Below are 55,318 nucleotides of genomic sequence, written 5' to 3'. Positions count from 1 at the left end.
GTGTACCGGCCGGGCGCGGATGGAGCGGGCGCCGGGGTGGGAGTGCCGGCGATCGTGACCGGCGCGTTCTCCCCGCCGCGCGCATCGGTGCAGCGGCGTCGCAGGCCGCACGAGGAGCACGCGAGTGGCTGTCGCGCAGGGCTATTCAGCTCCGCAGCGTTACGGTGCGGGGTGTCGACGGGATCGGCCTGTGGCTCGGCACTCCGGTGACAGCGGCGGCGGGAGGCGGCGCCGGCGGATGGGTACCGGATCGGGCGCGGGTGTCCGTTACGGCGCTGGAACTTTCACCATTCCAGCGGCCGGATGGGGGGCGAGAGGTTTCGCGCACCCAACCGGCGAGCAACCGACGAAGGACGGCGACGCCGGGCACGGGCTCTGGCTCTGGCTCTGACTCTGACTCTCGCACTGGCACCGGCACCGGCACCGGCACCGGCACCGGCACGAACGGTAATCACCGATCGACGCCGAAGCACTCGCACCGTCCTGCAGATTCAACTGGCACGCAGGGCAATTCGTCGGCGGCCGACTCCGATGCCACCGTACGGACATGCTTCGCACCACCCTCGCTCGGCGAACCAACTCCCACGACGCTGCCTCCCAGTGCGTCCGAGCGGGCGCGGCACGCACTCGGCGCGACGATTCGGCGGCTCGTCACCATCGGCACGCCTCGGACCGGGACACTGGTGGCTGCGGCGGCGGGGATTTCCGCCTCGCTGGCGCCGGGGCTACTTCCGCGCACCTCGATCGCGCAGGCGTTGCTCACCGCGCTGCTGGTGCTCATCGCGCTGGGTGTCGCGGGACTAGGCCGGAAGGTCTTGGGGCACTGGACGTTCGATATGCAGGTGCGGACGAGGCGGTTCCGGAGTGCGATCCTGATCGCATCGTGCGCCGTGGCCGGTGCCGCGCTGATGCATGCCTGGTACTGGCAGAACCGGCTTCGGGCGGCCATGGATTTTCCGCCGGTCGGTGTGCGGCACTGGCTGCATTGGGCGATCGGCGTCGTCGCGGTGGTCGTTCCGATCGTGCTCGTCGGGCGTGGATTGCGCTGGGCGGCACGGTATGTGGGACGACTGCGGGCGACGGCACTGGTCACCGCCACCGTCCTGGCCTGCCAGTTCGCCCTGCTTCCGGCAGCCGTGAATTGGCAGCGGTCGGCATTCGCCTCGGCCGACGCCGCCATGGATCCCAGCGTCGTGCGGCCGGTCTCCTACACCCGCTCGGGCAGCCCGGATTCGGAAGTGAGCTGGGCCTCGCTCGGAGCGGAGGGGCGCAAATTCGTCGCCGAACGCGGCCGGTCGGTGCGCGTCTACATCGGTCTGGACTCGGCGCCCGATCTCGATTCCCGTGTCGCGCTGGCGATTCGTGAGATCGAGCGATCCGGCGGATTCGACCGCGCTCACCTCGTGATGATGGTGCCGACCGGATCGGGCTGGCTCGACGCCAACGCCGCCCGCGGCCTGGACGAACGGTTCGACGGCGATGCCACGCTCGTCGGCATGCAGTATTCGCAGGCTCCCAGCTGGGCGACCTTCCTGTTCGCCCGGGCCGACGCCGAACGCTCGGCACGGACGCTGTTCACCGGCATCGAACGACGCCTGGCCGGCCTGGCCCATCCGCCGAAGCTCTACGTCTACGGCCAGAGCCTGGGCGCGACCGCGGGCAGCGCGATCTTCGCCGACGACCGGGACGAAAGCGCGCGGGTCTGCGCCGCGCTGTGGGCGGGCCCACCGGCATCGGCCGTGCACCGCGGCGGGGCCACTGTCCTCGCCAACTCCTCCGATCCCGTGGTGCAGTGGTCGCCCCGATTGCTCTGGCGCGCACCCGATCTCACCGGAACCCGCCACGACGCACCCCATCCGATGTGGCTGCCGGGACTGAGCTGGGTGCAGACCACCGCGGATCTGCTCTCCGCCCTCGCCCCGGGACCCGGCCACGGCCACCGCTACGGATCCGACCAGGGCACCGCCCTCGGGAGCTGCTGACGTCGAGTGCGGCAGCCGCGGCGGCCGCGCCGCCGGCTCCCACCCAGCCGACCACCGTACCCGCCCGGCCCCGGCCGTGTGCTATACCGGTTCTCGCAGGTCAGAACTGTAAATCGGCGGAAGGACGGCATGGACAAGCCCACGAATCTGGTGGAATTCGAGACCATGCTGCTCGGCCGCTACACCATTCACCCGCGCTATCGCCGCGACGGCACCCGCCTCGATCGCAGCGCCTACCTGCTGCTCAGCCGGCTCGCCATCGAGGGCCCGATGTCGATCGGCCAGCTCAGCGAGGCGTTCGGTCTCGACGCCTCCACCCTCAACCGGCAGACCGCGGCGCTGTTGCGCGCCGGACACGTCGAGCGCATCCCCGATCCCGAGGGCGGAATGGCCCGCAAATTCCGCATCACACCGGCGGGCGAGGAGAACCTCGACGCCGAACGCAACGCCAATATCGAAGGTCTGGGCCGCGTGCTCGAGGGCTGGTCTCCCGACGACGTCGCGCGCTTCGCCGACTATCTGCAGCGCTTCAACACCGATATCGAGCGGCTCGACGGCCGCCCGTGGCCGCGGCCGTAATCGGCGTATCGATGATCCGATCCGCGCCTGCGTCCGGCCCGCGCGGCGGCGTCGCCAGATAGGTACGCCGCCACGCATCCGGGCCCGGAACGAGCTCGCCGATCGCGTGCGCTCAGGCGATCGGGCCGCGCGCGGCCTCGTAGGCGGCGCCCACGCGGTAGAGCCGGTCGTCGGCCAGCGCCGGCGCCATGATCTGCAGGCCCACCGGCAGGCCGTCGTCGGCGGACAGCCCCGACGGCACCGACATCGCGCAGTGCCCGGCCAGGTTGGTCGGGAGGGTGCACAGGTCCGACAGGTACATCGCCAGCGGATCGTTCACCTTCTCCCCCAGCTTCCACGGCGTGAACGGGCTGGTCGGCGAGACCAGTACATCGACGGTCTCGTAGGCCTTGTCGAAGTCCTGCGCGATCAGGGTGCGCACCTTCAGTGCCTGACCGTAGTAGGCGTCGTAGTATCCGGCCGAGAGCGCGTAGGTGCCGATCATGATGCGGCGCTTGACTTCCGGGCCGAACCCCGCCTCACGGGTGAGCGACATGACCTGCTCCGCGGAGTGGGTGCCGTCGTCGCCGACGCGCAGGCCGTACCGCATGGCATCGAAGCGAGCCAGGTTGGACGAGACCTCACTCGGCAGGATCAGGTAGTAGGACGCCAGCGCGTATTCGAAGTGCGGGCACGACACCTCGACCACCTCGGCGCCCAGATCCTTCAGTTGCGCCACCGCGGCGTCGAAGGAGGCGAGCACACCCGGCTGATAGCTGTCGGAATGCAACTCCTTCACCACGCCGACCTTCACGCCGGTCAGATCGCCGCGCGCACCCGCGCGAGCGGCCTCCACGAGCGCCGGCACCGGCACATCGCGCGAGGTCGAATCCTTCGGGTCGTAACCGGCGATCACCTCGTGCAGCAAGGCGGTATCGAGCACGGTGCGACCACACGGGCCGCCCTGGTCCAGCGACGACGCGCAAGCGACCAGGCCGTAGCGGGACACGGTGCCGTAGGTCGGCTTGGTACCGACGGTCGCGGTGACCGCGGCGGGCTGACGGATGGAACCACCGGTATCGGTGCCGATCGCCAGCGGCGCCTGATAGGAGGCCAGGGCCGCCGCCGAACCGCCGCCGGACCCGCCGGGGATGCGGCTGGTGTCCCACGGGTTGCGGGTCGGGCCGTACGCCGAGTTCTCGGTGGACGAACCCATCGCGAACTCGTCCATGTTCGTCTTGCCCAGGATCGGGATGCCTGCGGCGCGCAGTTTGGCCGTCACGGTCGCGTCGTAGGGCGACACCCAGCCCTCGAGAATCTTCGACGCGCAGGTGGTCGGCATATCCGTAGTGGTGAAAACGTCCTTGAGCGCCAACGGAACTCCCGCCAGCGGCGAGGCCACGGTGCCCGCGGCGATCGCGGCGTCGACCTCGGCGGCGGTCACCAGCGCCTGCTCGCCGGCGACGTGTAGGAAGGCGTTGAGCTCACCGTCGACCTCGGCGATGCGCTGCAGATGCGCCTCGGTGACCTGCACCGAGGACACCTCGCGGCCGTGGATCTTCTCCGCCAGCTCGGCCGCGGACAGTTTCGTCAGATCGCCGCTCATTACTCGCCTTCTCCCAGGATCTGCGGAACCATGAACCGCTGCTCGTCGACCGCGGGCGCGCCGGACAGGGCCTCGTCCGGGCTGAGCCCGGGAACGACCACATCCGGGCGGGTGACGTTGGCGGTCGGGTTCGGCGACGCGGTGGCCGGTACGTCGGCGGCGACCTCGGTGATGACCTGCACGTGACTCAGGATCGAATCCAGCTGACCGGCATACAGATCGAGCTCTTCGTCGGTGAGGGCGAGCCGGGACAACCGGGCGAGGTGTGCGACCTCGTCGCGGGAGATGGCGGACACCGCGAATCCCCTTTCGGCAGGTTGGTGCGTGTCGATGGCGCAGGGTGCTGCGCATGGGACAGCCTAATGGGGTCGAGGCCCGGAGGCGGCAGCGGATGCGTAACCACGCAGGGCCTCCCCATTAGGCTCGGACAACACAGCCTAATGGGTGCGTGTTGTAGCCATCCGGTCACGGTCGGGCTGCGCCGTTCGTTCCGGTGCTCGCCGGAAACAAGGTTGACATCACAACGTCATCGGAACGGCACTGGCACGGCACCCGGGGTTCGGCCGACAATGAATGTGGCGTACCTCACTGCCACGGCGTCGAATCGTTTGCTGGAAGCAGTGGGTGTAAGTATTGCGAGACTCGGGTATACGTCCGAAAGTCTCGGTCGCACAGGAAAGGAAGGCAAGCACGTGTCATATCTGCTTCGCGTGCAGCTTCCGGATCGCCCAGGAAGTCTCGGTTCACTCGCAGTAGCGCTGGGCTCCGTCGGCGCCGACATCCTCTCGCTGGATGTCGTCGAACGCGGCGCAGGATATGCGATCGACGATCTGGTGGTGGAAGTTCCGTCGGGTGCACTACCCGACACGTTGATCACCGCGGCCGAATCGCTCGCCGATGTGCGGGTCGATTCGCTGCGTCCCTATTCCGGCATTCTCGACACCCATCGCGAACTGGAGCTGATCGACCAGGTCGCCACCGCGCGCGACGACCGGCTGCAGGTGCTGGTCGACGGCGTCCCGCGCGTCCTGCAGGTCGGATGGAGCACCGTGATGGATCCGGGGCCGCACGGTGGCGGCCGGCGTCTGGTCGGCAGTGCCAGCGCACCCGAGACGCAGGCCGGCAGTGTGCCGTGGATGCCGCTCGAGAAGCCGACGGCCCTCGATCCCGAGGCCGACTGGGTCCCGCAGATCTGGCGGGACATGGACACCAAACTGGCGGCCGCCCCGCTCGGCAACACCGGCAAGGCGCTGCTGCTGGGCCGCCCCGGCGGGCCGGATTTCCGTCCGTCCGAGATCGCGCGGCTGGGCTATCTGGCGGGCATCATCGCCACCGTGCTGAGCTGAACCGCTTGCGGCGCAGCACATTTCGGCGACGAGCAGCGGTGGGCACCTGCGCGGTACCCGCCCCTGCCCGCCTCGCGCCGGATGCGCCTAAGCGCCTCGCGTGAGCTCCAGCCGCATCACGGTGAGCGGCAGCCCGGCGTCGGTGTGCCAATCCCGTTCCGGCACATGGACGAATCCCAGCCGCTCGTAGATGCGGCGTGCGTCGGCCATCCCGGGCATCGTGGTCAGCACCACGGCGGCGAAACTCTCCGCCCGGGCCGTCTCGACGACGGTCCGGACCAAAGCGGTGCCGACACCGGCGCCACGGGCACGCTTGGCGACCGCGAGCATGCGGAACTCCAGTTCGCCCGACCCCGCGATATCGGCGTACGGGGTGCCGGGCCGCGCGATGGTCAGCGAACCGAGCAGGTCTCCGTCGCGCTCCGCGACGAGGACCTCGGCTTCGCGCGCTCTGGTCTCGGTATCGGAAAGTTCTGCCACATAGGGACTTTCGGAATGCACATGCCCCTCGCCGACGTAGGTGTCGACCGTGAGCAGTGCGATCGCCGCGAAATCGTCCGGGCCGGCGGGACGAATCCGCACCCCCGTATCCAGCTGATCCATCCTCAGTCCGATTCGTCCTCGGTATCCGACTCCGGCCGCACCGCATCGGGCCCCTCCGCCAGCAGCGTGCGGAACCCGTCCTCGTCTAGAATGGGCACACCGAGTTCCTCGGCCTTGGCCGCCTTGGACCCGGGGGAATCACCGATCACCACGAAGGCCGTCTTCTTCGACACGGATCCGGCCGCCTTGCCGCCGCGCACCAGGATCGCTTCCTTGGCCTCGTCGCGGGAAAATCCCTGCAGGGAGCCGGTGACCACGATCGACAGCCCTTCCAGGTTGCGTTCGATGGATTCGTCGCGCTCGTCCTCCATCCGCACCCCGGCCGCACGCCACTTGCCGACGATGGTGCGGTGCCAGTCGACGGTGAACCATTCCTTCACCGCGGCCGCGATGGTCGGGCCGACGCCGTCGACGGCCGCCAGCGCCTCGGCCGACGCCTCCTCGATCGCCGCCATACTTCCCAGTTCGGCGGCCAGGGCGCGCGCCGCGGTCGGCCCGACGTGGCGGATGGACAGTGCCACCAGCACCCGCCACAGCGGACGGTCCTTCGCGCTGTCGAGATTCTGCAGCAGGCGTTTGCCGTTGGCCGAGAGGGTGCCGCTCTTGTTGACGAAAAGCGTTGTGCCGAGCAGTTTCTCCTCGGTGAGGTCGAACAGATCGCCCTCGTCCGCGATCGCGCCCGACTTCAGCAGGTCGATCGCGGCCTCGTAGCCCAGCGCCTCGATGTCGAACGCGCCGCGCCCGGCCATGTGGAAGACCCGCTCCCGCAGCTGCGCGGGGCAGTGCCGCTGGTTCGGGCAGCGGATATCGGCATCGCCCTCCTTCTCGGGAGCGAGCTCGGTGCCGCATTCCGGGCAGTGGGTGGGCATGACGAAGCGCCGTTCGCTGCCGTCACGCACGTCGACCACCGGGCCGAGGACTTCGGGAATGACATCGCCGGCCTTGCGGATGGTGACGGTATCGCCGATCAGCACGCCCTTGCGCTCGACCTCCGAGGCGTTGTGCAGCGTGGCCATCGCGACCGTGGAGCCGGCGACGGTGACCGGTTCCATCACCGCGAACGGCGTCACCCGGCCGGTGCGGCCGACGTTGACCTGGATGTCGAGCAGGCGGGTCGTGGCCTCCTCCGGCGGGTACTTGTAGGCGATGGCCCAGCGTGGGGCGCGCGAGGTGCTGCCGAGGCGGCGTTGCAGGGTGAACTCGTCGACCTTGATCACCTGGCCGTCGATTTCGTGCTCGATGTCGTGGCGGTGCTCACCCCAGTACCGAATACGTTCGACCACCGCGTCGGCGCCCTGCACGCGCACGGTGTGCGCCGAGACGGGCAGGCCCCAGGCCGCCAGCGCCTGATAGGCCTCGAACTGCGAGGACGGGCTGAATCCGACCATCCGGCCGAAGCCGTGGCAGATCATGCGCAGCCGGCGCCGGGAGGTGACCGCCGGATCCTTCTGCCGCAGCGATCCGGCGGCGGTATTGCGCGGATTCGCATAGGGCGGTTTGCCCTCGGCGACGATCGCGGCGTTCAGATTCTCGAAGTCCTCGAGCCGGAAATACACCTCACCGCGCACCTCGAGCAGCTCCGGAATCGGGAATTCGCTTGTGGGCGTGAGCTGTTCGGGGATGTCCTCGATCGTGCGCGCGTTGAGGGTGACATCCTCGCCGGTGCGGCCGTCGCCACGGGTGGCACCGCGCACCAGCCGGCCGTTCTCGTAGACCACGTTCAACGCCACGCCGTCGATCTTCACCTCGCAGACGAAGTGCGTATCGGCCCCGGTTTCGGCGACCACCCGGCTGATCCACGTGCGCATCTCGTCCTCGTCGAACACGTTGTCCAGCGAGAGCATGCGCTCGAGATGGTCGACCGCGGTGAAATCGGTGGCGAAGCCGCCGCCGACCAGCTGCGTCGGCGAATCCGGTGTGCGCAGGTCCGGATGCGCCTCCTCCAGCGCCAGCAGGCGCTGGAACAGCTTGTCGAACTCACCGTCGGAGATGATCGGCGCATCGCGCACGTAGTACCGGAACTGGTGCTCGCGGACCTCCTCGGCCAGCTGCTGCCATTCGGTGCGCTCGTCGCCCGTCGCCGCCTCGGCGGTGTCGGCCGCCTCCGCGGCGCGTGCGTCCTCGATCCCGGTTTCGCTCACCTCTGGCACATTAGCCCAGCCCACCGACATGCTCGCGGACCCTTCGGGCACGTCGGAATCAGGCGTTGACGGCGGCCCGGACGTCGTCCGGCCAGGACGGGGGCGCCGATTCGAAGGTGCGATCGGCGTTCGCGAGCACCGCCCGGCCGAGCGCGTAGTTGCCGGTGCCGCCGATGATCGCACCGAGGCCGGCGGGCAGCGCCCGGCCGAACAGCAACGCCCCGCGCTTGGCGATGAACCCGACGATAAATTTGCGGGCCATCGGATTGTCGATCGAGCGGACCACCGGAAGCTTGTCCGCCACCGCCGAGGCCCAATCCTTGGCCGACTGCCCGGCGCCCTTGCCGAGCAACTGCGCCCCGCCCTCGCCGAGGACCACCGCCACCACGAGCGCCCGGCGCTGCTGCTGCGACATCGTTCGCATCCCGTGCAACTCACCCACCGAGACGGCGTAGAACGCCGAGGCCTCCATGAAGAAGACCGATTCCACACCGCTGGCCGCCAGTCCGATGATCGTGCCCACCCCGGGCACCGCCGCTGACAGGCCCGCGAGTGTGCCGCTGACGGTCACCGCGCCCAGATAGCGCCACCGCAGGCCGCGCTCGATATCCTCCGGCGTCCGCTCCGGATGCTTGCGCCGCAACCGGCCGACGTACTTCGCCGCCAGCGGTTCCTGCACCCCCGTCCCCGCCCGCACGAACGTCTCCACCGACTTCTGCACTACCCGCTCGAACATTCGGACGGCCCCTTTCCTCGACACCGGCGACCCTACGGAGAACACGCCGATTCCTGTCCCACCGACACGAACCGGACGAACGTCACCGCCCGGCCGCCGCACTTTCGCACCGAAACCGTCGCGACCACCGCACCCGGGGCGCCGCACCGCGACAACTTCGCTCGGCAGTGCGATTACCCGTCCGCCGGTGATTCACTCGCCGATGTGCCGCGGCCCCCGTCGGGCGACGCCCGGAAGGCCCGAATTCAGAGAAGTTGACTGTCCCGGCAGAGGCTCGGGCCGCGCGCGGAGGGCGGCGCCGGATGGCTGCCGGGGTCGAACGTCCACGAGTCCACGGCCGCGGCGGGCCGCCAGAACAGCAGACCGTCCCCGCTCGGCGTGACTTCGTAGACATTGTCGCGCCCTTCGATCAACTGGTCGCCCACGCAGTAGTCGGTGTATTCGGTGCCGGGTTGCCGGGCTCCCGCGCTGAAATGTCCGGCGGGTGCGTTCGCCGCCCCCGGATCGGGCACCGTACTCGACCCCATCGCCGCCGCCCCGCGAATCCACCGAGGTGCGCCGGCGGCGTCGGTTACGCAGCTGTAACTCCACCCGCCCGCCGTGACGGTCTCTCCGCGCGGATGCGCGGTGTCGGCCCAAAGACACTGCGTGGCAACGGGATCGAATGCCGCATGGTCCGGCGCCCCGGCAGCGCCACCGGGTGCGGCCGTCGCGATAGCACCGGCGAGGGCAACGCCGGCCGCCACTACTCGTGCGCACTGCACCCCGAATGCCACGTTCATCTTCTTCACTCCTCGCAGTCGTTGTGCCTGCAGATAGGAGCGCGGGTTACGCGGCGCGGCGCTCCGCCCGGCTCGTGGCGCGTAACCGGTGGTCTGTGTAACCGCCCTGCTATCTAATTGATGGCGGCACAGTTTTCGACGGCGACACAGTGTCCGCACACCCGATCGGCCCGAGAGGGACTCGAGTGCGGCGGCACCAGAGAGGAGGGCGGCGGCAGATGAGCGGGCAGCCCGAGTCGGCGCCCACACCGGCGCCGCCGTCCGGGGACGGCTACGCCGACTGGGAGGAGATCTTCCGCGGCAATGTCGGCTGGGTATACGCGCTGATGCTCGCGAAGGTGGGCGCCGCGCCCGATGCCGAAGAGCTGACGACGGAGGTGTTCATGACGGCGCTGGAGCCATCGCCCCTCGGTGCGGAACCATCGCAGATTCCGGCACTGCTGCGACATACCGCGCGTGCGGTCCTGGCCCGCTATTGGCTCTCCCGGGTGGGCCGGGAGATCACCGTGATCGACATCGAGCCGCCCGGCCGTACCTCGACCACGCCGGCAGCCTTCGGCGATCTGCTCGCCGAACTGCCGGGACCCGATCGGCGGATCCTGGAATTGCGTTTCCTGCAAGGACTTTCGATGGCCGACACGGCGGCGCGGCTCGGTGTCAGCGTTCCCGAGGCCGAGGCACGCCAGCGCTCGGCGCTGCGATCGGCCGCCCGTCCCAAATCAGGAGGCTCGCTGTGAGCAGCAAAGATGTGGAGCGCTACGTCGACGACATCCTCGCCGGCCGCAGCCCGCGCGGTTTCCGGCCCGACGATGACGACGCCGCCCAGATCCGCGCCGCGATCGCGCTGCGGGCGGCCCGGACCGGTGCCGGCAGCCCCGACGAGGAGTTCATCGCCCGACTGCATGACCGCCTGTCCGAGGACCTCGACGAGCCCGCCGCCGACCGGGGTGCGCGCACGTGGCGTCCCACCCGGCGCGCGGTCTTGATCGGCACGTCGGTGGCGGCCGCGGCCGCGGCGGGCGGGGTGATCGACCACACGGTGCTGAGCGGATCCGGCGAGCCGAAAGTTCCTGCCGCACAGCACACCCTGGTGCCGTCGCACGGAACCTGGCAGCCGGTCCTCGCCAGTGCGGAGCTGCCCGACGGCGCGACCACACCGTTCGATCTCGGCGCCGTCAACGGCTTCCTCCGCCGCCGCGACGGGGTGGTCTACGCGCTGTCGGGAATCTGTACCCACCAGGGGTGCAAATTGTGGCTGGACGCGGCGGCGGCTCGGCTGCGCTGCCCGTGCCACTCGACCTCCTTCGGTTTCGAGGGTGAGGTCGTGACCCACGAGCTGCCTCGCACGCCCGCCCCCCTGCCGCGGCTGCGGGTCCGTGAAGCGAACGGCTCGATCGAGGTGTTCGCACCGGAGAAGCCCGCCTGACAGCGCGCACCGAACCGCATGTAACCACATCCCGTATCTATCCCTGACAGGCGCGTGCGTCACCGGGCTGCAGGAGGGTGGTTGGGATGGCAGGGCGATCCACGGCCGGGTCGCGATCGCCGGAGGAGCCCCGGCGCCGCGACCTGCGACTGGTACCGCAAGATCGCTATCCCAGCTGGGAAGAGGTGTACCGGGACAACGTCGGCTGGGTCTACGCGCTGATCTTCGGCAAGGTCGGCAACAAACCGGATGCGGAGGATCTCACCGCGGAGGTGTTCGTGGCCGCACTGAAACCGCTGCGGATCACCGCGAGCGTCGCCGAGGTGCGCGCCTATCTGCGGACCACCGCTCGCACGGTGCTCGCCGCGCACTGGCGATCGCGGATGGGCCGCGAGATCACGGTCATCGACGACGACATTCCGGACGAGACCGCTTCGGCACCAACCGATTCCGCCGCGTCGCGGGCACCCGAACACGTCCGCGCGGTCTTGGGCGAACTCCCGCAACGCTACCGCCAAATTCTCGAACTGCGTTTCCTGCAGGGATTGTCGGTGCGCGAATCGGCCGCCGCGCTCGGCATCAGCGTGGCCAATGCGAAGGTGCTGCAGCATCGGGCGCTGCGCGCGGCGTCGGAACTGAATATCGACCTCGGCCTGTAACCCGGTCGCCTATCTGTCGGTGAAGCCCCGCACTCCGCGGGGTCCGGATGGAGGCCGGATCCGATGCCACGACACCTCGTTCTGAATTTCACCGCCGCCGCGACGGTCGCCCTCGGCGTCATCACACTGTCGGCGTGCGCGACCCCCGCCGACAAGGGGGCTAGCCCACCCGCTCCCACCGTCCGTTCCGAGGACCCCGGTCTGGGTATGACCCCGGGCGGCCCGGAACCGATGCCGAATATGCCCGGAATGTCGAATGTGCCTCGCACGCCGGCCGCCGTGGCCGGACCGAACGCCGTCGCCATCGACAATTTCGCCTTCGGCCCGCAGACCGTGACCGTGAGGGCCGGCACCACCGTGACCTGGACCAATCGCGACGAGGAACCGCATACGGTGGTGGCGCGCGACGGCTCGTTCCACTCCCCGGGAATGGGCACGGGGGCCACATTCAGCTTCACCTTCGCCCAGCCGGGCACCTTTGCCTACTTCTGCTCGATCCATCCCTTCATGCACGCGACAGTGGTGGTGACCCCGTGACCGAACAATTCCCACGGCACACCGATCCGCGCGATCCGCACGCCATGACCCGGCGCCGGCTGCTACGCCACAGCGCCTGGTTCGGCGCGGCCGTCGGCCTGACCGTGGTCGGCGGCGAGGTCATCTCCCATGTGGCGGGCGCGGTCCCGGCCACTGCCGAACGTCCCACCCTGCGATTCGCGCAGATCAGCGACAGCCACATCGGATTCCAGGGCACCGCCAACGCGAATGTCACCGACACCTTCACCGAGGCGATCGATCAGGTCAATACCCTCGGATACACACCGGATTTCGTCATTCACACCGGTGACCTGACACACCTCGCCACACCCGCGCAATTCGATCAGGTCCGCCAGATGATGTCCGGATTGTCCACACCGCACATCTTCACCGTGCCCGGCGAACACGATTCGACCGACGACGGCGGACAGCGCTACCGCTCGGTGTTCGGCAAGGGCACCCGCGGTGATGGGTGGTACAGCTTCGACATCGCGGGGGTGCACGTCATCGGGTTGGTCAATACGCTCAACGCGCAGAATCTGGGCCATCTCGGACAGGATCAGATCGACTTCGTCCGCACCGACGTGGCGGGATTGTCCGCCGACACCCCGATCATCGTCTTCAGCCATATCCCGCTGTTCGCGATGTATCCCCAATGGGGTTGGGGCACAGACGATGCCGCGCAAGTACTGAGCCTGCTGCGGCGGTTCTCCTCGGTCACCTGCCTCAACGGCCATGTGCATCAACTCTTCACCAAGACCGAGGGAAACATCACCTTCTTCAGCGGGACGACCACCGCCTATCCCCTGCCGCATCCCGGCGACGGGCCCGCGCCCAAACCGGTGACGTTGCCGGCCGGAAAGCTCCACGACGCCCTGGGGATCCGGGAAGTGAGCTACCAGCAGGGCCGGCAGATGCTCGCGATCAAGGAGCAGACACTGCGATGAACACGCTATCTACCGCACGGTCGCGGTTCCCGGCGCGCCTGGCGATCAGCGCCGGACTCGTCACGACCGGTGTCGTGCACACCCAGCTCTACGGCCGGGGCTATCGCTACATCGACTACGTGGGCCCGTCGTTCGCCATCCAGGCCGCCGCCGCCTTCGCGCTGGCCGCACTGGTTCTCGTCGGCCCCTGGAGCCTGCGCGCGGCGGCGGCGGTGCTCAGCGCCGCCTCCCTGGCCGGCTTCGTGCTGTCGCGAACGAGCGGCCTGTTCGGATTCACCGAAACCGGCTGGCAGCCGGCACCGCAGGCGATGGTCGCGGTCGTCGCCGAGATCGTCACCCTCGTGGTCTGTCTGGTCTCGCTGTACCGGAGCGAACTTCGCACCTGATGTCGCGGCGCCGCCCGGCGGACGGCAGGATGGCTCGGGTGCTGCGTAGTTTTCAGGTGACCAATCACCGTTCCCTGGCCGAACCACAGGAACTCCGCCTGGTGTCGAGCCGGGCCGGTGCGCTGCCCGCTCCCGTCACCGCCGTCCACGGCGCGGCGGCGAGCGGGAAATCCGGTCTCGTCGACGCACTGGCCCACATGCGCGACGCGGTCCTGCATTCGGTGACCGGCTGGGATCCCTACGCCGGGCCGGTGCGCACGCCGCATCTCGGATTCGCCGACCGGCCTTCGGAATTCGTCGCCACCTTCGTCGCCGAGGGCACCCCCTACACCTATGGGTTCCGCCTCGACAACGCCGATGTCACCGCCGAATGGCTGCATACGCATCCGCACAACCGCAAACGCGTCGTCTTCGAACGGGAGGGCGAGCAGATCCGGATCGGGCCGATGTTCGAACCGGTGCGCTTCGGCATCACCGCACTGGTGCCGCTGGTGCGGCCGAATGCGCTGCTGCTCAGCCTGACCGGGCAGATGTACGCCGAGGCGCTGGTGCCCGCCTATCGCTGGTTCTCCGCGCAGCTCGACGTCCAGCGCGGGCCCGCCGACCCGCACAGCATCGCCGAGCGCCTCGGCGGGCACATCTCGCGCTCCGCCGACAACGCCGCGCGGCTGCTGATGCTGCTGCGCTCGGCCGAACTGGGCATCGAGGATCTGCTGCTGGCCGAGAACGATCCGATGTACGCCGACTACCTGCGCGATATCGACGGCGAAATCGCCGGGATGGCAAAGGAATTGGATGCCTGTGCCGCCTCGCCCGCGCACGCCCTGCGGGTGCGCGAAACCCTCGGCGTGGAACCCGTCGCCCTCGAGCGGGAACTGAGCAATCTGCGCGCGGCCCGCGACACCCTCTACGCGCGCATGGTCGCCCGCCGCGGGGTCGGGCTCGGCGTGGTCCACGAGGGCATCGACGCCGCCTTCGACATCGCCGACGAATCCACCGCCACACTGGCCCTGCTGCGCCTGCTGCCGACCGTGCTCGACGCGCTCGACACCGGCCGGGTGCTGGCGGTCGACGATGTCGACACCCACCTCACCGGAGACACCGCCGACCGGCTGATCCAGCTGTTCCAGAATCCGGAGACCAACTCCCGGGGCGCGCAGCTGATCTTCACCACCCGCAACCGCACGCTCATCGACCGCGGCAACGGGCGCTCACAGTCTCGGCGCACCCGGGTGTGGCAGGTCCGCCGCACCGCCGCCGGCACCAGCGAGCTCAGCGCCGGCTGATATCGCCGCGGCGCCCCGGTGACGGCGGCACATCGAGGCTGTCCCGTTTGTCCGCCTAGCATGGAGGCATGCTGCTGCAGATCGTGTTCATCGTGTTGATCGCCGGCGCACTGATCGCGCTGCTGATGAACTTTCGCGGCCGGGGTCGTTTCGGTGGTTTCCAGCGCGGCGCGCAGGAGGCCGGGACGCTGCGGATCACCGGCGTGAGCCCGCGCCCGGCCGCGCAGGGCGAGCAGTTCGTGACGATCACCGGCACGATCTCGGGGCCGAGTGTTGCGGCCGAGACCGTGTACGGGCGCTTCGCCTGGGACGTCAACCAGTGGCCGTTCCCCGGTGAAGACCTCCCCGTCGTCTATCCACCGGGTAAGCCTCAGCACTGGCAGATCGGCCATCCCGCCCCGGGGCCGTCCACAGGATTGTGATCCCGGCGCAGCCCCCCGCCGCGCCCTATTCGAAGGTGAGCGAATCCGGGTCGTCGGCGTAGGCGCGGGCCACGTCGGACGACAGGTCCAGCGCACGGCGGGCCCACGCCAAGGGGGCGGCGGCCAGGCCACACGCGGGGGTGACCAGGATGCGGTCGGCGAGGGTGCGCCGCGGGAAGCCGAGGCGGTCGACGAGGCGCACGCCCGGTTCGGCGAGCTGCCGCCAGGTGGGCGGGGTGGCCGGTGCCGTGGTGGGGACCAGCCCCAGCGCGAGATATTTACCCGCGTCCAGTAGTTCACCGACGGCGTCGAGGTTGCCGGTGGCGATGGCCGCCATATCGAAACCTACTGCGGCAGCGGAACTTCCGCGCAGAAACGACAGTGGCGGCGCATCGGCGCAGCTGTGGATCAGCACCGGGACGGACTGGGCGGTGACGACCGTGTCGAGGATGTGCAGCGCCTCCGGCTCGGGAACCGGGCGCACGGTGTTCAGCACGCTGGCGCCGCGCAGACTTCCCTCCAGCACCGCCCCCAGCGACGGTTCGTCCAGTTGCACGACGACATCGGCGCCCAGCCGTTTGGCCACCTCGGCGGCATGATCGGACAGCCCCTCGGCCAATGATTCCGACAGGTCGCGCACCGCACCGGAGTCGGTGAGCACGCGATGACCGTTCGACAGTTCGACCTGCGCGGCGAGCGTCAGCGGTCCGACCGACTGCACCTTGAGGGTGCGGCCGGCACCGGTGAGACCCGCTGTCTCCCAGGCTTCTTCGAGCGCGTCGAGATCGGTGCGAAGCAGATCGTGCGCGCGGCGCGCGGTCGCTCCGGGGCGGGGGCTCAAGCGGTATCCGCGGGTGGTGGTGTCGAACTGCATGTCGACCAGCAACGCCGAGGCCCGCCCGACCATATCGGAACCCGCACCGCGCCCGGGCAATTCGGGTAGATGGGCGAGTTCGGGCAGCTCCCCCACAATGGTGGCGGCGGCCTCGCGGGGGTCGGTGCCCGGCCAGGAACCGACACCCGTGGCGATACCTCCCCGCAGGCTCGGCCGCGCGTCGGATCGGTTCTCGCTCGTCATATGTCACCCATCTCGATCACCGCGCCGAACGTCGGCGGCCGCATGACGTGGTCACGCACGGCGCAACCGTATCCGAGCGTGGACGCGGAGCCGGCCGTACTCCCCGAAGTGGCCCCCGACCCGGACGACGTCCGCGCTCACCGCGCGGAATCCGCGACCAGCTCCCCGGCGCGCTCACGTCCGGTACCGCTGATGGTGCCGCTGCCGATCACCCGGTCTCCCAACGGATCCGGCAGATAGGCCACTACCGCCTGCCCGCGCGCCACGCCGGTCAGGGGCTCGCGCAGCCGCGCGATCAGTCCGCCGTCGACCGCCTCCACGACGGCCGGGGCGATGCCGCCGTGCGCACGCACCTGGACGACACAGTCGAACGGCCCGGACGGCACCTCACCGGAGGTCCACACGGCCCGGTCCGCCCGCACCGTCCAGACGTCCAGATCTTCGGCGGGCCCGACGTGGACGGTGCCGGAGTCCGGGTCGATCTCGGTGACGTAGCGGGGGCGGCCGTCCGCGGCGGGGCCGGGCAGCCCGAGCCCCTTGCGCTGGCCGATCGTGAATCCGTGCACGCCTTCGTGGTCGGCCAGTTTGCGGCCGTCGCTGTCGACGATGGCGCCGGGACGCACACCGATCGAGGCGCCGAGGAACGCGCGGGTGTCGCCGGAGGGGATGAAGCAGATGTCGTGGGAGTCGGGCTTGTTCGCGACGGCGAGACCGCGCTCGGCGGCCTCTTCGCGGATGCGCGGCTTCGGGGTGTCACCCACCGGGAACATCGCCCGCGACAGCTGGCCGGCGGTGAGCACGGCCAGCACATAGGACTGATCCTTGTCGGCGTCGACGGCGCGGCGCAGCACACCGTCGGACAGCTGCGCGTAGTGACCGGTCACCACGGCGTCGAATCCGAGCGCGGCGGCGCGGTCGGCCAGGGCCGAGAACTTGATCTTCTCGTTACAGCGCAGGCACGGATTCGGCGTCTCGCCGGCCGCGTAGGCGGCGACGAAGTCGTCGATCACGTCCTCTTTGAAGCGGTCGGCGAAATCCCAGACGTAGAACGGAATTCCGAGCACGTCGGCGGCGCGGCGCGCATCGCCGGCGTCCTCCTTGGAACAGCAGCCGCGCGACCCGGTGCGCAGTGTTCCGGGGGTGGCCGACAGGGCCAGATGCACTCCGACCACCTCGTGGCCGGCGTCGACCGCACGCGCGGCGGCCACGGCGGAATCGACGCCGCCGCTCATCGCTGCCAGCACTCTCATCGCGTACCTCCTTTCGCACCGGCCAGTCCGGCCGCTTCGGCCCGCTCCACCACGGAGGGCAGAACTTCCAGCACTCTGTCGATCTCGGCCGCGGTCGTGGTGTGACCGAGCGAGAACCGCAGGGAACCGCGCGCCTGACGCGGTTCGACCCCCATCGCGAGCAGTACATGGCTCGGCGCGGCCACCCCGGCGTTACACGCCGATCCGGTCGAGCACTCGATCCCCGCGGCGTCGAGCAGCATCAGCAGGGAATCGCCCTCGCAACCGGGGAAGGTGAAGTGGACGTTTCCGGGCAGGCGCCGTTCACCGGTAGCGCCGTTGAGGACCGCCCCGGGCATCGCGTCGCGCACGCCTGCGATCAGGCGATCGCGCAGCTCGATCAATTCCGCTGTGCGCGCGGGCATTTCCTGCACGGTCTCCCGCAGCGCCGCGGCGATTCCCACCGCGCCCGGCACATCGGAGGTGCCCGATCGCAGATCGCGCTCGTGGCCGCCGCCGTGCAGCAGCGGCACGCAGCCTACCTGCCGGCCCAGCAGCAGGACCCCGCATCCGTGCGGACCGCCGACCTTGTGCCCGGCGAAACTGGCCGCGGCCAGGCCACTCGTTGCGAAATCGATGGGCAGCTGGGCGGCCGCCTGCACCGCGTCGCTGTGCATCGGAACGTCGAATTCCTGAGCGACGGAAGCCAATTCGACGATCGGCTCGATCGTGCCGACCTCGTTGTTGGCCCACATCACGCTGACCAGGGCGGTATCGTCGGCGTGCGCCGACAGCGCTTCGCGCAGCGCCCCCGGCGAGACGATGCCCTCGGAGTCGACGTCGAGCAGGGTGACCTGGGCGCCCTCGTGCTCCTGCAACCAGTCCACCGCGTCCAGCACCGCATGGTGTTCGACCGAGCTCACCAGGATGCGGGTGCGGCGCGGATCGGCGTCGCGACGAGCCCAGTAGATGCCCTTGACCGCGAGATTGTCACTTTCCGTACCGCCCGAGGTGAAGATCACCTCCGAGGGCCGCGCCCCGAGATCGGCCGCGACGGATTCGCGCGCCTCCTCCAGCAATCGCCGCGCGGTGCGGCCGGAGCCGTGCAGGGACGACGCGTTACCGACCGTGCCGAGCACAGCCGTCATCGCCTCGACGGCGGCCGGGAACATGGGTGTCGTGGCCGCGTGATCGAGGTAGACCGTCTTGGGCGCCGCTGCGACCGGACCCGGGAAAGCCGACATCATGACCGATCCAGCCTATCCCACCGTTGACCTGCACACCTTGGGGGTATCCTTCCGCCTTCCGCGTACCACCTACGCTTCACCCCCATCGGCAACCCGGCTGCCCTCCCCCGATATTCCCGATGGCCGCCGGAGATTTTTCGGCGTCCCGATATTCCGGCGGACAAATCCGGCAGCACCGAACCAAGCATGTGCTCGATATTTGCTGAAGCCGGAAAGCTTACTCACCACGAATCCCCCGAATTTCCACCGAACCAACACTACCATTCGAAAACGACTGGACACCAGGTTGTTTCGGGCCGGCGACCAGCTCGCGGAAAGTTTGCGGATAACCGCGTTTCTGACTAGGCTGCCTCGCAGAACGATCACCACGGCGCGGCGCGGACAGCGCTCGAGCGGGAGCGATTCCGATATTTCCCCGACTCGCCGTGGATGTGCTGGGGGTTATTCGCAGACATATGACGGTTGAGCCCGGTATGCGGCAGATCGAGTCCGGGCCGTGAGGTGAGGAGAACGGTGAGCGGCAAACTGATCACGACAACTCCGTCGGCGGCTCTGCTGGTCGAGGAGATCGTCGATCGCTACGGCTCGGTCGAGCAGTTCTGCAACCAACTGCGCCGGGACCTGGACGACCCGACCGTGCAACTGCCGCGCTTCACCCATTTCATGCCGCCGGACGGCCCCCATCCCCCGCCCCATCTCGCCTGGTCACAGGCTCCGTGCGCGGAACCGGCGCCGATGACCGAAGCCGGCGCGACGCCGCCCGGACCCTACGGCGACGCCGAGTCCCCGGCCGTCCCGGATCCGGCCTCGGGCGGCGAGCCCGCTCCGCCCACGCCCTCGCGAGCACAGCCCATGACCGCCGAAGCGCACGTGCGCCGCAGCCTGTGGCGTCGATTGCTGGCCTGGTTGTGATTCGTCTCACCGATCTGCGGGATACCTTCTGTCACAACGTATTCGGGTCCGAAGAACGTTGTCTCGTCCACCACGGCCGGGTCCCGGCGCCCTGATCTCCTCGGTTGCCGGCCCGGCTTCGCCTACCCCCGGAAGTGATCGTCGATTCCGGGCGGTTGATGATCGTGGGTGCCCGGCCGTCGGCCGGTGAGGAAGGAGTTCGGCGCCATGGACAGTGCGTTCTTCCGCGTCAAGCACGAGGAGACCGAGGAACTGCACCCCGAACCCCGCGCGGGCAGCGGCTGGGGTGCGGACCAGATGCGCGGGCCGGCCGTCAGCGCTGCGCTGGCGCGAGAGGTCGAGCGGACGGTCGAGGCCCTGGGCCGTCCGGATCTGCAGCCGGTGCGGTGGACGCTCGATCTGTTCCGCGCGGTCCGGATGCGCCCCTCGGTGACCTCCGCGACGATCGTCCGTGAAGGTCCCCGCCTCTGCCTGGTCGACGCGGTGCTGAGCCAGGACGGCGAACCGGCGGCCCGCGCGAGTGCGCTGTTCCTGCGAGCGAGCGAGGCCCCGCCCGGGCACGTGTGGTCCGGCGGCACCACTCCGACCGCCCCCGATCCGGGCATGCGCGCTACCCGCGACCCGGAACGGCTCTACTACGCCGAATCCGAGGGCTGGGGCGAGTGGTCCGACGCCTTCCTCGGCAGCCCCCGAAAACGCATCTGGCACTTCGCCATTCCGGTGGTCGAGGGCGAGGAGCCGACCCCGTTCCAGTTCGCGGCCTCGGTCGCCGACGTCACGAATATGGTGTCCAATCTCGGCAGCGCGGGCTTGGAATACATCAATCCCGATGTGACGATGGCGATCACCCGGCTGCCGGCCGAGAGGGAAATCGGCCTCGCCCTCACCGAACGCGTCGAACATCACGGCCTCGCCGTCGGCACCGCGGTGATGTTCGATCGCGACGGCGTCCTCGGCACCACCACCGTCTCCGCCATCGCCAACGCCCGCCGCGCCGTACGCCTCGTCCCCGGCGCCGACTGAGCGACAGTTTCTCGTCGGCGCCGCTCGACCGGCATCCCGGCGTGATCAGCTCTCCGGGGTGGGGCCGGTGAGGACGGTTTGCGCGGTTTTGCGGAGGGCGGCGACGAGGCGGCTGCGGTCGTCGGCGCGGGTGGCCAGGACTACGTGGGCCGGGTCGACGTCGGTGAGGGGGACGGCGGTGAGGTCTGGGCGGAGAGTGTGGATTCGGAAGCCGGCGGCGATGGCGACGGCCTCGCCGGCGGCGATGATCTCGAGTTTGTCCTCCATCGCGTCGATGATCGGGCCGTCGGGGGCGGAGCGTCCGTCGGGGCGAGGGTCGATGCGCCAGTAGGCATTCCAGGCCGGATCGGAATCGCGGAGCCGGGGCAACGGTTCGTCGGCGATATCGGCGAGGGTGACCGATTCCTTGCCCGCGAGCCGATGGGAGGTCGGCAGGATCACCACCCGCGGTTCGTCGTAGAGGACGGTGACGTGCAGCCGCTCGGTGGGGAAGGGCAGCCGGGTGACCAGCGCGTCCACGCGATGTTCGAGCAGCGCGGCGGGGACGTCGTTCCAGGGCACGTGCTGGGCCCGCACCTCGGCATCGGGATGGCGGCGGCGCAGTTCCCGGACGGCGGGGGTGACGATCAGCCCGCTGGTATAGCCGACCGCGAGGCGCCCCGGCTGGGCGACGGCGCGGGTCTTGGCGACCGCCGCGGCCGCCGCCCGGAGCAGCGCATGGGCCTGCGGCAGGAACACCTCACCGGCCTCGGTGAGCCGGCTTCCCTGCGGAGTGCGGTCCAGGAGGCGAGCGCCGAGTTGCTGTTCCAGCCGGTGGATCTGGCGACTCAGCGACGGCTGCGTGACGTGCAGCGACTCGGCCGCGCGACCGAAGTGCCGATGATCGGCGACCACGGTGAAACAGTGCACCAGCCGTAGATCGAGGTCCACGGGCGACGTCTCGGGCATGACGCCAGCTTAGCCGTGGGGCCCGAGTGCTCACCTGCGCCTACCTGGGGCGATACGGAAAATGTATTGCGTCAGACGAAAGATTCATTGGCAGTGCGCCCGTCGCCGGTGCGAGAGTGAGTTGGCGGCGGGAGATCCGGCGGCGGCGTCGACAGGAGCGGGACCCACCCCGCGCCGACGCCTCACGACACTGCTCTCGCGCCGTCAGGTCAACGGCACCGGTTGCACTACCGGTGGCACCGGTTTTCGCTACCGGCCGCCGGTCCGCGGCACCGGTTGCACCACCAGCCGCCGGTTCGCGACACCGGTTGGCACTACCGGCCGCCGACCCCGAGACACTCGTCGAGGCCTACGTATTCCTCACCAGCACAACCCATTTCAACGAATCTCCGTACATCCCAGGAGGGACAATCGATGACAAGCAACACCGTCGTGGAAGCCGCACGCAGCGCGCTGGGACCGGTCGGCGTCACCCTCCCGGTGTCGTTCACCCGGACGCCCTCGGCACAGGAGCAACGCAGCGCGGGCCGCCGGTTGGAAAAGGCCGGCGTCCGGGCGGTATGGACCAACGAGGTGATCGGCAAGGACGCCTTCGCGCACCTGGCCGTCCTGCTCGCCGCCACCGAACGGATGACGGCCGGAACCTGCGTGGCCAACATCTGGGCTCGGGCGCCGCAGACCGCGCACGGCGCCGCCGCCTACCTCGCCCAGGCATATCCGGGGCGATTCGTGCTCGGCCTGGGTGTGGGGTATCCGCAGCAAGCCGACAGCGTCGGCCGCGAATTCGGCAGCCCACTGACGACCATGCGGGACTACGTGGCGGGGATGGACGAACAAACCTGGCCACCCGCGCCCGAGACGTCCTATCCCCGCATTCTCGCCGCGAACGGTCCGAAGATGCTCGCCCTCGCTGCCGATATCGCCGACGGCGCCCTGCCGGCCGGCCTGCCCGCGGAACATACCGCGCGCGCCCGGGACGCGCTCGGCCCCGGAAAACTGCTGGTGGTGGGCCAATCGGTGGTCGTGGACGATGATCGCGGGCGAGCCCGCGCGACCGCCCGCGAGGTGGTGCGAACGTGGGCCGCCCGGCCGTCGTTTCGCGCCACACTCGTCGAATTGGGCTATCCGGCAATCGAAATCGACGAACTCGGTGACCGGGTCGTGGACGCACTCGTCGCCCACGGCCGCGCGGAATCGATCGCGGCCACGATCCGCTCCCATCTGGACGCCGGGGCGGACCATGTGGTGCTGCTGCCACCGATCGGCACCGAATTCGGCTCCGGTATCGAACAGTTGGTGTCGATCGCGCCGGCCCTCGGCGAGATCTGCTGAACGCGCCGACTCCGCCCTCCCTCGCCGCAGCAGGTCGCGGGCGTATGGTCGCCGCATGCGCCTGAGCACCCGAAATCAACTCGACGGCACCGTCGTCTCGGTCACTCGCGGTGAGGCCATGGCAGTCGTGCGGGTCCGCCTCACCGGCGGGGACGAGATCACCTCGTCGATCACCCGCGATGCCGTGGACGATCTCGGCCTCGCCGAGGGCTCGACGGTCAAGGTGCTGATCAAATCAACCGAGGTGACACTCGGCATCGAATAGATCCACCGGCCACGCCCTCCGGCGGCACACGTAGCCTGGTCTGGTTCGTTCCCGGACGCGGCCGGTGCCGGCCGGGTCGTGCGATGGAGGTTGTGCCGTTGTGACCGTCACGCTGCGTCCGGACGCGCGGTTGCGGTTCTCGCCCGACGGACGAGTACTGCTGGGCGGCAGTCCGCTACGAATGCTGCGCCTCTCCCCCGCCGGCGCCCGCCGAGTGCGGGCGTGGTTCGCGGGCGAGCCGGTCGGCAGTGACGCGAGCGCGCAGGCGCTGGCGCAGCGGATGCTGGCGGCGGGCGTCGCGCACCCGGCAGTCGGGCAGGGCCGCCACACCACGGCCGATGTCACGGTCGTGATCCCGGTCAAGGACAACCTCCCTGGACTCACCCGGCTGCTCGCCGCGACCGGTGACGTGAGCGCCCGCATCGTGGTCGACGACGGTTCGGCCGAGCCGATCACCGATGGTGTCGCCGAGGACGGGGACCGCACGCACGCAACACCGACCGTGACGATCGTCCGGTACGCGTCCGCGCGCGGCCCGGCGGCAGCCCGCAACAGCGGATGCCGCGCGGTCGCCACCGAGCTGATCGCCTTTCTCGATTCGGATATCGTGCCCGATCCGGGCTGGCTCGACCCGCTCCTGCCGCTGTTCGACGATCCCGCGGTCGCGGCGGTGGCTCCTCGGGTGCGGACCTTCGAGCACGGTGTGCTCGGCAGCTACGAGGCCCACCGATCGAGTCTGGATATGGGTGGCGAACCGGCGGTGGTGCGGCCGGGCGGGCGCATCTCCTATGTCCCGACCGCGGCGCTGGTCGTGCGACGGTCGGCGTGGGAACGAGCGGGCGGATTCGACGAAAGCCTGCGCTACGGCGAGGATGTCGATCTGGTCTGGCGGCTCGTGAGTGACGGGAAAGTCGTTCGGTACCAACCCGACTCGGTGGTCCGGCACGAGCCGCGCACCACGCTGCGGGCATGGCTGCGGCAGCGCTACGACTACGGCACCTCGGCCGCTGTCCTGGCGCGGCGACATCCGGGACACCTGTATTGCGCGCGCCTGCCTCGCAGCACCGCGTTCCGCTGGGCCACGATCGCGCTGGGCCGCCCGTGGTTCGGCATCGTGACGGCCGTCGAACCGGTGCGGCAGCTGCGCCGGCTGCGTACCGTCGGGCTGCCGGCGTCGATGGCCGCGACGGTGGTCGGTGAGGCCGAAGTGTCCGCGGTGCGTCAGCTCGCCGATGCGCTGCGCCGAATCTGGTGGCCGGCAGCGTTGTTCAGCCGCCGCGGCCGCCGGTTGCTGCTCGCGGCCTACCTGCCGGTGGTGGCCCACGCGGTGGCGGCCGGGCGGGATCCGCGGGCCGGACTGTTGCGCATCGCCGACGATCTCGCCTACGGGACGGGAGTGTGGGCCGGCTGTCTGCGGACGCGGACCGCCGAGCCGGTGGTGCCGCTGCTGTATCGAACCGACGGAGACAGTGATGCGTCTGGCTGATCTGACCTCGGCGGACCTCGCCGAGGCCGACCGCGCGCCGCTGCTGGCGATCCCGCTCGGCGCGACCGAACAACACGGACCGCATCTGCCGCTGGGCACCGACACCACCGTGGCGGTGGAACTGTGCCGCCGCCTGGTCGCCACGCGTCCGGATATCGTTGCGGCGCCGGAGATTCCGTACGGCTCGAGTGGTGAACACGCCGGATTCCCGGGGACATTGTCGATCGGGCACCGCGCCCTGGAACTGCTGATCGTCGAATTGGTGCGCTCGGCGGACGAATTCGCGGGCGTGATTCTGGTGAACGGGCACGGCGGAAACCTCGAGCCGCTGCGGGCCGCCCAACGTCTGCTCACCGCGGAGGGCCGATCGACGCTGGTGTGGTCGCCGACCGGTCCGGCCGACGACACTCATGCCGGTCATGGGGAAACCTCGGTCATGCTCCACCTGACCCCGGCGCGGGTGACGATGCACCGCGCCGAACCCGGCGCCACCCGGCCGCTGCGCGAGTTGATGCCGCGGCTGCGGTCCGGCGGGGTGAAAGCGGTGAGCGCCAACGGAATACTCGGCGATCCCACCACCGCCGACGCCGCCGAGGGCGCGCGGATCCTCGACCACTGGGCCGGCGCATTGATCGCCGCGGTCGCCGAAAGATTCCCCGAACCGCGCTGAGGCAGCCCCATCGCCGCCGGGAATCGGCCTAGCCTGGGCGAACCACTGCATCGCGATCGATGGAGGTAACGACATGGCCTGGACCGCCGCTCAGCTCGATCGGATCGGATCTTCCGAGGAACTGCGGATCACCAGCTATTACGAGAGTGGCGCACTGCGGGATTGGACCACCATCTGGGTGGTGCGCGTCGACAACGATCTCTACATCCGCTCCGCCTACGGCCGATCCGGCGGCTGGTACCGCCACGCCATGCACACCCGCGGCGCACGGATCCGCGCCCACGGCGTGGAAACCGACGTGACCCTGCACCCGGTCACCGACTCCTACATCAACGACCGCGTCCGCAAGGCCTACGAGTCGAAGTACCGCGACCAGCCCACCGCCCTCGAACCCATGCTGGCCCCCGCCGCCGAGAACACCACCCTGCGCATGGACCCTGTCGGGTAGTACGGGGATGGGCAGTCGCGCTCGACGTCGTCCTCATTGGCATCGATACGGGGTCGTCCGGGCGCCGTCGACAGCTGTCGGTGCGAATAGGTATCGTCCGGACCTGTCGTAGACAGGGACCGAAGGGTGGGGCCGATGATCCGATCGAAGCGTTTCCGGAGCACAGGACGATGTGCCGTCGGATTCGTGAGCGCCGCGGCCGCGACCATTCTGATGGTCGCGCCGGCCGGTGCTGTCCCTGCACCCGGCAGCGGATCCGGGTCGCCGACCGCAGCTCCGGGCCCCGAGGTCGAGCTCAACGCCTACTGTGACGACCACGGTGGCAGCGCCCACCTCGTGAACGGCCGCACCGTCTATTGCACCCAGGTCGAAGGCACGGACGCCTACGTGTGGTCCTACTCGCGAGGACCCCTCAACCACGACCCCAATACCCGGGGCTATACCTGCGACGACAACGGCTGCCACTTCCCCGACGGTTCCGCCGTCCCCGGCTATCAGCGCTGCGGAATTCTCTGCGGCGAGCCGCCGACCAGTGGTGACATCCAAAGCGGTTTGGCCGACTGCTTCAATGCCGGCACACCGTTCGAGGAGTGTGAGCGGCGCATGCGGTGAGCGCCGGCGGCTCGTGTGGGCCGCCGGTGCTTCCGGGTTATCGCCCGGTGAAGTAGTGGCCCTCCTCCAGATCCTCGATGAGGTTGGGGTGCAAGGGTTTCCATCCGAGCAGGGATGTGGTCGCCTCGGCCGTGGTGGGGTTGTCCAGCTGGACCATGGGGGCGAGGAAACCGAAGTGAGCGGGGGCATCCTCGGCGGCGATGCTCACGACGGGGACGTCGAGGTGGCGGCCGATCACCTCGGCGATGCGGCGCAGCGGGATGCCTTCGTCGCCCACGGCGTGCAGACGGGTGCCGGCGGGGGCGGATTCGAGAGCCAGGCGGTACAGGTTCGCCGCGTCGAGGGTGTGGCCGGCGGGCCAGCGGTTGGCGCCCTCGCCGACGTAGGCGGACACGCCCTTCTCGCGGGCGGTGGCGATCAGGATGGGGACGAAACCCTGGCGGTCGAGGGTGCTGTGCACGGTCGGTGGCAGCCGGACCACGCTGGATCGGATTCCGCGCTCGGCGAATCCGATCACCTCGTTCTCGGAGTCGATGCGCGGCCCGGCCGGCAGCGAGTCGGCTTCCGTGCCGGTTCGGCCCAAAGCCGCGAGCAGACCCGTTCCGGACGTACTGACCAGCGGCTTACCCGACCCCGCCAGGGCCTCACCGAACGCCCGGACGACCCGGAGGTCGGCGTCCGCCGCACCGAGGAAGTCTCCGGCGATCATGTTCTCGTGTTTGAACGCCAGGTGGATCACGCCGTCGGCCGCGGCCGCCGCCTCGGCCAGCGCCTCCGGATCGTCCAGATTTCCGCGCTGCACCTGCGCTCCCGCGGCCTTCAACGCCGCGGCCGAGGCATCCGATCGTGCCAGTCCGATCACTTCGTGTCCCGCTGACAGCAGTTCGGGCACGACCGCGGACCCCACATGTCCCGACGCCCCGGTGATGAATACGCGCATGGAAAGACCTTCCCGCGAGGAATACGCCGCACCTCTCGCACGGCGGCCGCCGATGTCAGCGACTGCCATCACGCTACACCTCGATGTCAGCCGCTGTCATCACCTACTGCCAGGCGAACCAGGAATCGCTCGACGCCCGGATACTTCTCGCCCAGCGAGGTCGTGGTGAGCAGGACCTAGGCGCCACCCACCGCCGCCGACAACAGCGAGCGCACCCGGATATCCGCCGCGAGATCGCGACCGGCTCGAATCATCGTCATCCGGGCACCGTATTCCCGGACCGGCACGCGCTCAGCACCTCGTCGAACGACAGTGGCCGCGAGGGAGCGCTCAGGCCGAATTCGCTGCGCGGCGTTCGATTTCCGCGGTGCTCCAGGCGCCGATCATGCGGGCGGTCATGACGATGGCTTCGCGGCGTTCCTCGGGGTCGACCTCGAGGGCGGAGGCGCGCAGGACCGCGGAGAAACCGGTGTTCACCAGGACGAAGGCCATGACGTCGAGTTCGTGGTCGTCGCTGGGGCCGAGGATCTGGATCAGCAGGACCTTCACCAGCAGGCGCAGGCGGGGTTCGAATTCGGGGATGCCGCTGTTGTAGAACTGCACTCCGGCGGCCAGGGCGCGAACCAATTTCGCGTTGTCGACCAGTTCGTCGCAGATGGCGGCGAGGATGTCGGCGGTCATATCCTCGACCGAGCGGTCCGCGCGATCGAGCCGTTCGGTGAAGCGGCGTTCGATGCTCACCAGCAGTCGTTCCAGCAATTCCTCGACGATGACCGTGCGGTCGGAGAAGTACCGGTAGACGGTGCCGATGCTGAGACCGGCCTCGGCGGCGATCCGGTTGGTCGAGGTGTTCTCGATCCCGCGCTCACCGAACAACCGCGCCGCGGTGTCGAGGATGTGCTGGCGGGTTTCCTTCGCACGCTCCTGCGTCGGGCGTCGACGCTGACCGACCGCCTTGGACGGCATCACGCACTCCTACCTGATCTCGCGCCTGTTGGTCGGTTGCTCATCCTAGGATGCCCGGGAACGATATTTCGCCTGTTCGGCGGCTTGCGACGGCGAATTGGCCGAGTCCACAAAGGACCGGCGTTTCCGCTATTACATTGGCGCCACAGCAGTTTCCCCACCGAGAGGCCAACCATGTCGGATCGAGTCGTCGGAGTCGTCCTCGCCGCCGGGGCGGGACGGCGATTCGGCCGTCCCAAGGCCACGGTCGGCGATTGGCTGACCACCGCGGTGAACGCACTGCGCGACGGCGGCTGCGCGGAGGTCGTGGTGGTGCTCGGCGCCGCCGAGGTCCCACCCGTTCCCGCGACCACCACGGTGGTGGCGCAGGAGTGGGCCGAGGGAATGAGCGCGTCGGTGCGCACGGGAATCGGTGCGGCGCAGCGCCTCGACGGTGCCTACGCCGCCCTGCACGTGGTGGATACGCCCGATGTCGGCGCGGATGTCGTCGCCCGGGTGATCGAGCGAGCGACGGCCGGCCCGTCCGGTATCGCGCGCGCGAGTTTCGCCGGACGCCCCGGCCATCCCGTGGTGATCGCCCGCCGGCACTGGGCCGGTCTGCTGCCGACCCTGTCCGGTGACCGCGGCGCCGCCGCCTATCTGCGCACTGTCCCCGCGCAGACCGTGGAATGCGGTGATCTGGCCACCGGCCGCGATATCGACGAACCCGGCGACCTCGAGCGCTGACGCGGCCCGGTCAGCCCTGTCGTGCTCGCCGCCGGAGCGCGGCCACCAGCACCACGATCAGCAGCGCCGCCGCGAATCCGCCGTAACGCACCAGATTTCCGGACCCCGCGGCCGCGAGCAGATCCAGCGGCTCCGCCGGGGTCCGCGGCGCGGCGGCGACGCTGCGCTGCCGTGGCGCGGTGACAGTGGCCGCGCCCGTATCCGGCGACTCCGTGACGGCGCGCAGCGGTTCGGCCGCCGGCTGTGCCGAGGCGGTGATCTCGTCGGCGAGATTGGTGGCGAACTGCCCGATCAGCGTTCCCGCGACATCGGCCAGCGCACCCCGGCCGAACTGGGCGGGCTTACCGGTGATCGCCAGATCGGTATCGACGAAAACGTCTGTGCTGCCGTCGTTCTCGACCAATCGGCAGGTGATGGTCGCCTTCGCCGTGCCGTTGCCGCGCGCTTCACGGCCGCGGCCCTCGAGCACCGCGACCCCGGCCTGTTCGTCCTGCGAGACGACCTTGATGATCCCGTTGTAGCTCAACCCCACCGGGCCGAGTTTGACCTTGATCCGGCCGTGGAAATCGTCGCCCTCGCGCGAGGTGATGGTCGCGCCGGGCACACACGGTGCGATGCGTTCGAGGTCGAGCAGTACCGGCCAGGCCTGCGCGGCCGGAACGGGGATGGTGAACGTGTTGTCGAGTTTCATGAAGGTCCTCGGTCGGATCAGGCCCGCCGCGCGGCGGGTGCGGCGATATCGGCCGCCTCGTCGCCGGTGGACGATTCGGCACCGGCCTCGCGCGCGTCGGCGGCGGCACGGACCGCGCGCACGATGCCCTGATATCCGGTGCAGCGGCACAGATTTCCCGAGATCGCCTCGCGAATCTCGGTGTCGGTGGGGTCGGGATTCTCCCGCAGGAAGGCGGTCGCGGACACGATGAAGCCGGGAGTGCAGAAGCCGCACTGCAATCCGTGTTCGGCGCGGAAGGCCTCCTGCACCGCCGACAATTTCCCGTCGGGTGCCGCGATGCCCTCGACGGTGGTGATCTCGGCGCCGTCGGCCTGGACCGCGAAGATCAGGCAGGAGCGGACCGCGGCGCCGTCGAGCAGGACCGTGCAGGCGCCGCACACGCCGTGTTCACAGCCGAGGTGGGTGCCGGTCAGCCCGCAGCGGTCGCGCAGATAATCGGCCAGCGTCAGCCGGGGCGCAACGCTGTCGCGGCGGCGGAAGCCGTTGATACGCACCTCGATATCGACCTCAGTCATTGCTCGCCTCCTCTATCGCGCGGCCCCACGCCCGCGCCACCATCGCCGCACCGAGCCGGCGGCGGTATTCGGCCGAACCGTGCACATCCGACGAGATCGCGGTCAGGTCCGCTGTCGCGGCGGCGCCGACCTCCTCGGCCGCCACCGCATCGGCGGGCCGGCCCAGCAGTGTGGCCTCGGCCCGATGCGCCCGCACCGGGGTCGGCGCGAGGCCGAACAGTCCGATCGCGCAGCGGTCGATGCGGGAGTCCCCGTCCAGCCGGACCGCTATCGCCGCCCCGGCCATGGCGAAATCGCCGCTGCGCCTGGTGAATTCCTCGATCGCGAAGCCGCTGCGCCCGGACCGGACCGGGAAGGTGATCGCGGTGACCAGTTCGTCGGGTTCGAGCGCGGTGGTCCACATGCCGGTGAAGAAGTCCGCGGCCGCGAGGGTGCGCCGTCCGCGCGGTGACAACGCCTCGATCTCGGCGTCCAGGGTCAGGGCCACCACCGGATATTCGGCCGCGGCGTCGGCATGGGCGATGGAGCCGCCGATGGTGCCGCGGTTGCGGATCTGGAAGTGCCCGATCAGCGGTGTCGCCCGGTGCAGCAGTGGAACCGCCCGGCGGACCTCCGCGGAGGCGCCGACCGCCGCGTGGGTTGTCCCCGCACCGATCCGCACAGTCGAGGCCCCGGCCTCGATACCGCGCAGATCGTCGACTCGCCGCAGGTCGACGAGATGGTCGAAGACCGCCAACCGCAATGCCAGCATCGGCACCAGGCTCTGGCCGCCGGCGATGACCTTGGCCTCGTCACCGAGTTCGGCCAGCAGCGTCACCGCCTCCTCGGCCGAGCCGGGGGCATGATAGTCGAAGGCGGCCGGTTTCATGCCGATTCCTTCCCGGCGGCACGTGCCCGCTCCACCGTCTCCACGATCCGTGCGGGTGAGAGCGGCAGCTCCCGAAGCTCGATCCCGAACGGCGACAACGCATCCGCGACGGCGTTGAGCACGGCCGGCGCCGCGCCGATCGCCCCGCCCTCGCCGACGCCCTTGAAGCTGCCCGGCCCCGGACTCGGCGTCTCGACGTGGCCGACCTCGATATCCGGAACCTCCATCGCGGTCGGCAGCAGATAGTCCAGGAAGGTCGTCGCGACCGGATTTCCGCTCTCGTCGTAGGCGAGATGTTCGTAGAGCGCGCCGCCGATGCCTTGCACCGTGCCGCCGTAGATCTGGCCCTCCACCACATTGGGGTTGATCATCGGGCCGACGTCCTCGCTGACGATGTAGCGCAGCAGCGTCACCGCTCCGGTCTCGATGTCGACCTCGCAGGTGCAGATGTGGGTGGCGTTGGCCCAGATCGCCATCTGCGAGGTCTTGTGCCGGCCGTTGGCCTCGAGCCCCGGTGGTACTCCGGGCGGCAGACTGTCGGCCTGAAAATAGGCGATATCGGCGATCTCGGCCAGCGTCAGCCCCTTGTCGGGAGCGCCGCGCACGCTCGCGCGACTGTCGGCGAACTCGATCTCCTCCGGCGCGACGCCCAAGCGGTGGGCGGCGATCGCGACGATCCGCTCGCGCAACACGGCCGCGGTCTGCCCGATCGCACCCGCGGTCATCGATCCGGACCGGCTGCCCCCGGTGCCGCCGCCGAACGGCGTCACCGCGGTATCGCCCTGAATGGTCCGCACATCCGAGATCGTGACCCCGAGCGCGTCGGCCGCGAGCTGAACGACGGTGGTCTCCAAGCTGTTTCCGGCCGAACCACCCGCCACGTAGACGTTGACCTTGCCGCTCGGTTCGATGCGGATGGTGGCGCCCTCGGTGCTGAGGAACGGGCTCGCGCCGGTGGTCGGTTCCACATACGTGCAGGTGCCGACGCCGAGGTAGCAACCCTGCGCGCGGGCGGCGCGCTGTTCGGCGCGGAAGGCGTCGTAGTCCAGTTTCTGGACCGCCTGCTCGAGCGTCTCCATCGGCGAGATGTTGTCGTAGGACATGCCGTTGGGATTGGCCCACGGTAATTCGTCGCGGCGCAGCATGTTCCGGCGGCGCAGCTCGATCGGGTCGATGCCGATCTGCCGGGCCGCGTGGTCGAGCAGCACCTCGCGCGCCACGGATTCGAACTGCCACGGCCCCCGATAGGCGACCCGCCCGACGGTGTTGGAGTAGAGAAACTTCGAACTGAACGAGGCGTCGGTGATGCGGTAAGGGCCGGGGAAGAGAATGCCCACGACCACACCACCGGTGATCGGCGAGGGTGTCGGGTAGGCGCCGACGTTCTGCACATGGTCGATGGAAGCCGCGACGATCCGGCCGTCGGCGTCGAATGCCATTGCCACATCGGCGTTCTCGTGCCGTGCCAGGCCCGAGGCCATCAGATTCTCCTGACGGTCCTCGATCCACTTCACCGGGGCGCCGAGCGCACGCGAGGCGAGCATGACGCAGGTCTCCTCGCGCAGCGGCAGTTGCTTGAGCCCGAAACCGCCGCCGGTGTCGCGCGCGATCACCCGGACCTGGTGTTCGTCGATGCCGAGCAGCCGGGCGCAGAACGCGCGGACCTCGTGCGGCGACTGGGTGGCGATCCAGATCGTCATCTCCGCCGTCGACGCCGACCATTCGGCGAGGATGCCGCGGGTTTCCATCGGCACCGGCAGATAGGCCTGCTGAAAGATCTGCTGGCGCACCACATGCGCGGCGGAGTCGAACAGCGGTGCCAGGTCGGCGGCCGGACGCCCGCCCATCGCCCCGGCCGAATTACCGGCGAATCCGGCGTGCACCAGATTGGGCGACTGTTCCGCGGTGGTGTAGTCGACCACCGGGTCCAGCGGTTCGTAGTCGATGACGACCAGTTCGGCGGCGTCTTCGGCGATATAGCGGTCGGCGGCGATCACCAGCGCGACCGGATCGCCGACGAATCGGACCTCCTCCTCGGCCAGCGGCGGGCGCGGCACCGGCGGCATACCGACCATGTCCAGGTCGTAGGAGATCTCGTGCGCACCGGGATTGAGGTCCGCGGCGGTGTAGACGGCGAGTACCCCGTCCAGTTCCAGCGCCGCCGACACGTCGATCGTGCCGATGGTCGCGCGGGGCAGCGGGCTGCGCACGAAGCAGGCGTGCGCCGCGCCCGGGCGGGTCACATCGTCGACGAAGGTTCCCGCGCCGGTGACCAGGCGCGCGTCCTCTATGCGCGGGATCCGCGCGCCGACCACGGAGGCGCTCGCGGTTGTCGTCGTCGAGGTCATCGGGCGGCTCGCATCGCGGTCATCGGACTGATCCCCTCTTGTTCGCCGTCGGACAAGGACCGGCACCTCGCGGTCGGTTAACAATATATGCCGAAAGTGAGTACGTCGCTACAGTAGAGGGAGAATGTAATTCTCATCGGAGGTCGGCGTGCGGGAACTCGGCGAGCACCTGCGGCACTGGCATGCCGCCGCAACGACATACGCCTTGGCCACCGTGATCGGCGTACGCGGCAGCGCGCCGAGGACATTGGGCACCACCATGGCGGTCTCCGCGTCCGGCCAGGTGCGGGGCAGCCTCTCCGGCGGCTGCGTGGAGGGCGCGGTCTACGAGGAATGCCTGCAGGTGCTCGCATCCGGGGAGCCGGTCCGGCGCACCTTCGGCTACAGCGCCGACGATGCCTTCGCGGTCGGGCTCACCTGCGGCGGGGAACTGGAGGTGTTCATCCACCGGGTGACCGCAGCCGAGTACGAGACGATCGACGTCGCGCTGGATCCGGATCGGCCGGTCGCCCTGGTCCGCGATCTGGAATCCGGCGCGATCGTCGCGGTGCGACCGGATCGCTCGATCGGAGGACCCGCCGACCCGGCGGTGATCGCGCATGCTCGCGCCATGCTCGAGGCCGCCACCAGCGCGGTCCGCACCATCGGATGCGCGGAGGGTGAACGCACCGTGTTCGTGACGTCCTTCGCCCCGCCACCGCGCATGATCGTCTTCGGCGCCACCGATTTCACCACCGCGCTGTGCCGGGTCGGGCGGCTGCTCGGCTACCGCGTCACCGTCTGCGAACCGCGCCCGGTCTTCGCCGACCGGGCGCGTCTGCCCGAGGCCGACGAGGTGGTGCGCGATCGGCCCGATCGGTATCTGGCCGGTGCGCACGTCGATTCGCGCACGGTGATCTGCGTGCTGACCCACGACCCGAAATTCGATGTGCCGGTCCTCGCGACAGCGCTGCGACTGCCGGTGGCCTATGTGGGGGCGATGGGTTCGCGGCGGTCGGATCGAGAGCGACGGAAACACCTGCGCGACAACGGCATCAGCGATGATCAGCTGCGCCGGCTGCATTCACCGATCGGACTGGAACTCGGTGGCCGCACACCGGAGGAGACCGCGGTGTCGATCGGCGCCGAGATCGTGGCGGTGCGCCGCGGCGGTTCCGGGCAACCGCTCTCGGCGACGGACCGGCCGATCCACGCCGACCCCGGACTCGCCTCGTAACCACGGTCGGATGGCCGAATCACCGGCGGTTACCATCCACCCGTGGCGAAACTGAAGGTCTCGGTGGACGTTCCGATCTCCCCCGATCGGGCGTGGTCGCACGCGGCGAATCTGGGCGAGCTCGACCAGTGGCTGATCATGCACGAGGCATGGCGCGGCCGGGTGCCCGACGAGCTCACTCCCGGTACCGAACTGGTGGGCATCGCCTCGGTGAAGGGTCTGCGCAACCGCGTGCGCTGGACCGTGCGCACCGCCGAACCACCGCGCCGGCTCGTGCTGAGCGGCGCCGGCAAAGGCGGCACCAAACTGGGACTGGCGCTGCTGGTCGCGCCGAACGCCTCGGGTTCGGCGGTCACCGTCGACATCGATCTGGGTGGGCGACCGCTGTTCGGCCCGATCGGAGCGACGGTGGCACGAGCCCTGCGGGGCGATATCGAACGCTCACTCGACCGGTTCGTCGACCTGTACTGCTGAACGCTCAGCGCGGTTCGAGAACGACCAGCGGGATCGTGCGCCCGCCCGCCTGGCGCCGATAGAACTCGTAATCCGGTGTCATAGCCACGAATTCACGCCACAGGTCCGGATATTCGGTCGCGGTGGCGACCCGCGCCCGCACCGAGCGGACTTGCCTTCCGATCCGGATCGTGGTGTCGGGGTGGGCGAGGAGGTTGTGATACCAGGCGGGATGGTGCGGCTGCCCCGCCTTCGACGCCGCGATCGCCACCGCGGCCCCCGCGTCGACGTACATCAGCGGTGAGGTTCGCGGAATGCCGGATTTCGCACCCACGTGGTCGAGCAGAAGTATGCGCGCGTGCCGACGGCCCGGCATGCGCCCGCCGATCCGCCCGCCCGAGCATCGGTACAGCGCCACATGGACTTTCGTTGCCCGCCGACCGGCATAGACGCCGCGGCGGTTCGCGAATCGGGTCGTGGCGGAGACGATTCCGGCGAGCGAGGCCATATCGCCGAGCATGCATCAGCCCTCCCGTTCTCGCCAGGGGCCGGGCCGCACGAATGCGTCCCGTCCCGGTGAGAATTAACCGGTCCGCAACCACGCGGGGCTTGTGTACCGCATTCACGGCAATATGCTTCCCATTGTGACGAATTTGCGGATCAGCGAGGCGGCTGCGCTGCTGGGGGTCAGCGACGACACCGTGCGGCGCTGGATCGATCAGGGGCGGCTGCCGGAGATCCGGCTCGACAGCGGTCGCAAGGGGGTGCGCGGCGCGGATCTGGCCGAGGTCCTGCGTAGTCAGCACGCCGAGGCGCGCGAACCCGGTGTCACCGTCGCCGCCTCGGCCCGCAACCGGATGCGCGGCATCGTCACCCGCATCGTCAAGGACACGGTCATGGCGCAGGTCGAGATGCAGGCCGGCCCGTTCCGGCTGGTCTCGCTGGTCAGCCGGGAATCGGTCGACGAACTCGGTCTCGAGGTCGGCAGTATCGCCGTCGCCTCGGTCAAATCGACCCACGTCGTGGTCGAAATTCCGGAAAGTTGACGAGAATGCAGCTCTTGCGCACCATCGGCGCCGCAGCGGCCGTCGTGGCGGTCACCGCGGGCCTGGCCGGATGCGGTTCCGACGACGCGAAGTCCGCCACCGGAACGGACCAGCTCTCGGGCACGGTCACGGTTTTCGCGGCGGCCTCGCTCACCGAGACGTTCACGAAGCTCGGACACGACTTCGAGGCCGCCCACCCCGGCGTGAAGGTCGTCTACAGCTTCGGCGGCAGTTCGGCCCTCGCCCAGCAGATCCAGCAGGGGGCGCCCGCCGATGTCTTCGCCTCCGCAGCCCCGGCCAATATGCAGCAGGTGGTCGACGCCGGTGAGGTCACCGCGAAACCGGAGACGTTCGTGAGCAATCGGCTGGAAATCGCGGTGCCAGAGGGCAATCCGGGCAAGATCACCGGACTGGCCGACTTCGGCAAACCGGAGCCGCGGATCGCGTTGTGCGCGGTGCAGGTGCCGTGTGGTGCGGCTGCGGAGAAGGTTTTCCAGATCGCCGGCATCACCCCGCTGCCCGACACCCGCGAGCAGGATGTCAAGGCCGTGCTCACCAAGGTGACCCTGGACGAGGTCGACGCCGCACTCGTCTACCGCACCGATGTGCAGGCGGCCGGCGACAAGGTGCAGGGCATCGACTTCCCGGAATCGGCGAAGGTGGTCAACACCTATCCGATCGCACCGCTCGCCAAGGCCCCGCACGCCGCCGCGGCCGCCGCCTTCGTCGGCTACGTGCACTCCGATGCGGCGAAGAAGGTGTTCGCCGCCGCGGGATTCGACACCCCGTGAGCAGGCCGGGAACGCGGCGACGGGCGGTATCGGGACGGCGGCCGGTCGCGCTGGTGCTGCCCGCGCTCGGCGCGCTGGCGTTCCTGGTGATTCCGCTGATCGGCCTGCTGGTGCGCACCCCGTGGGCGAGCCTGACCGACCGGCTGTTCAGCGCCGAAGTCGGTACCGCCCTGCGACTTTCGCTGATCTGCGCGAGCTGCGCGACCGTGATCTGCCTGCTGTTGGGCATCCCGCTGGCCTGGCTGCTGGCGCGGGCGCACATCCCGGGCCGGGGCGTGATCCGCGCGCTGGTGACGGTGCCGCTGGTCCTGCCGCCGGTGGTCGGAGGCGTGGCACTGCTGCTGGTGTTCGGCCGCCGCGGGCTGCTCGGGCAGTATCTGTACGACTGGTTCGGCGTCTCACTGCCGTTCACCACGCCGGGAGTGGTGGTGGCCGAGGCGTTCGTCGCCATGCCGTTTCTGGTCATCTCGGTGGAGGGCGCGCTGCGCAGTACCGACACCCGCTACGAGGAAGCCGCCGCCACCCTCGGCGCGACCCCCTGGTACACCTTTCGCCGCGTCACCCTGCCCGCGATCCTGCCGGGCGTGCTCGCCGGCGGCGTACTGTGCTGGGCTCGGGCGCTCGGCGAATTCGGCGCGACCATCACCTTCGCCGGGAATTTCCCCGGCCGCACCACCACCATGCCGCTGGCGGTGTATCTCGCGCTGGAAACCGATCCCGATGCCGCGATCGTGCTCAGCCTGGTGCTGCTGCTGGTGTCGGTCGCGGTGCTGGTGTCGTTGCGCGAGCGCTGGATTCGAGGAGCGGTATGACGCTGCGGGCCGAACTCGAGGTGCGGCGGGAGCGCTTCCGCCTCGGCCTGGCGCTCACCGTCGAACCCGGTGAGGTGGTGGCGCTGCTCGGGCCCAACGGCGCCGGGAAGACCACGGCGCTGCGTACGCTGGCCGGACTCGAACCGCTCACCGGTGGACGCCTCAGCGTCGCCGACCGGGTCTGGGACGAACCGCCGCGAGTTTTCGTCCCGGCCGAGCAGCGACAGGTCGGCGTCGTCTTCCAGGATTACCTTCTGTTTCAGCATCTTTCGGCGCTCGAGAACGTCGCCTTCGGCTTGCGGGCCCGCGGCATGCGGCGCGCGCAGGCGCGGGCCCGCGCCGCCGAGCAGCTCGCCCGGGTAGGTCTCGCCGAGCACGAACACGCTACACCGCGCACACTCTCCGGCGGACAGGCGCAGCGAGTGGCGCTCGCGCGCGCCCTGGCCACCGACCCGCAGCTGCTGCTGCTCGACGAACCACTGGCCGCGCTCGACGCCGGGACCCGGGTGCAGGTGCGCGCCGACCTGGCCCGCCACCTGCGCGACTATCGCGGCCATACAGTGGTGGTCACCCACGATCCGCTCGACGCGATGGTGCTGGCGGACCGGCTCGTCATCCTCGAACAGGGCGCTATCGTCCAGCAGGGCGCGCCGACCGAGATCGCCCGGCGGCCGCGGTCGGACTATGTCGCGGATCTGATGGGGCTCAATCTGTTTCGCGGCACCGCCGCGGGCACCAGCGTCGAGATCGACAACGGCGGGCACCTCACCGTCGCCGCTCCCGCCACGGGCCGCGTCTTCCTCACCTTCCCGCCTACCGCGGTGAGCCTGCATCCCCAGCAACCCGGCGGCAGCCCCCGCAACACCTGGCCTGTGACCGTCGGCGGCCTGGAACACCACGCCAATCTCACCCGCGTCCGCCTCGACGGAGCTCCACCTGTGCTCGCCGACATTACCGCGGCGGCGGTGGCCGACCTGCGCATTCAACCGGGTATGCGGGTATGGGCCGCGGTCAAGGCGACCGAAATCCATGTCTACCCCGCTTGAAATCTCGAGGGGGGCGGCGTGGCGCGCGTCGAATCCGGGGTCCGTGCGGGTTCGCGCATTATGCTTGCCGGTCGATAGCTGTTCGGGGACTGCTGCCGTGACACCGAGGAACAGGATCCAGCTATGCGACGTCCTCTCATCGCCGCCGCGACGGGTATCGCCGCGGTTACCGCCGTCGCGTCGATCTTATGGACCGGCGGGAGCGAAACGAGTCACGCCCAGCCACCCGGCACGGACGTGACCGGCTCGGGAGTCCATCTGACCGCGTCGGTGGACAACATCGGGGTGAACCCACCCGGTGACCGGACGCCGAACTATCTCATGACGTTCTCGCATGCCGCGCAGCTGTCCGGGAATTTCTCGGTCAACGTCGAGGGCGATCCGATCACCTCGGGTCAGGCGGTGGCGGGATTCCTGCTCGGATGCGGGATCAGCGTGGCAGGCGGCTTCGACGTAGGCATTTCGCCCAACCAAGGGCTGCAATTGAGCATCTCCCCGACGTTCACGCCACCGTCGCTGACGACCGCCGCCGCTCCCATCGCGACCACCGGCAGCGCCACTCCGACCACGACCACCAGCGGTACCGGCACCTCCTCCACAACCGCCCGCACCACGACAACTCCCCCCACGACCACCCGGACCAAGGCTGTCGGCACGAGTGTTGCGCCCACCACGACGGTCACCACCACGACAACCCCGACCACGACCACCCCCACCACGACGACTCCCCCGACAACGACTCCCCCCACGACGACTCCCACCACCCCCACCCTGCCGACCACGTCCGGCAGCGCGACCCTGCCCGGAGTATCGCCGCCCGGTTTCGACCTCGGGCCGAGCGTCGGCGGCTCCCTGGGCCTGTCCGAGAATCTGGACGCGAACATCGGTCCCGGTCAGGTCACCACCGCCACCACCGCGACGGCCACCCTGGACAACACGACCACTTTCCCCTACCACATCGCCTTCAACAACGCCGCGTTGAACGTCTCCCAATGCGCGTCCCCGGTTGCGGCCGTCCCGTTCGTCTCCACCACGGTGTCGACGGCGACGGGTCTGGTCCAAACCACCGCGTACGGCGATCAATTCACGTTCTGACACGCACTGCCCATCGATACAGCCTGGGCCGCCCGCAGTGCGGGCGGCCCAGGTGCATTCAGGTCAGGACATGGCCTCGCTCACCGCGTTCGGCCCGTCGAACATACGGTCGGGCATGCTCTCGAGCGCGTCGACGATCTCCGCGCCGGCGCCGTTGTTCCGCGCCGCGCGCACGATATCGCGGCGGTCACACGGATAGTCCACGCCGGAGAGATACTTCTGCACCTGAATGGGATTCACCTTCTGGCTCATCGTTTCTCCTCTCTCGGTACTGTCCGTTCGGGAATGGAACGACGGGGCGATACCACCGGAATCGGGGCCGAAACATCGCAGTTGCCGAATCGCTGCCGCGATGACCTGACCGGTCCCGATCTGCAGCAGTCCGGGGTCCGGTTCGGTGGCGTGCGGATCGCCGATATGCCCCGCCCACAGGGCGATATGGGCCGGATCGGGTGGCGGACCCCACCACGCCGGCGGGGTGGGTCCGAAGATCACCACCGAGGGCGTGCCGAAGGCGCTGGCGAGATGTCCGACACCGGTATCCCCGCTGATCACCAAGGCGGCATTCGCGACGACGGCGGCCGATTCGGTCAGTGTGAGCGCCCCGGCGAGTACCGATCGCCGGGGCAGACCCGCCGCGTCGGCGACCTGCGCGGCCAGGGCTGCCTCCTCGGCATTTCCCGTGACGACGAGGCGGTGGCCCAGACTCCGCAGGTGGGCGGCGACGGCGGCGAAGCGGTCCGGCGGCCACCGCCGCGCCCTGGAACTGCCCCCGGGATGTACCACGACGCGGCCGGCCGGTGCGGTGATGCCCGGCGTCCGGAGTTCGAGGCGGGTGGGATCGGCCGGGATGCCCGCCGAGTCGAGCAGCCGGCACCAGCGATGCACCTCGTGCACTCCCTCGGGCCAGGCGGGGCCGGCCACCTCGGGAAAGTCCGGATGCCGGTGGGTGATCAAGCGTCCGGGGCGGACTTTCAGCAGATCGTCGATGCTCTGCGGACCGCTGCCGTGCAGATTCACCGCGAGGTCGGGCGGTGGGCGGTCCCATCGCAGTGCGCCCAGTCCGGCGGTCGGGAGGACCTCGTCGACACAGTCGGCGAGGTCGACCATCGGCGCCAGCCAGCGGGGAGCCGCCAGCACCAGGTGGTCGTCGCCGCGCGCGACTCGCAACGCCCGCAGCGCGGGTACCGCCGTCAGCAGATCCCCCAGTCCCAGTGCCCGCAGGACCAGCGTCACCCCCATGACGGTGGATGTGCCGGCCGGCTCGGTGCGGCGGTCACGACCGCGCGGTCCGCTCGCGTCCGGCCCATCCCGGGCGAGGACACCGCACCGTCGCGAACGAACCGCGCCGCGACATCGACGGCACGACGGACCGCGTTCGTCACCGAGTCACCGGAAGCCAGCGCCGCGGTGGCCGCCGCGGCGAATCGGTCGCCGGCGCCACACACGTCGTATCCCTCACCGCATCGCAGTTCCGGCGAGATTCCCACGGCCACAGTGCCTTTCGTACCGCGACGGTAGAGCACCGCGCCCTCCGCGCCGAGGGTGACCGCCACCGCCCGCGCCGACCACCGCCGGCTCAGCTCGCGGGCCCGGTCCCCGAATCCGCCGTCTCCACCCACCAGGGCCGCGGCTTCGTCGCGATTCGGTGTCACCAGGCTCGCCCCGGCGACGGGCGCCGGGCCGCGCGGATGCGGATCCCACACCACGGGAATGTCGTGCAGGCACCGGGACAGCAGTGCGCGAATTCCGGGGTGGGCGGCGACGCCGTGACCGTAATCGGCGACGAGAATCGCACGGGCACAACCGAATACGGCTTCGACATCAGCGGGCAGCGGCCCGTGCCCGATCCGGCCGTCGCCGGAATCGACACGAACCACCGAAACCGGGCGATCGCCCGCACCGTCGGCGGCGGCGGGAGCGCACGGGCCGACGGCTCGAATCCGCTGTTTGCACACCGTGGTTCCCAGCATCGGCAGCGGCGCCACCCGCACGCGCCCGGCCAGCAGCCGGTGCAGCCGGTGGCCGGCCTCGTCGTCACCGAATCCGCCGACCAGCACGACCTCGCCGGCGTCCCGGGTTGCCAGCGCGGCGGCCAGCCCCGCCCCGCCGGGGCGCCAGATTCCGGTGCGGACGTCGACCACCGGAACGCCGGCGTCGGGACTGCGGCGGTCGGCGCGGCCCTCGATATCGCTGTCGAGCAGCACATCTCCGACGACGACCAGCGGCCCGGTCACGAGGCCTCCCGCAGCGCGGAATCCAAAGCCGTGCACAGCGCGTGGACCAGCACCAGGTGGACTTCCTGCACCGTCGCCGTCGACTCCGCCTCCACCGCCACCGCGTCGTCGCACAGCGCGGCCAGCGAATTCGGCGCCGGTCCGGTCAATGCCCAGCTGGTCAGCCCGATTTCGGAAGCGGCCTTGGCCGCGGCGACGACATTGCCGCTGGAACCGCTGGTGGACAAGGCGACCAGGACGTCACCGGGCCGGCCGTGCGCCCGCAGCTGGCGTGCGAACATCTCGTCGAATCCGTAGTCGTTGGCTATCGCGGTGACACTCGAGGTGTCGGCGTGCAGGGCGACCGCCGACAGCGGTCTGCGTTCCTCCCGGAAACGCCCGGTCAGCTCGGCGGTCAGATGCTGCGCTTCCGCCGCGCTGCCGCCGTTACCGCAGGCGAACAATCTGCCGCCGTCGCGGTAGACGCGAGCCAATCGCTCTGCCCAGTTCCAGATGCGGGCGACCGAGGGGCGCACATTCCGGCGCAGCGCCTCCCCGAGGAGGTCGAAATGCTCCTCCAGTTCGGCGCCGATGCAGGCGACATCGTGACGGCGATGCTCGTCTCGTGGGGCGATCATGGCAGGGCGTCCTTCCCGTCGAGTTCGGCGAGTGCCAGCGAGACCGCGGTCCGCAGGTCCGGTGCGACGTGGGCGACCACCGCGGCGAAGGCGATCTCCGACGGCCGCGTCTTCGCCGTGGGCACGAGCACCGCCCGCGCTCCGGCCGCGGCGGCCGCCTCGACATCACTGCCGATATCGCCGATCACGACACATCGGTCGGGTGTGGTCCCCAGCGCCTCGGCGGCCGAAACGACAAGTCCGGGTTGAGGTTTGCGGCAGTCGCAGCCTTCGTCGCGGCGATGCGGGCAGATCTGCCAGGTGTCGATGGGGCCGAGGAGATCCTCGACCTTCGCGGTCACCGCCGCCAGCTGCTCCGGGGTGATGGAGCCCGCGTTCACCCCGGACTGGTTGCTCACCACCCCGATCCGCACTCCGGCCCGCCGCAGCCGATCCAGTTCCGCCGCCGCACCGGGTACGGGCTCCACCAGTCGCGGATCGGACAGATACGGCACATCGATGATCAGGGTGTCGTCGCGATCGAACAGCACCGCCGGCGGGCCGCCGTGTCGCGCCGCGGTCGTCGAGCGCCGCGGCTTCTCGCCGCGCAGATGCGCTACCGCGTCGACGATTTCCTCGTCGGCGATCCGGTTCAGGCAGGGGTGGCCCGATACCGGACACTGCCGGGCCCGGGTTCCGGCGCAGGCCGCGGACTGGTCACCGAGCACCACTGTCGAAACCCCGTGCGGCGCCCAGCGAATAGCGGGAACGACCGGGGCGAACAGCGAGACGACGGGGGTGGCGACGGCCGCCGCCAGATGTGCGGCGCCGGTATTGGGCGCGACGACCACATCGGCCCCGCGCAGGACCGCCGCCAATTGCGGCAGGTCGGTCGCTCCACCCAGATCGCGGGCGTGCGTCCCGGCGACGGCGGCGGTCAGCTCCCGTTCGTCGGGGCCGCCGGTCACCACCACGCGGTATCCCGCCTCGGCCAGGGCCACGGCCACCGCCCGTGACCGCTGCGCCGACATCCGGCGAGCGGGCACGGCCGCACCCGGATGCAGGACGATATAGCCGGGCTCACCGGTCAGCGCGGAGACATCCGGCAGATCGGTACGCACTCGCAGCCGGTGCCCCACCGAGGGATAGCCCACTGCCTCGACCAGGGACAGCGCCCGAATCGCCTCGGGCACATCGTCGTCCAGTTGATGGCGGACATCGAGCAGCGATCCCGGATAGTCGGGACTGATCGCCGAGATCCGGGCGACTCCCGCCATCCGCAGCACGAGCGCCAGCGGCAGCGGCGACTGATGGAAGGAGGTGAAGATGATCGCCTCGTCCGGCTGCTGGGTGTCGACGAGCTTCACCAACTCGGCGATCGATTCTGCATCCACGGGCGGGGCCTCGAAATCGACCCAGCCGGCACGGAATTCGAGCACCTGGTTCACGCCGGGCAGTAACTGCGCGGCGGCGCGGCCACGCGGGCCCGCCAAAAAACTCACCCGCTCCGCGCGGGCGGCGACCGCCCGCACGGCCGGGCCGGTCAGCAGCACATCGCCCGCACTGTCGAGGCGGGCCACCAGCACATGGCCGCTCATCTGCGCCTCCCGCGGTGGAACTCGGCAACGGTGTCGGCGAGCAGCCGGTCCCAGCGCTGTGCGAACTCGGTGATGCCGAAGTTCTTCACGGCCCAGGCCCGGGCGGCCTGTCCGGTGCGCCGGGCCAGTTCCGGATCGGCGATGTAGCGGCCGATCGCGCGGGACAGCTCGTCGAGATCGGTGGAGACGACACCCGCCTCCGGCGGTACCGCCCAGGGCGCCTCGGTGGCACCGACCGCCACCACGGGCATACCCACGTACATGGCCTCGAGCAGCGACAAGCCGAGCGAGGTCCAGCGAGCGGTGTGCACGAACACCCGTCGCCGTCCGATGTCGGTGTGCAGCCGTTCCTGGCCGACGTCGCCCGCCCCGTGAACCTGTGTCGCAGGGCAATGCTCCCACTTGTGCAATTCGCCGGTGTCGATGCCGAAGACGTCGATCGGCGCGGCCCGCGACAGTTCACCGAGCAGATCGGTTCCGGTGATCCGCCACCGCCGCACCGGTTCGTTGATGATCGAGGCCGCGCGCTCGATCTCCCCGGTGTATCGATAGCCCGGATCGACGACACCGTGCGGGACCGTCTCGGCCCGGCAGCGCCCGTTGTCCCACATCAGCCGGTTGAACCCGGTGACGTGCACCAACGTCACGTCGCTGCGGTCGGCCATCGGATGCCGGCTGGTGGCCGCGTGTTCGCGGGGGGTGTTGTGCTCGACGTAGATCACCGGCACCTCCTGGCCGGGCACTCGGCCGAGCCAGTCGCGCACCAGATCGAATTCCTCCGGCCGCTGCAGCACCACCACGTCGACGGACTCATCCGCCAGATCGGCCGGCGCGACCTCGACGGCGGATTCGGGCCAGGGTCGCCCGCACCGGCCCAGAGCCCACTGCCGCCGCCGGGGATCGGACGGCACCAGATATCGATGACGCCCCTGGACGAAGGAGGTCATCCAGGATCCGTGCACGTGCCACACAAGCACGCGCAGGGGATCCGAAACCGGTACGGCGGCAGCGGTCATGGCCACGACGATTCGGTGGAGGAGCACACCAGCATTTCCCGGACCTCCGAGCCGGCGGGGCGGGAGAGGGCGAAAACGACTGCGTCGGCGACGTTTTCGGGGCGTTCGAGCCGCACGTCGGGACCTGGGATGTACTGCTCCGGGCGGTCGTCGAAGAAGTGCGTGTCCATCCCGCCCGGAATCAGCAGCGTCACGCCGATCTCACCGGCCGTCTCGGCCGCCAGGGCCCGGGTGAATCCCACGACCCCGAATTTCGACGCGCAGTACGCCGTGGCGTCGGGCAGCGCCCGCATCCCCAGGGTCGAGGCACAGGTGACGACGTGGCCGCGCGACGCGCGCAGCGCCGGCAGCGCGGCGCGGATCACCGCCGCCGTACCGAGCAGATTCACGCGCACCACCCGCTCCCAGGCGGCCGCCTCGACCTTCTCCAGTGGGCCGCAGGCATCGATACCGGCGGCGGTGAACACGCCGTCGATGCGGCCACCGGCCCGGTCGGCCAGGGCGCGGGTGGCCTCCTCCGCCGCGGCCGAATCCGCGAGATCGGCGTGCTCCCAATCGACTTCGGCCTCGGGCCGGGTCCGATCGATGACCAGCGGGACGCCACCGGCGGCACGCACCGCGTGCACCGTCGCCGCGCCCAGTCCGGACGCACCGCCGGTGACGACGACATTGCCCAGGGGCCGAGTTCCATTGCCCGGGGGGCGAGTCGGTTGATTCATCCGCGAGTTCCTCCTGATGTCAGCGGGCGGACGACGCGATGTCGCCCGCGGCGGCGGTGGCGGCGGTCCGTCGATAGGCCGCCGAGGTATCTCTGGAGATCCGATCCCACGAATAGCGCGCGCGGGCCCGTTGCAGACCCGCCTCTCCCATCGCCTGCCGCGCCTGCCGGGTATCGAGCAGGCCCGACAGGACCTCGGCCAGAACCACCGGATCACCCGAGGGCACCAGGCGGCCGGTCACACCGTCGAGGACGGTGTCGCGCATGCCGCCGACCGCGGTGGCGACGACGGGCTTCGCACACGACATCGCCTCGAGCGGAACGATGCCGAACGGCTCGTACCACGGCGTGCACACCACGGCGTCGGCCGAGCGCAACAGCATCGGCATCTCGGCCCGCGGTACCGGCCCGCGCAACAGGACCCGTTGCGACACACCGTATTCCGCGGCCACCGCACGCAATCGCGCCTGCTCGGCCTCGTCCTCGGCGCTCTGCGAACCACCCGCGATCACCAGCTCGGTGTCGGGTACCTCCGACAATGCCGCGATCGCGGTGTCGAACCCCTTCCGCCGCACCATGCGGCCGACCGAGACGATCCGCCGCGGCGCATCGGGCTTCTCTGCCGGGCCGTCGGGAGTGAACAGCGACAGGTCCACACCACACGGCACCACCGACGTGCGCTCGCGCGGCACACCCATCCTGCCCAGCTCCCGGACCTCGTCGGAACAGGTCGCGACGATATGTGTCGCTCCGGCCGCGACCCGGCGCTCGGACTGGATGCGAGAGCGCGGGCTGGTGTCGGCCAGTCCCTGATAGCGCCGCTTCACGGTGCCCAGGGCGTGGAAGGTCAGCACGACCGGAACGGCGAGATCGCGTGCGGCGCGTTCGGCGGCGATGCCCGACATCCAGAAATGCGCGTGCACGACATCGGGCGGATCGGCACTCCATTGCTGTCGCAGGAATGCGGCGAAATCGGTGAGGAACGGCACGATGTCGTCCTTCCCGAGGTGCTCCGGCGGACCGGCCGGCACGTGGATCACGCGATATCCCGCTCCCACCAGCACCTCGGTGGGGATGTCGGGGTCGTCTCGGCGGGTGTAGACCCGCACGTCGTGCCCCAACCGGGCCAGTCCCGCGGCGAGCTCGGCCACATGCACGTTCTGCCCGCCCGCGTCCACGCCGCCCAGGGGGGCCAAGGGGCTGGCGTGCTCGGACACCATCGCAATCTTCACGCTTCCTCCGATCCGCGTCGCCGCCGGTGGACCTCGCGCTCTCGAACTGCGCCATAGCCGGCGGAACCGTGCCATGGATATGTGCGACTGCCGGCCGGCCCGATCGTTCGACTTCTGAACCGGTTCGTCGTCGTCATGCCCGCGCAGATGCGATGCAAACTGTCCGGACCGGAACCGTCCGACGACCGGGCCGGCCACGGATTCACCAGGACTGAGTCGCGGCTGCCCGGGTAGGGCTGCGGTATGTCCGAGACGACGACAGCCCCGACCACGACGGCCGCACACCGGCCTGTCCCCGCCCCCGCGACCGCACGTCCGAGCATCGGCCCGATCGGCGACATCGTGCCGGACGTGCGGCGCATCGTGGTCCTGCGCGGTGGCGCGCTCGGCGACCTGCTGTACGCGGTACCGGCCCTGTACGCGTTGGCCGCGGCCTATCCCGGCGCCGAGATCACGCTGCTCGGCTCGGCCCTGCATGCCGAACTCCTGCGGAACCGGCCCGGGCCGGTCGACGAGGTCGCGGTACTCCCGGTCACCCGCACCGACTGGAACGAACCCGCACAACCGGCCGAGGCCGAATTCGTCGACCGCCTCCGTGAACGCCCGGTGGACCTGGCCGTGCAGCTGCACGGCGGCGGCGCCTGGTCCAATCCCTTTCTACGCCAGCTGAATCCGCGGATGAGCATCGGTTCCCAGGCCGAGGACGCGGCGCCGCTGGACCGCAACCTCGCCTATCGCTTCTATCAGAACGAGGTGCTGCGAGCGCTCGAGGTGGTCGGACTGGCCGGCGCGCCGCCGGTGGTGATGGAACCGCGGGTGGAGCTCACCCCCCGGGATCCGGCCGCGGCGGATGCGGCACTGGGCACCGTGACCGGACCGCTGGTGATCGTGCACCCCGGCGCGAACGATTCGCGGCGGCGCTGGCCGGCGGACGCCTTCGCCGAGATCGCCACCCACTGCCTGGACCGCGGCGCGACGGTGGTGATCATCGGCGGACCGTCCGATCACGCACTGGTCGCCGATCTGCGTTCCCGCATCCCGGTCGCGGCGAACGGCGACGGGCGCGCGCACCGGCTGCGCACCCTGGTCGGCGCCGATATGCCGACACTGTGCGGAGTGCTCGCCCGCGGCGCGGTACTGGTCGGCAACGACAGCGGGCCGCGGCATCTCGCCCGGGCGGTCGGCACCCCGACCGTAGGAGTGTTCTGGATCGGCAACGTCATCAGCGCCGGACCGCTGAGCCGCGGCAGCGACCGCGTGCACATCTCCTGGCAGACCCACTGCCCGGCGTGCGGCCGCGACGCCACCGACGAGCGTCTGCCCCGCTGCCCGCACGGTGATTCGCTGGTGTCCACGGTGCCCGTCGCGGCGGTGTGCGCGGACGTGGACGAGTTGCTCGGCTGGACGTGAAACCCGCGCCGCCCGCTAGGACGGGGCGCCGGAGCGGATGCGCGCGATCACCTGCGATGTCGAGTGATCGGCCAGGTAACTCAGCACCCGCACCTCACCGCCGTAGCCGTTCACGATCGGCGCCTCCGGCAACATCTCCGGGCGGTAGTCGCCACCCTTGACGTAGAGGTCGGGTGTGGTCGCACGCAGCAGGGCCGCGGGGGTGTCCTCGTCGAAGATGGTCACGTGGTCCACGCAGCTCAGCGCCGCCAGTACGGCCGCGCGCTCGTGATCGGGGTTCACCGGCCGGTCCGGTCCCTTCAGCGCGCGCACGCTACGGTCCGAATTCACCGCGACCACCAGCACGTCGCCGAGCCGCTTCGCCTCGTTGAGATAGGCGATGTGGCCGGCGTGCAGCACGTCGAAGCATCCGTTGGTGAACACGATCCGTTTACCGGCCGACCGCTGATGCGCCAGCACCGTGGCGAGGTCCCGCGCCGACAACACCGCCCCCGCGCTGCGCGCGAGGCGATCGCGAAGTTCGGAGGTCGAACACATCGAGGTCCCGGTGCGGTGCACCACCACATCCGCGGCCGCCTGCGCCACCTCCACCGCGGCGGTCGTGGGCAGCCCGCCGAGCAGCGCCAACGTCAGCGCGGCGACGAAAGTGTCTCCCGCACCGGGAGATTGGCTCTCCGGCACGGGCTCGGCCCAGGTCCGGTGCAGCGGCCGGTCGCCCTGCAGCAGCACCGCGCCGTCGCGGTCGAGGGTCACCACCACCGCGCGGGCGCCGGTGAGCTCGAAGAGCCGGTCGCGATGCCGGTCGAACCATTCCACCCGCGACCGTCCCGGCATCGCCGACGGCATCCCCAGCCCCCGTGCGGCCTCGTCGGCATTCGGCGTGACCAGATCCGGACGCAGATCCGCCCACCGGGCGGGATGGTGGGTGTCGACGATCAGCAGCGGCAGATCGGCCCGGCGGGCGGCCAGCGCCTCCCGGACCCGCTCCCCGAGCACCCCGTCGTAATCGCAGACCACCAGGGCATCGGCACCGTCGAGCGCCTCGGGCAGCGTCTCGATCACCCGGTCGACGTCGGCAGCGGTCGCCGGTGCCGATGTACTGCGGTCGAAGCGGACCACGAGCTGATCCCCGGAGACCACCCGGCATTTCGCCACGGTCGCGGCATCGGCCGCGCTCAGATAAGTCGTGTCGACTCCGCAGCGTCGCAGCGAGTCGCGCAGATGGGTGCCGTGCTCGTCGGCTCCGGCCAGCGCCACCAGACGCACCTCGGCGCCCAGGGCCGCGATGTTGGCCGCGGTATTGGCCGCACCGCCGGGCAGGTAGCTCGTCGTGTGCACGTCGACGACGGGCACCGGCGCCTCCCGGCACAGTCGTTCCGAACGGCCCCACATCCACACGTCGAGCACCGCGTCCCCGAGGACGACCACCCGGGCGTGCTGCCGGGCGAGGCGGTCGGCGATCTCCGGAACCAGACTTCGCGAAACCGGTGACCCCGCTTCACGATTCATGTGACCTCCTCGAGCCGGCGTCTTCGGGTGGGTCACTGCGGCAGCAATTTCTCCAGCACGTCCTGGCAGGCCCGCTCACAGCGGTGGCACGCCTGCGCGCACTGCTCGCAGTGGGTCATACCGGTGTGCGAGGCACATTCCTCGGCGCACGAGGCACACGCCGCCGCGCAGGCCCGCACCAGCGCCGCGGCCACGAACGGCACGAATGCGGTGCGCCGCGCCAGCACCCGCGCGGTGGCCCCGCAGATGTCGGCGCAGTCCAGATCCTCGCGGATGCACTGCCGCAGCGCGGCCACATCCGGTTCGGCCAGGCACGAGTCGGCGCAGATGGTGCAGGCCGTCTGGCAGGCCACGCATTCCTCCACGCACCGGGCGACCTCGTCGGCGGTCAACGCGCCGGATTTACCGGGCCCGCCGGGATGTGCGCCGAACATGTCGAGCACCGTCGTCATGGCTCCTCCTCCGGGTATGAGCCGATGTATCAGTTCGTGCGGCGGGCGCGCTCGTTGGACCGCTGGATGGATTCGATCAATTCCTTCTTCGTCATCCGGGAGCGGCCGCTGATGTCGAGGCGTTTCGCGACGTCCAGCAGATGCTGTTTCGAGGCATTGGCATCCACCCCACCGGCGGTCTTGCCCGCCGGTTCGGGGCCGCCGTGGCGGGCGCGCTCGTCGGAGGGACCCTTCTGCTTCTTGGGCTCCCAGTGGTCGCCGACCTTCTCGTAACTGTGCTTGAGCGCGGCGTACGCGACGCGATGCGCGCGTTGTTCGCTCTGGTACTCCTCCAGCGCGGAATCGTGAACCTCGGCGAATATCCGCTGCGCGTGTTCATCGGATTTCCGTATGGTGCTGGGCAATTCGGACTGTTTCGGGTCACCGCGCCGAGTGGTCTTGGGCATCGTCTGCTCCCTTCGTCGACGGACAACTGCTCGGGACGCCGAAACGGCGGCCCTTGTCGACGCACTACCCGGACTGCTCCGGCATATTCACCGCAACAGCGCGATCTGTGCTTCGACATGCTCGGGCAGGCGGCGGCGTTCCCGCAGGGCGTGCGGCATCCGGGCCGCGAGGCCGAGCAGAGCCGGGAGGCCGCTGGGGTGGCGCAGCGCCGTCCAGCCCATAGTGGCCAGCTCACGCAGGCAGGCGCCGACGGGGCGGCGCATCACCGCGGTGAGCGCGGCGTTGCGGGATTCGAGGTGGGCGCGAGCCGTATTCGGCATCCGGCGCGGCGAGGGTATATGCCGGCTGACAATCTGCGGCGAATAGCACAGCAACCATCCCGCGGCGGCCAGATCGTAGGCCAGCAGCGTCTCTTCCCCGGCGAAATGCAGCACCGGGGAGAATCCGCCGGCCGCCAGGAACGGATCACGGCGCACCACGGCGGCCCCCGCCAGAAATCCCAGGACCGACGGTCCCGGCGCCCGGGGATCGGTCCCCAGGGGGCTGCGGTGCATCAACTCGTTGACCGGATCCTCGCGCTCGTCGGGACCGACCACGGTTCGGCCCGCGATGAGCCCCACCTCGGGGTGGCGGTCGAACAATTGCTCGGCCGTCGGCAACGCGCCCGGCGCCCACCAGGCGTCGTCGTCACAGAACGCGACGAACGGTGTGGTGGCGTAGCGGGCGCCGTGATTGCGGGCGACCGCGCCGTCGTTGCGCGACAGTTCGACCACCTCCAGCGCGCGGATCCGGCCGCGGAATCCGGCCGCGGCAGGCACCGTGTGATCGTCGGAAGCGTTGTCCACCACCACGATCGGCGGTTGCGGCTCGGTCTCGGCGAGGCGATCCAGGGTGGTGACCAGTTCGTCGGCCCGGTTGCGGGTCGCGATCACCACCGTGGTCCGGCTGCGGTCACCGCTCATCGGCCGTTACCGATCACGGTGAACCCGTCGCGCCGCAGTGCCTCGGCGTCGAGCAGATTCCGGGTGTCGACGATCAGCCGGCGCCGCGTCAGGGTGCCCAGCCGCGGCCAGTCCAGTTTGGCGAATTCCGGCCACTCGGTCGCCACCACCACCACATCCGCCTCCCGCGCGGCATCGTAGGGATCGTCGACGATGTGCACCCGGGCCGGCAAACCCAGATCCCGCCCGCGAACCGGCGCCACCGTCGGGTCATAGACGCACAGCTGCGCGCCGTGTCCGGCCAGGGCTGCGGCCAATCGACGGGCCGGCGAGTCACGCAGATCGCCGGTGCCGGCCTTGAACGTCAGGCCGAACAGTGCGGCCCGCACCCCGTCCAGATCTCCGCCGCCGCGGCCCAGTACCTGCGCGACAGTCGCGACGGTGCGATCGGTCTGCGCGCGATTGGCCGCCACCGCGGCCTCCAGCACGCCCAGGTTCACCTGTTTGTCGTGGGCGATGTGCAGCAGCGCCTCGGTGTCCTTCGGCAGACAGGACCCGCCCCAGCCCGGCCCCGGCCGCAGGAACGCGGCGCCGATACGCGGATCGGACCCCAGGCATTCGCCGACGAGTTCGATATCGGCACAGACCTTTTCGCACAGCTCGGCGAGTTCGTTCACGAACGACACCTTCGTCGCGAGGAAGGCATTGCTCGCGTACTTGGCCACTTCGGCGCTTTCGAAGTCGACGATCTGCACCGCCGGCGACTCCACCCCCTGATACAGCCGCGCGATCCGCTCACCGACCGCGGCATCGGCGGCACCGATGACGATGCGGTCGGCGTGCAGGAAGTCGTAGACCGCATGACTTTCGCGCAGGAATTCGGGATTGCTCACCACATGCAATCCGCACCGGCCCGCCGCTTCGTCGGCCGCGCGCGCCGTGCCGACCGGGACGGTGGATTTCAGCACGATGATCGCGCCGGGCGACAGCAGATCGAACAGGGCGGCCAGCACGTCCTGGACGGCACTGGCGTCCGCCGCACCCGAGGGGGTGGCCGGCGTCGGCACGCAGACGAAAACCACTTCCGCCTGCGCCAACCGTCCGATATCGGTGTCGAACTCCAGTAGTCCGGCCCGAATGCCCTGGCGCAGAAGCGGTTCCAAGTCCGGCTCCTGAAGGTCGCTGCGCCCCTGCCGCAACCGTTCGACACAGCCGGCGTCGACGTCGACCGCGGTCACCGGCAATCCGAGATGCGCGAGTCCGGCCGCGGTGGTGGTGCCGACGTACCCGGCTCCCACCACACCGACGCGTTCACTCATCGCCGGACTCCGATCCGCCGCTCGCCGGCCGGGGCAGCCGAGTTCCGCGCGCCACCTGCCATTCGCCACGCAACCGATGCCAGCAAGCGGCCGGTGGAATCAGCACACTGGTCAGCGTCATGGCAGCGACCTCGCGCACGGTGGCGGGCCCCTGACCGATACGCCGCGCCGCGAACTCGGCCGTTCCCGCCAGCCACAGGCCCGCACAGGCCAGGGCAGGCGCGCGGCGGCGGCGCATCGCGAAGAACGCGGCCGCGACCCCCGCCGACGAAACCGCCGCGTGCGTGCCGAGCCGGCCACCGCTCTCGCCGATGTCGTCGCGCCAGGTGCGGCCGAATTTGCGGCGCATCAACGCATTGTCCGCATTCCCGGCCTGGGCGCGCAGCGACGACAGCAGCGAACCGGTCGCGGGAGGATGCGTGGTCACCCGGGTGCCCGAGGTGATGTGGAGCCCGGTCCGCACGACCCGCAGGGCGAAGTCGGAATCCTCGCGGTAGGCGCGCCGGAAGCGTTCGTCGAAGCCTCCCAGTTCGGCGAGCACCGCGCGGCGATAGGCCATATCCGCGGTGATCCAGCGCGCACCGGCCAAGGCGGCGGTTCCGCGTTCGGCGTCGGTGGGCCGGCGGCCAGCCGGCAGCGGCACCCACAACCGTGCCTGCGATCCGGCGACGTGCCCCGGCAGATCACGCAGATCCTCGGCCAGGCGCGTCCGCCATTCCGGTGACGGAACCACATCGTCGTCGAGAAACGCGATCCATTCCGACTCGGCCGCACGCCACCCGGCGTTGCGCGCCGCCGCCGGTCCGCGGCCGCCCGAGCACACCACGCGCACCGGAATATCGCTGGGCGGCACCGACAATGGTTCGGCGGCATCCGATCGGCCGGCCCGCGGCCGGTCGTCGACGACGACGATTTCGGCCGGGGCGACACCGCCGGGCCGATTCACCGCTGCCAGCACGTTCGCCAATCCGGATCGCCCGATCGTGGGAATCACGATCGTGTAGTCGAGAGCCCCGGTGGCGGTGCCGCCCGGAGTCTCCGCCTCGCGCACGCCGATCACCGCCGCACGACGAACGGGCCGATCGCGAGCAGATCCACCGGCGCGGAACCGAAACACTCGAGCGCGTCACGCGGTGAATCGACCATGGGCCGCCCGGCGGTATTGAGGCTGGTGTTCACCACCACGGGCAGCCCGGTGAACTCCTCGAAGCGGCTGATCATCCCGGCCAGCAGCGGCTGATCGGCACCGTCGACGGTCTGGATGCGGGCGGTGCCGTCCACATGGGTCACCGCCGGCAGGCGCTCCCGCCACGGTTCGGCGACATCGTGGACGAAGAGCATGTAGGGGCTGGGCAGCGGGCCGCGCGTGAAGATCTGCGACGCCCGCTCGGCGAGCACCATCGGCGCCACCGGGCGGAACTGCTCCCGGCCCTTGACGGCGTTGAGCCGCTCCAGATTTCCGGCGTACCCCGGATGCGCCAGCAGGGAACGGTAGCCGAGGGCGCGGGGACCGAATTCGGCCCTGCCCTGGAACCAGGCGACGATCTCGTTGCCGGCCAATGCCTGGGCGACGGTGGAGGCCGGATCGGGCGGTCGCTCGTAGCGAATGTGGGCCTCGCGC

The 55,318-nt window shown here is 70.0% G+C and carries 59 protein-coding genes (2 of these 59 cut by a window edge); 28 read left to right on the top strand and 31 right to left on the bottom strand.

Annotated elements, in window-relative coordinates; all coding sequences use genetic code 11:
* On the top strand, positions 1-1,982 hold the 3' portion of the coding sequence (locus ACPCUW_RS11750; protein WP_423424741.1) for an alpha/beta-hydrolase family protein. The gene continues 712 nt to the left of window position 1, outside the view; only the last 1,982 of its 2,694 coding nucleotides appear in the window; the start codon falls outside the window, past its left edge; its stop codon occupies positions 1,980-1,982.
* 129 nt (positions 1,983-2,111) lie between these two features.
* Positions 2,112-2,561: a MarR family winged helix-turn-helix transcriptional regulator gene (locus tag ACPCUW_RS11745; protein WP_036503940.1), complete on the top strand. Its 450-nt coding sequence runs from the start codon at positions 2,112-2,114 to the stop codon at positions 2,559-2,561.
* Positions 2,562-2,673: 112 nt separating this feature from the next.
* Here the strand turns inward: ACPCUW_RS11745 and gatA are convergent, their stop codons facing one another.
* Together gatA and gatC are read right to left on the bottom strand one after the other, a co-directional pair.
* Positions 2,674-4,146 carry an Asp-tRNA(Asn)/Glu-tRNA(Gln) amidotransferase subunit GatA gene (gatA, locus tag ACPCUW_RS11740; protein ID WP_030512930.1) on the bottom strand — a complete coding sequence of 491 codons (1,473 nt, stop codon included), beginning with the start codon at positions 4,144-4,146 and terminating at the stop codon, positions 2,674-2,676.
* Positions 4,146-4,442 carry an Asp-tRNA(Asn)/Glu-tRNA(Gln) amidotransferase subunit GatC gene (gatC, locus tag ACPCUW_RS11735; RefSeq protein ID WP_036503944.1) on the bottom strand — a complete coding sequence of 99 codons (297 nt, stop codon included), beginning with the start codon at positions 4,440-4,442 and terminating at the stop codon, positions 4,146-4,148. The genes gatA and gatC overlap by 1 nt, the downstream gene beginning before the upstream one ends.
* Before the next feature lie 396 nt (positions 4,443-4,838).
* On the opposite strand from gatC, the gene ACPCUW_RS11730 reads away from it, so the two are divergent.
* Positions 4,839-5,492, top strand: a complete 654-nt coding sequence (locus ACPCUW_RS11730) for an amino acid-binding protein (protein ID WP_423424739.1) — start codon at positions 4,839-4,841, stop codon at positions 5,490-5,492.
* 87 nt (positions 5,493-5,579) lie between these two features.
* Here ACPCUW_RS11730 and ACPCUW_RS11725 read toward each other — a convergent pair whose 3' ends face one another.
* From ACPCUW_RS11725 to ACPCUW_RS11710, 4 genes are all read right to left on the bottom strand, one after another.
* Positions 5,580-6,095: a GNAT family N-acetyltransferase gene (locus tag ACPCUW_RS11725; RefSeq protein WP_063018713.1), complete on the bottom strand. Its 516-nt coding sequence runs from the start codon at positions 6,093-6,095 to the stop codon at positions 5,580-5,582.
* A 2-nt stretch (positions 6,096-6,097) separates the two neighbouring features.
* Positions 6,098-8,143, bottom strand: coding sequence for an NAD-dependent DNA ligase LigA (gene ligA / locus ACPCUW_RS11720; protein ID WP_423424810.1), 2,046 nt, complete (start codon positions 8,141-8,143; stop codon positions 6,098-6,100).
* A 151-nt stretch (positions 8,144-8,294) separates the two neighbouring features.
* Positions 8,295-8,972 carry a hypothetical protein gene (locus ACPCUW_RS11715; protein ID WP_104391287.1) on the bottom strand — a complete coding sequence of 226 codons (678 nt, stop codon included), beginning with the start codon at positions 8,970-8,972 and terminating at the stop codon, positions 8,295-8,297.
* Between the two features lie 245 nt (positions 8,973-9,217).
* Positions 9,218-9,754, bottom strand: a complete 537-nt coding sequence (locus tag ACPCUW_RS11710) for a hypothetical protein (RefSeq protein ID WP_423424737.1) — start codon at positions 9,752-9,754, stop codon at positions 9,218-9,220.
* Positions 9,755-9,972: 218 nt separating this feature from the next.
* Here ACPCUW_RS11710 and ACPCUW_RS11705 point away from each other — a divergent pair, with 218 nt between their 5' ends.
* The 8 genes from ACPCUW_RS11705 to ACPCUW_RS11670 all read left to right on the top strand — a co-directional run bounded on the left by ACPCUW_RS11705 (position 9,973) and on the right by ACPCUW_RS11670 (position 15,417).
* Positions 9,973-10,491: an RNA polymerase sigma factor gene (locus ACPCUW_RS11705; RefSeq protein WP_423424735.1), complete on the top strand. Its 519-nt coding sequence runs from the start codon at positions 9,973-9,975 to the stop codon at positions 10,489-10,491.
* Positions 10,488-11,180 carry a Rieske (2Fe-2S) protein gene (locus tag ACPCUW_RS11700; RefSeq protein ID WP_423424734.1) on the top strand — a complete coding sequence of 231 codons (693 nt, stop codon included), beginning with the start codon at positions 10,488-10,490 and terminating at the stop codon, positions 11,178-11,180. The genes ACPCUW_RS11705 and ACPCUW_RS11700 overlap by 4 nt, the downstream gene beginning before the upstream one ends.
* 86 nt (positions 11,181-11,266) lie before the next feature.
* Complete coding sequence (locus ACPCUW_RS11695; protein ID WP_064907707.1) at positions 11,267-11,839, top strand: RNA polymerase sigma factor; 573 nt, start codon at positions 11,267-11,269, stop codon at positions 11,837-11,839.
* Positions 11,840-11,902: 63 nt separating this feature from the next.
* A complete protein-coding gene (locus ACPCUW_RS11690) occupies positions 11,903-12,376 on the top strand; it encodes a cupredoxin domain-containing protein (RefSeq protein ID WP_082976267.1) in 474 nt (157 codons plus the stop codon).
* Between the two features lie 44 nt (positions 12,377-12,420).
* A complete protein-coding gene (locus ACPCUW_RS11685) occupies positions 12,421-13,323 on the top strand; it encodes a metallophosphoesterase family protein (RefSeq protein ID WP_423424808.1) in 903 nt (300 codons plus the stop codon).
* Entirely contained in the window at positions 13,320-13,709 is a 390-nt protein-coding gene (locus tag ACPCUW_RS11680; RefSeq protein WP_063014698.1) for a hypothetical protein, read from the top strand. The genes ACPCUW_RS11685 and ACPCUW_RS11680 overlap by 4 nt, the downstream gene beginning before the upstream one ends.
* A gap of 38 nt (positions 13,710-13,747) precedes the next feature.
* On the top strand, positions 13,748-14,995 hold the full coding sequence (locus ACPCUW_RS11675) for an AAA family ATPase (protein WP_423424731.1): 1,248 nt from the start codon (positions 13,748-13,750) through the stop codon (positions 14,993-14,995).
* A 68-nt stretch (positions 14,996-15,063) separates the two neighbouring features.
* Entirely contained in the window at positions 15,064-15,417 is a 354-nt protein-coding gene (locus tag ACPCUW_RS11670; RefSeq protein ID WP_104365842.1) for a hypothetical protein, read from the top strand.
* Positions 15,418-15,442: 25 nt separating this feature from the next.
* Here ACPCUW_RS11670 and ACPCUW_RS11665 read toward each other — a convergent pair whose 3' ends face one another.
* The 3 genes from ACPCUW_RS11665 to ACPCUW_RS11655 all read right to left on the bottom strand — a co-directional run bounded on the left by ACPCUW_RS11665 (position 15,443) and on the right by ACPCUW_RS11655 (position 18,971).
* The gene (locus ACPCUW_RS11665; RefSeq protein ID WP_423424730.1) at positions 15,443-16,495 is read right to left on the bottom strand and encodes a methionine synthase; all 1,053 of its coding nucleotides are present in this window, start codon (positions 16,493-16,495) and stop codon (positions 15,443-15,445) included.
* 137 nt (positions 16,496-16,632) lie between these two features.
* Positions 16,633-17,745 carry a tRNA 2-thiouridine(34) synthase MnmA gene (mnmA, locus tag ACPCUW_RS11660; protein WP_423424728.1) on the bottom strand — a complete coding sequence of 371 codons (1,113 nt, stop codon included), beginning with the start codon at positions 17,743-17,745 and terminating at the stop codon, positions 16,633-16,635.
* Positions 17,742-18,971, bottom strand: coding sequence for a cysteine desulfurase family protein (locus ACPCUW_RS11655; RefSeq protein ID WP_423424726.1), 1,230 nt, complete (start codon positions 18,969-18,971; stop codon positions 17,742-17,744). The genes mnmA and ACPCUW_RS11655 overlap by 4 nt, the downstream gene beginning before the upstream one ends.
* A 513-nt stretch (positions 18,972-19,484) precedes the next feature.
* Between ACPCUW_RS11655 and ACPCUW_RS11650 the strand changes: the two genes are divergently transcribed.
* Together ACPCUW_RS11650 and ACPCUW_RS11645 are read left to right on the top strand one after the other, a co-directional pair.
* On the top strand, positions 19,485-19,883 hold the full coding sequence (locus ACPCUW_RS11650; RefSeq protein ID WP_423424724.1) for a hypothetical protein: 399 nt from the start codon (positions 19,485-19,487) through the stop codon (positions 19,881-19,883).
* A gap of 207 nt (positions 19,884-20,090) precedes the next feature.
* Positions 20,091-20,906 carry an acyl-CoA thioesterase domain-containing protein gene (locus tag ACPCUW_RS11645; RefSeq protein ID WP_423424722.1) on the top strand — a complete coding sequence of 272 codons (816 nt, stop codon included), beginning with the start codon at positions 20,091-20,093 and terminating at the stop codon, positions 20,904-20,906.
* Between the two features lie 45 nt (positions 20,907-20,951).
* Here the strand turns inward: ACPCUW_RS11645 and ACPCUW_RS11640 are convergent, their stop codons facing one another.
* Complete coding sequence (locus ACPCUW_RS11640) at positions 20,952-21,854, bottom strand: LysR family transcriptional regulator (RefSeq protein ID WP_064906513.1); 903 nt, start codon at positions 21,852-21,854, stop codon at positions 20,952-20,954.
* Positions 21,855-22,268: 414 nt separating this feature from the next.
* On the opposite strand from ACPCUW_RS11640, the gene ACPCUW_RS11635 reads away from it, so the two are divergent.
* From ACPCUW_RS11635 to ACPCUW_RS11610, 6 genes are all read left to right on the top strand, one after another.
* Positions 22,269-23,186 carry a TIGR03620 family F420-dependent LLM class oxidoreductase gene (locus ACPCUW_RS11635; RefSeq protein WP_423424720.1) on the top strand — a complete coding sequence of 306 codons (918 nt, stop codon included), beginning with the start codon at positions 22,269-22,271 and terminating at the stop codon, positions 23,184-23,186.
* Positions 23,187-23,241: 55 nt separating this feature from the next.
* Positions 23,242-23,451: a TOBE domain-containing protein gene (locus ACPCUW_RS11630; protein ID WP_062962613.1), complete on the top strand. Its 210-nt coding sequence runs from the start codon at positions 23,242-23,244 to the stop codon at positions 23,449-23,451.
* Between the two features lie 100 nt (positions 23,452-23,551).
* Positions 23,552-24,937, top strand: coding sequence for a mycofactocin biosynthesis glycosyltransferase MftF (mftF, locus tag ACPCUW_RS11625; protein WP_423424718.1), 1,386 nt, complete (start codon positions 23,552-23,554; stop codon positions 24,935-24,937).
* Entirely contained in the window at positions 24,924-25,607 is a 684-nt protein-coding gene (mftE, locus tag ACPCUW_RS11620) for a mycofactocin biosynthesis peptidyl-dipeptidase MftE (protein ID WP_423424717.1), read from the top strand. Before mftF ends, mftE begins: the two co-directional genes overlap by 14 nt.
* Before the next feature lie 73 nt (positions 25,608-25,680).
* Positions 25,681-26,055, top strand: a complete 375-nt coding sequence (locus ACPCUW_RS11615) for a DUF2255 family protein (RefSeq protein WP_423424716.1) — start codon at positions 25,681-25,683, stop codon at positions 26,053-26,055.
* Between the two features lie 186 nt (positions 26,056-26,241).
* Positions 26,242-26,667: a hypothetical protein gene (locus tag ACPCUW_RS11610; protein ID WP_146100921.1), complete on the top strand. Its 426-nt coding sequence runs from the start codon at positions 26,242-26,244 to the stop codon at positions 26,665-26,667.
* 37 nt (positions 26,668-26,704) lie between these two features.
* Here the strand turns inward: ACPCUW_RS11610 and ACPCUW_RS11605 are convergent, their stop codons facing one another.
* Positions 26,705-27,607: an SDR family oxidoreductase gene (locus ACPCUW_RS11605; RefSeq protein WP_423424715.1), complete on the bottom strand. Its 903-nt coding sequence runs from the start codon at positions 27,605-27,607 to the stop codon at positions 26,705-26,707.
* A 330-nt stretch (positions 27,608-27,937) separates the two neighbouring features.
* Positions 27,938-28,573, bottom strand: a complete 636-nt coding sequence (locus tag ACPCUW_RS11600) for a TetR/AcrR family transcriptional regulator (protein WP_064907715.1) — start codon at positions 28,571-28,573, stop codon at positions 27,938-27,940.
* Between the two features lie 174 nt (positions 28,574-28,747).
* On the opposite strand from ACPCUW_RS11600, the gene ACPCUW_RS11595 reads away from it, so the two are divergent.
* On the top strand, positions 28,748-29,299 hold the full coding sequence (locus ACPCUW_RS11595; protein ID WP_423424713.1) for a nucleotidyltransferase family protein: 552 nt from the start codon (positions 28,748-28,750) through the stop codon (positions 29,297-29,299).
* Between the two features lie 10 nt (positions 29,300-29,309).
* Here the strand turns inward: ACPCUW_RS11595 and ACPCUW_RS11590 are convergent, their stop codons facing one another.
* From ACPCUW_RS11590 to ACPCUW_RS11575, 4 genes are read right to left on the bottom strand one after another with little or no spacing between them, the layout of a single operon-like run.
* Positions 29,310-29,990, bottom strand: a complete 681-nt coding sequence (locus ACPCUW_RS11590) for an SRPBCC family protein (protein WP_063014668.1) — start codon at positions 29,988-29,990, stop codon at positions 29,310-29,312.
* A gap of 17 nt (positions 29,991-30,007) precedes the next feature.
* Complete coding sequence (locus ACPCUW_RS11585; RefSeq protein WP_423424711.1) at positions 30,008-30,547, bottom strand: (2Fe-2S)-binding protein; 540 nt, start codon at positions 30,545-30,547, stop codon at positions 30,008-30,010.
* Positions 30,540-31,415: an FAD binding domain-containing protein gene (locus ACPCUW_RS11580; RefSeq protein ID WP_104365832.1), complete on the bottom strand. Its 876-nt coding sequence runs from the start codon at positions 31,413-31,415 to the stop codon at positions 30,540-30,542. The genes ACPCUW_RS11585 and ACPCUW_RS11580 overlap by 8 nt, the downstream gene beginning before the upstream one ends.
* Entirely contained in the window at positions 31,412-33,763 is a 2,352-nt protein-coding gene (locus tag ACPCUW_RS11575; protein WP_423424710.1) for a xanthine dehydrogenase family protein molybdopterin-binding subunit, read from the bottom strand. The genes ACPCUW_RS11580 and ACPCUW_RS11575 overlap by 4 nt, the downstream gene beginning before the upstream one ends.
* 148 nt (positions 33,764-33,911) lie before the next feature.
* Between ACPCUW_RS11575 and ACPCUW_RS11570 the strand changes: the two genes are divergently transcribed.
* Positions 33,912-34,979 carry an XdhC family protein gene (locus ACPCUW_RS11570; protein WP_423424709.1) on the top strand — a complete coding sequence of 356 codons (1,068 nt, stop codon included), beginning with the start codon at positions 33,912-33,914 and terminating at the stop codon, positions 34,977-34,979.
* Between the two features lie 42 nt (positions 34,980-35,021).
* On the top strand, positions 35,022-35,453 hold the full coding sequence (locus ACPCUW_RS11565) for a type II toxin-antitoxin system Rv0910 family toxin (protein ID WP_063014655.1): 432 nt from the start codon (positions 35,022-35,024) through the stop codon (positions 35,451-35,453).
* Positions 35,454-35,457: 4 nt separating this feature from the next.
* Here ACPCUW_RS11565 and ACPCUW_RS11560 read toward each other — a convergent pair whose 3' ends face one another.
* A complete protein-coding gene (locus tag ACPCUW_RS11560; RefSeq protein ID WP_423424707.1) occupies positions 35,458-35,940 on the bottom strand; it encodes a nitroreductase/quinone reductase family protein in 483 nt (160 codons plus the stop codon).
* Positions 35,941-36,076: 136 nt separating this feature from the next.
* Here ACPCUW_RS11560 and ACPCUW_RS11555 point away from each other — a divergent pair, with 136 nt between their 5' ends.
* From ACPCUW_RS11555 to ACPCUW_RS11535, 5 genes are all read left to right on the top strand, one after another.
* Positions 36,077-36,478, top strand: coding sequence for a TOBE domain-containing protein (locus ACPCUW_RS11555; RefSeq protein ID WP_063014721.1), 402 nt, complete (start codon positions 36,077-36,079; stop codon positions 36,476-36,478).
* A gap of 5 nt (positions 36,479-36,483) precedes the next feature.
* Entirely contained in the window at positions 36,484-37,269 is a 786-nt protein-coding gene (gene modA / locus ACPCUW_RS11550; RefSeq protein WP_423424705.1) for a molybdate ABC transporter substrate-binding protein, read from the top strand.
* Complete coding sequence (modB, locus tag ACPCUW_RS11545; protein ID WP_063014651.1) at positions 37,266-38,081, top strand: molybdate ABC transporter permease subunit; 816 nt, start codon at positions 37,266-37,268, stop codon at positions 38,079-38,081. The genes modA and modB overlap by 4 nt, the downstream gene beginning before the upstream one ends.
* Positions 38,078-39,127, top strand: a complete 1,050-nt coding sequence (locus ACPCUW_RS11540) for an ABC transporter ATP-binding protein (protein WP_423424703.1) — start codon at positions 38,078-38,080, stop codon at positions 39,125-39,127. The genes modB and ACPCUW_RS11540 overlap by 4 nt, the downstream gene beginning before the upstream one ends.
* A 123-nt stretch (positions 39,128-39,250) precedes the next feature.
* On the top strand, positions 39,251-40,222 hold the full coding sequence (locus ACPCUW_RS11535; RefSeq protein WP_423424701.1) for an MspA family porin: 972 nt from the start codon (positions 39,251-39,253) through the stop codon (positions 40,220-40,222).
* A gap of 63 nt (positions 40,223-40,285) precedes the next feature.
* On the opposite strand, the gene ACPCUW_RS11530 is transcribed toward ACPCUW_RS11535, so the two are convergent.
* The 7 genes from ACPCUW_RS11530 to ACPCUW_RS11500 all read right to left on the bottom strand — a co-directional run bounded on the left by ACPCUW_RS11530 (position 40,286) and on the right by ACPCUW_RS11500 (position 47,619).
* Positions 40,286-41,458, bottom strand: a complete 1,173-nt coding sequence (locus tag ACPCUW_RS11530) for a glycosyltransferase family 9 protein (RefSeq protein ID WP_423424699.1) — start codon at positions 41,456-41,458, stop codon at positions 40,286-40,288.
* Positions 41,455-42,459 carry a PfkB family carbohydrate kinase gene (locus ACPCUW_RS11525; RefSeq protein ID WP_423424697.1) on the bottom strand — a complete coding sequence of 335 codons (1,005 nt, stop codon included), beginning with the start codon at positions 42,457-42,459 and terminating at the stop codon, positions 41,455-41,457. The genes ACPCUW_RS11530 and ACPCUW_RS11525 overlap by 4 nt, the downstream gene beginning before the upstream one ends.
* The gene (locus tag ACPCUW_RS11520) at positions 42,456-43,076 is read right to left on the bottom strand and encodes a D-sedoheptulose-7-phosphate isomerase (protein WP_423424696.1); all 621 of its coding nucleotides are present in this window, start codon (positions 43,074-43,076) and stop codon (positions 42,456-42,458) included. Before ACPCUW_RS11520 ends, ACPCUW_RS11525 begins: the two co-directional genes overlap by 4 nt.
* The gene (locus ACPCUW_RS11515) at positions 43,073-44,653 is read right to left on the bottom strand and encodes an HAD-IIIA family hydrolase (RefSeq protein ID WP_423424694.1); all 1,581 of its coding nucleotides are present in this window, start codon (positions 44,651-44,653) and stop codon (positions 43,073-43,075) included. The genes ACPCUW_RS11520 and ACPCUW_RS11515 overlap by 4 nt, the downstream gene beginning before the upstream one ends.
* Positions 44,650-45,600: a glycosyltransferase gene (locus ACPCUW_RS11510; RefSeq protein WP_423424692.1), complete on the bottom strand. Its 951-nt coding sequence runs from the start codon at positions 45,598-45,600 to the stop codon at positions 44,650-44,652. The genes ACPCUW_RS11515 and ACPCUW_RS11510 overlap by 4 nt, the downstream gene beginning before the upstream one ends.
* A gap of 65 nt (positions 45,601-45,665) precedes the next feature.
* Positions 45,666-46,388 carry an SDR family oxidoreductase gene (locus tag ACPCUW_RS11505; RefSeq protein ID WP_423424690.1) on the bottom strand — a complete coding sequence of 241 codons (723 nt, stop codon included), beginning with the start codon at positions 46,386-46,388 and terminating at the stop codon, positions 45,666-45,668.
* Positions 46,389-46,407: 19 nt separating this feature from the next.
* Positions 46,408-47,619 (bottom strand): glycosyltransferase, encoded by a 1,212-nt coding sequence (locus ACPCUW_RS11500; RefSeq protein WP_423424689.1) that lies wholly within the window; start codon positions 47,617-47,619, stop codon positions 46,408-46,410.
* 243 nt (positions 47,620-47,862) lie between these two features.
* Here ACPCUW_RS11500 and ACPCUW_RS11495 point away from each other — a divergent pair, with 243 nt between their 5' ends.
* On the top strand, positions 47,863-49,029 hold the full coding sequence (locus ACPCUW_RS11495; protein WP_423424688.1) for a glycosyltransferase family 9 protein: 1,167 nt from the start codon (positions 47,863-47,865) through the stop codon (positions 49,027-49,029).
* A 15-nt stretch (positions 49,030-49,044) separates the two neighbouring features.
* On the opposite strand, the gene rfaE2 is transcribed toward ACPCUW_RS11495, so the two are convergent.
* The 7 genes from rfaE2 to ACPCUW_RS11460 form a co-directional block, all read right to left on the bottom strand.
* Positions 49,045-50,538 (bottom strand): D-glycero-beta-D-manno-heptose 1-phosphate adenylyltransferase, encoded by a 1,494-nt coding sequence (rfaE2, locus tag ACPCUW_RS11490; protein ID WP_423424686.1) that lies wholly within the window; start codon positions 50,536-50,538, stop codon positions 49,045-49,047.
* 32 nt (positions 50,539-50,570) lie between these two features.
* A complete protein-coding gene (locus ACPCUW_RS11485; protein ID WP_104394189.1) occupies positions 50,571-50,990 on the bottom strand; it encodes a four-helix bundle copper-binding protein in 420 nt (139 codons plus the stop codon).
* Positions 50,991-51,019: 29 nt separating this feature from the next.
* Positions 51,020-51,436 carry a ChaB family protein gene (locus ACPCUW_RS11480; RefSeq protein WP_104394188.1) on the bottom strand — a complete coding sequence of 139 codons (417 nt, stop codon included), beginning with the start codon at positions 51,434-51,436 and terminating at the stop codon, positions 51,020-51,022.
* 87 nt (positions 51,437-51,523) lie between these two features.
* The gene (locus tag ACPCUW_RS11475) at positions 51,524-52,399 is read right to left on the bottom strand and encodes a glycosyltransferase family 2 protein (protein WP_423424684.1); all 876 of its coding nucleotides are present in this window, start codon (positions 52,397-52,399) and stop codon (positions 51,524-51,526) included.
* Positions 52,396-53,697: a UDP-glucose dehydrogenase family protein gene (locus tag ACPCUW_RS11470; protein ID WP_423424682.1), complete on the bottom strand. Its 1,302-nt coding sequence runs from the start codon at positions 53,695-53,697 to the stop codon at positions 52,396-52,398. Before ACPCUW_RS11470 ends, ACPCUW_RS11475 begins: the two co-directional genes overlap by 4 nt.
* A complete protein-coding gene (locus ACPCUW_RS11465) occupies positions 53,690-54,748 on the bottom strand; it encodes a glycosyltransferase family 2 protein (protein ID WP_423424681.1) in 1,059 nt (352 codons plus the stop codon). The genes ACPCUW_RS11470 and ACPCUW_RS11465 overlap by 8 nt, the downstream gene beginning before the upstream one ends.
* A 5-nt stretch (positions 54,749-54,753) precedes the next feature.
* Positions 54,754-55,318, bottom strand: partial view of a carbamoyltransferase gene (locus tag ACPCUW_RS11460; RefSeq protein ID WP_423424679.1) — the final stretch only. Its footprint extends 1,058 nt past the window's final position; 565 of the gene's 1,623 nt are visible here — the last part of the coding sequence; its start codon lies off the right edge, out of view; it ends in the stop codon at positions 54,754-54,756.

The sequence above is a fragment of the Nocardia sp. AB354 genome (assembly GCF_049538315.1).
GTDB classification, from domain to species: domain Bacteria; phylum Actinomycetota; class Actinomycetes; order Mycobacteriales; family Mycobacteriaceae; genus Nocardia; species Nocardia nova.
This window is presented reverse-complemented; position numbering and strand designations above follow the sequence as displayed.

Excerpts from the sequence above, each read along its gene's own strand:
- ACPCUW_RS11745 (WP_036503940.1), top strand. The coding sequence starts at position 2,112 with ATGGACAAGCCCACGAATCTGGTGGAATTCGAGACCATGCTGCTCGGC.
- gatA (WP_030512930.1), bottom strand. The coding sequence starts at position 4,146 with ATGAGCGGCGATCTGACGAAACTGTCCGCGGCCGAGCTGGCGGAGAAG.
- ACPCUW_RS11725 (WP_063018713.1), bottom strand. The coding sequence starts at position 6,095 with ATGGATCAGCTGGATACGGGGGTGCGGATTCGTCCCGCCGGCCCGGAC.
- ACPCUW_RS11715 (WP_104391287.1), bottom strand. The coding sequence starts at position 8,972 with ATGTTCGAGCGGGTAGTGCAGAAGTCGGTGGAGACGTTCGTGCGGGCG.
- ACPCUW_RS11710 (WP_423424737.1), bottom strand. The coding sequence starts at position 9,754 with ATGAACGTGGCATTCGGGGTGCAGTGCGCACGAGTAGTGGCGGCCGGC.
- ACPCUW_RS11705 (WP_423424735.1), top strand. The coding sequence starts at position 9,973 with ATGAGCGGGCAGCCCGAGTCGGCGCCCACACCGGCGCCGCCGTCCGGG.
- ACPCUW_RS11695 (WP_064907707.1), top strand. The coding sequence starts at position 11,267 with ATGGCAGGGCGATCCACGGCCGGGTCGCGATCGCCGGAGGAGCCCCGG.
- ACPCUW_RS11690 (WP_082976267.1), top strand. The coding sequence starts at position 11,903 with ATGCCACGACACCTCGTTCTGAATTTCACCGCCGCCGCGACGGTCGCC.
- ACPCUW_RS11685 (WP_423424808.1), top strand. The coding sequence starts at position 12,421 with ATGACCCGGCGCCGGCTGCTACGCCACAGCGCCTGGTTCGGCGCGGCC.
- ACPCUW_RS11680 (WP_063014698.1), top strand. The coding sequence starts at position 13,320 with ATGAACACGCTATCTACCGCACGGTCGCGGTTCCCGGCGCGCCTGGCG.
- ACPCUW_RS11670 (WP_104365842.1), top strand. The coding sequence starts at position 15,064 with ATGCTGCTGCAGATCGTGTTCATCGTGTTGATCGCCGGCGCACTGATC.
- ACPCUW_RS11665 (WP_423424730.1), bottom strand. The coding sequence starts at position 16,495 with ATGACGAGCGAGAACCGATCCGACGCGCGGCCGAGCCTGCGGGGAGGT.
- mnmA (WP_423424728.1), bottom strand. The coding sequence starts at position 17,745 with ATGAGAGTGCTGGCAGCGATGAGCGGCGGCGTCGATTCCGCCGTGGCC.
- ACPCUW_RS11655 (WP_423424726.1), bottom strand. The coding sequence starts at position 18,971 with ATGATGTCGGCTTTCCCGGGTCCGGTCGCAGCGGCGCCCAAGACGGTC.
- ACPCUW_RS11645 (WP_423424722.1), top strand. The coding sequence starts at position 20,091 with ATGGACAGTGCGTTCTTCCGCGTCAAGCACGAGGAGACCGAGGAACTG.
- ACPCUW_RS11640 (WP_064906513.1), bottom strand. The coding sequence starts at position 21,854 with ATGCCCGAGACGTCGCCCGTGGACCTCGATCTACGGCTGGTGCACTGT.
- ACPCUW_RS11635 (WP_423424720.1), top strand. The coding sequence starts at position 22,269 with ATGACAAGCAACACCGTCGTGGAAGCCGCACGCAGCGCGCTGGGACCG.
- ACPCUW_RS11630 (WP_062962613.1), top strand. The coding sequence starts at position 23,242 with ATGCGCCTGAGCACCCGAAATCAACTCGACGGCACCGTCGTCTCGGTC.
- mftE (WP_423424717.1), top strand. The coding sequence starts at position 24,924 with ATGCGTCTGGCTGATCTGACCTCGGCGGACCTCGCCGAGGCCGACCGC.
- ACPCUW_RS11615 (WP_423424716.1), top strand. The coding sequence starts at position 25,681 with ATGGCCTGGACCGCCGCTCAGCTCGATCGGATCGGATCTTCCGAGGAA.
- ACPCUW_RS11605 (WP_423424715.1), bottom strand. The coding sequence starts at position 27,607 with ATGCGCGTATTCATCACCGGGGCGTCGGGACATGTGGGGTCCGCGGTC.
- ACPCUW_RS11600 (WP_064907715.1), bottom strand. The coding sequence starts at position 28,573 with ATGCCGTCCAAGGCGGTCGGTCAGCGTCGACGCCCGACGCAGGAGCGT.
- ACPCUW_RS11595 (WP_423424713.1), top strand. The coding sequence starts at position 28,748 with ATGTCGGATCGAGTCGTCGGAGTCGTCCTCGCCGCCGGGGCGGGACGG.
- ACPCUW_RS11590 (WP_063014668.1), bottom strand. The coding sequence starts at position 29,990 with ATGAAACTCGACAACACGTTCACCATCCCCGTTCCGGCCGCGCAGGCC.
- ACPCUW_RS11585 (WP_423424711.1), bottom strand. The coding sequence starts at position 30,547 with ATGACTGAGGTCGATATCGAGGTGCGTATCAACGGCTTCCGCCGCCGC.
- ACPCUW_RS11580 (WP_104365832.1), bottom strand. The coding sequence starts at position 31,415 with ATGAAACCGGCCGCCTTCGACTATCATGCCCCCGGCTCGGCCGAGGAG.
- ACPCUW_RS11575 (WP_423424710.1), bottom strand. The coding sequence starts at position 33,763 with ATGACCTCGACGACGACAACCGCGAGCGCCTCCGTGGTCGGCGCGCGG.
- ACPCUW_RS11560 (WP_423424707.1), bottom strand. The coding sequence starts at position 35,940 with ATGGCCTCGCTCGCCGGAATCGTCTCCGCCACGACCCGATTCGCGAAC.
- modA (WP_423424705.1), top strand. The coding sequence starts at position 36,484 with ATGCAGCTCTTGCGCACCATCGGCGCCGCAGCGGCCGTCGTGGCGGTC.
- ACPCUW_RS11540 (WP_423424703.1), top strand. The coding sequence starts at position 38,078 with ATGACGCTGCGGGCCGAACTCGAGGTGCGGCGGGAGCGCTTCCGCCTC.
- ACPCUW_RS11535 (WP_423424701.1), top strand. The coding sequence starts at position 39,251 with ATGCGACGTCCTCTCATCGCCGCCGCGACGGGTATCGCCGCGGTTACC.
- ACPCUW_RS11520 (WP_423424696.1), bottom strand. The coding sequence starts at position 43,076 with ATGATCGCCCCACGAGACGAGCATCGCCGTCACGATGTCGCCTGCATC.
- ACPCUW_RS11515 (WP_423424694.1), bottom strand. The coding sequence starts at position 44,653 with ATGAGCGGCCATGTGCTGGTGGCCCGCCTCGACAGTGCGGGCGATGTG.
- ACPCUW_RS11510 (WP_423424692.1), bottom strand. The coding sequence starts at position 45,600 with ATGACCTCCTTCGTCCAGGGGCGTCATCGATATCTGGTGCCGTCCGAT.
- ACPCUW_RS11505 (WP_423424690.1), bottom strand. The coding sequence starts at position 46,388 with ATGAATCAACCGACTCGCCCCCCGGGCAATGGAACTCGGCCCCTGGGC.
- ACPCUW_RS11495 (WP_423424688.1), top strand. The coding sequence starts at position 47,863 with ATGTCCGAGACGACGACAGCCCCGACCACGACGGCCGCACACCGGCCT.
- rfaE2 (WP_423424686.1), bottom strand. The coding sequence starts at position 50,538 with ATGAATCGTGAAGCGGGGTCACCGGTTTCGCGAAGTCTGGTTCCGGAG.
- ACPCUW_RS11485 (WP_104394189.1), bottom strand. The coding sequence starts at position 50,990 with ATGACGACGGTGCTCGACATGTTCGGCGCACATCCCGGCGGGCCCGGT.
- ACPCUW_RS11480 (WP_104394188.1), bottom strand. The coding sequence starts at position 51,436 with ATGCCCAAGACCACTCGGCGCGGTGACCCGAAACAGTCCGAATTGCCC.
- ACPCUW_RS11475 (WP_423424684.1), bottom strand. The coding sequence starts at position 52,399 with ATGAGCGGTGACCGCAGCCGGACCACGGTGGTGATCGCGACCCGCAAC.
- ACPCUW_RS11470 (WP_423424682.1), bottom strand. The coding sequence starts at position 53,697 with ATGAGTGAACGCGTCGGTGTGGTGGGAGCCGGGTACGTCGGCACCACC.